Raw genomic sequence first — 48,825 nt, 5'->3', positions numbered from 1 at the left:
CGTTAGGCTGTGGTTTTCCGGCGCGGGCGCATTGGGGTAATACTCGCATTATAGCGCCCCGCCGAGAAAACCCAGCCCAACCCAAGGACAGACACGGCCAGAGCATCCCGCAGGGATGCGTTCTGAAGTTTTTTTTGTTCTTTTTGTTCACAACCGACGCTGCCAGCGAGAGCAATGCAAACGTAGTTTGCGAATTGCCGAGCGGCGAGGAGGAAAACGAGCGGAGCGAAGTTAAAAAGAACAGTACCCTCCTGATAAGGTACAGATAACGAAGAATTAAAAATAGAGGAGAGCTATGCTTTATCCGTTGAAATTCAAGCCCATTTACAAAGAGCGTATTTGGGGCGGTCGGAAGATCGAGACCGCATTCGGCAAGCAACTTCCCGCCGGAGAGAAAATCGGCGAGAGTTGGGAACTTTCCGGTGTAGACGGTGATATATCCGTCGTAGCCAATGGTCAGCTCAAAGGGAATAACTTGCAGGAGCTCACCGAGATCTATATGGGAGATTTGGTCGGCGACAAAGTATTCGAACGGTACGGTGAGGAATTTCCGCTGCTGATCAAACTGATCGACGCCGACGACAACCTCTCGATTCAGGTGCATCCGGACGACGAACTGGCCGCCGAGCGGCACCAGTCGTTCGGGAAGACCGAGATGTGGTACGTGGTGGGGCATGAAGCCGGAGCGCAGCTCTATTTGGGATTCAACCAGCCGGTCGATCGGGCGAAATACCTCGAATATCTGAACGCCGGGCGGCTGGCAGAGCTGCTGACCGCTTACAAAGTCGAAGACGGCGATTCGTATTTCATTCCGGCCGGCACGATTCATGCCATTGGGAAAGGGCTGTTGATCGCTGAGATTCAGCAGACTTCGGATATTACCTATCGGGTTTTCGACTGGAACCGCGTCGATCCGAAGACCGGAAAGGGGCGAGAACTGCACACCGAGTTGGCTTTGGACGCGATCGAATATAAATCCCGGTCGGATTATAAGACCGTGGCCGCTCCGCAGGTGAATGCGCCGGTGACTCTCGAAAAATGTCCCTATTTTCAGACCAGCTCGTTGATCGTGTCGGGTGAAGCGGTGCGGGATTACGCCGCATTGGACTCGTTCGTGATCTATATTTGCCTGGAAGGGCAGTTGGAGCTGGCCTACGACGGCGGAACGGAGACGATTGCCAAGGGGGAAACGGTGCTCGTGCCGGCCGAATTGAACGAGATCGCGCTCAAGGGGGACGGGAAGTTGCTGGAAGTCTATATTCCGTAGAACGGCGGTTTTTTCACGCGGCGTTGTTGGAAATTCCCCAAAAAACGCTACCTTTGCCCCGCTTCTAATTAATAGACCGTATAATTACATGAGCAACTACATCGACACCCAGAAGAAACAGGAACTGTTTCAGAACTATGGGAAATCGGCTACCGACACCGGTTCGCCGGAGAGCCAGATTGCGCTTTTCTCCTTCCGGATCGCGCACCTGACCGAACACCTCAAACAACACAAACACGACTACAACACCCAGCGGTCGCTGCTGAAACTCGTCGGGAAACGGCGCAGCATGCTCGACTATCTGATGAAAAACGACATCGAACGCTATCGGGCCATTGTCAAGGCGCTCGGGCTGCGTAAGTAATTCGGGCCATTCCGGCGCAAGTTGTATTTTCCTTATAAAACAAGGCGGTTTTTCTGTCCTCGGCAGAGAAACCGCCTGTTTTTTTACGAATCACCCCCTCGCTATATTGGCAGGGGGCGTTTTTTTTGTAACTTAGTCCCCGAATTTTCAAGGAAAAAACCATGTATTACAACGCAACCAAAAAGAATATCGAGCTGAGCGGCGGCCGGACGATCGAAATCGAAACCGGCAAACTCGCCAAACAGGCCGATGGAGCCGTGGTCGTGCGGCAGGGCGATACCATGCTGCTCGCGACCGTCGTGGCGGCGAAGGATGCCAAAGAAGACGTCGACTTCATGCCGCTTTCGGTCGAGTATAAAGAGAAATATGCTGCCAATGGGCGCTTTCCGGGCGGTTTCCTGAAGCGCGAGGCACGGCCCTCCGATTACGAAATCCTCGTTTCGCGCTTGATCGACCGGGCTTTGAGGCCGCTCTTTCCCAGCGACTACCACGCCGAAGTATTTGTGACCGTCACCTTGCTCTCGGCCGATCCGGACATTCAGCCGGATGCACTGGCCGGGTTGGCCGCTTCGTCGGCGCTGGCCGTTTCGACCATTCCGTTCGGCGGGCCGATCTCGGAGGTGCGCGTGGCGCGGATCGGCGGCGAATTCGTCATCAATCCGACCTTCTCCCAGATGGAAGGCGGGGCGTGCGACCTCGATATCATGGTGGCGGCGACCTACGAAAACATCATGATGGTCGAAGGCGAAATGAAAGAGGTGTCGGAGGCTGTGATGCTCGACGCCATCAAGTTCGCCCACGCCGAAATCAAGAAACAGTGTCAGGCGCAGCTCGAACTGATGCGCGAGGTGGGGAAGACCGAAAAACGCACCTACTGCCACGAACAGAACGACGCGGCCTTGCGGGATGCCGTGGCGGCGGCTACCTATGACAAGGTGTACGAAGTGGCCAAGAGTCAGTTGCCCAAGCACGAACGCAGCGATAAATTCGACGAAGTTTTGACCCGATACCTCGCCGATTTCGCCGCACAGTACGGCGAAGAGGAGCTGGCGGCCAAGGAGAGCATGATTCGGCGGTACTTCCACGATTATGCCTTGAAACCGGCCATGCGGAACATGATTCTCAACGACGGGATCCGGCTCGACGGGCGGAAAACCACCGAAATCCGGCCGATCTGGTGCGAAGTGGGCTATCTGCCGGCGCCGCACGGCTCGGCGATCTTTACGCGGGGCGAGACCCAGTCGCTGACCACCGTGACGCTCGGGACGAAACTCGACGAAAAGGTGATCGACGACGTGTTGCGCGAGGGAACCGAACGGTTCGTGCTGCACTACAACTTCCCGCCGTTCTCGACGGGCGAGGCGCGGCCGGCCAGAGGGCTGTCGCGGCGCGAAATCGGACACGGTAACCTGGCTTTCCGGGCCTTGAAACCGATGATTCCGGACGAGGGGGATTGCCCGTATGCGATTCGCGTGGTTTCCGATATTCTGGAATCGAACGGTTCGTCGTCCATGGCGACGGTTTGTGCCGGGACGCTGGCATTGATGGACGCCGGGGTGAAGATCAAAAAACCGGTGTCGGGGATTGCCATGGGGCTGATTGCCGAAGGAGATCGAGTAGCGGTGCTGTCGGATATTCTGGGCGACGAGGATCACCTCGGGGACATGGACTTCAAGGTGACCGGGACGGCGGACGGGATTACCGCCACGCAGATGGATATCAAGGTGGACGGCCTCTCTTATGACGTGCTCGCGGCGGCGTTGGAACAGGCGCGTCAGGGGCGTATGCACATCCTCGGGAAGATTACGGACACCATTGCGGCGCCGCGCGAAGACTATAAACCGCATGTGCCGCGGATGGTACAGATCACCATTCCGAAGGAATTCATCGGCGCGGTGATCGGGCCGGGCGGCAAGGTGATCCAGGAGATGCAGAAGGAGACGGGGACTACGATCACGATCACCGAAGAGGGCGAGATCGGCAAGGTCGACGTCTTCGGCGCGAATAAAGAGGGGGTCGATGCGGCCATTGCCAAGATCAAGGGGATGACGGCGGTGCCGGAGGTCGGGACGATCTACCACGGGAAGGTGAAATCGGTGGTGGCGTTCGGCGCGTTCATCGAAATCCTGCCGGGGAAAGACGGCTTGCTGCACATCTCGGAAATCGACCATCGGCGGTTCGAAACCATGGAAGAGACGGGAATCAAGGAGGGCGATATGATGGATGTGAAACTCATCGCGGTAGATCCGAAGACGGGCAAGCTGAAACTTTCGCGTAAGGTGCTGATTGAAAGGCCGCAATAATTTTTTACGGCGGCTACGTATTTTTTCGAGTCGGTGCGTCTGTTTTGGAACGGAATTTGTAAATATTCCGAACCGAAAGGAAAAATAACCGATGCCTTTTATACTTGTTCTTTGGCTACGGGAGGGTACTGTTCTCTTTGTGAACAAAGAGAACCAGAAAAACTTCAGAGCGCATCCCTGCGGGATGCTCTGGCCGTGTCTGCCCGATTGGGTTGGGCTGGATTTTCGGCGGGCGCGCTAATAATGGGCAAGAACCCCACGCGCGCCGCGCCTGAAAATCCCAGCCCAACGAACAAGGCGGAGATAACCCGTGGTCGTCCCCATGGGACGACCTCTGCAAAAGTTCTTTGGGTACCTTTCTTTCAAGAAAGGTACGGTTCCAGCAGGGGCAAAAAAGAGTATGAAAAAGGGATTGAAATTTTGTTTATCCTAAAACAAAATCAGGAACAAATACGTACCTTTGTCCATTGCAAGTAAAGCGAAGGAAAAAAGACCGAAAAACCAATTAATAAATAAACAATTCACTGATTATGAGAAAAGTTTTAAACCTCAGCCTTGCAGTTATCGCTGCGTCGGCTCTTCTCACCAGCTGTAATTGCTTCAGCAAGATGATGAAGAAGACCGCACAGGGCACCACGGCGACCTGTGCGCCGGAACTCGTTACCCTGAAAGGGGACAACGCGGTGACCACCATTACCGTGAACATTCCGGCCAAAGCATTCCACAAATACGGCGTGCTGAAAGTGACCCCGGTGATCGTATCGTTGATCGACGGTACCGAATATGCCGGCGAACCGCGCTTCTTCCAGGGCGAAAAAGTACAGGACAACTACACCGTCGTTCCCTTCTCGGGCGGTACGGTGACCATGGACGTGGCTATTCCTTACAACCCGTCAATGCGCCTCTCGCAGCTCGTGCTGAAAGCTGAAGCGAAATGCTTGAAACGCGGGAACAAGATCAAAAACTTCACCCCGTACGAAACCCCGATCTATGTGACTAACGGGGTGAGCTCCTTGCAGCTGATGGCTGACAACTATGCGAAAGTGGCTATCGCTCCGGACGCATTCCAGCGCGTGACCAACATCTCGGAAACCGCGAAGATCATGTTTACGATCAACCAGTCGAACGTGCGCTCCAGCCAGCTGACCAAAGAAGACATCAAAGCGCTGGAAGACTTCATCATCGCCAACAGCGGTGACGCGAAGAAGAAAGTAGGCGACGTTTACACTCAGGCTTACGCTTCGCCGGACGGTCCGTTGGCCCTCAACGACAGACTGTCGAAAGACCGCGGTACCTCGACTCACAAAGCGATGAGCCAGAAGTTCAAAAAAGACAAAGTTCCGGCTAACACCAAATTCGACATCAACGCGATGGGCGAAGACTGGGAAGGCTTCAAAGAACTGGTCGAAAAATCCGATATCCCGGACAAAGCGCTGATTCTCCAGGTGCTCGCTATGCAGAAAGACCCGCAGGTGCGCGACCGCGAAATCAAAAACATGAGCGCTGCCTTCAAAGTGCTGGCTGAAAAGATCCTCCCGGAACTCCGTCGGTCGAAAATGACCGTCAACGTTCAGGTGGAAGGCTTGACCGACGCCGAACTCAAAGAAGCTGTCGCTACCGACATCAACAAACTCAACGTCGAAGAGATGCTCTTCGCAGCCACCCTCTACAACGACAACGCTACCAAAGCGAAGATCTACAAAGCAGCTGCTGAAAAATACAACTGCTACCGCGGGTACAACAACCTCGGCGTCGTATTGGCAAACCAGGGCGACTACGCTGCTGCAAAGGCCATGTTCCTGAAAGCCGCTTCGCTCAACAGCACCGACCCGTACGTGATCAACAACCTCGGCGTGGTTGCCTTGGCTGAAGGCAAGAAAGCAGACGCTGCCAAATTCTTCGCAGCATCTTCGATCCCGGAAGCTAAATACAACCAGGGCCTCGTAGAACTCGCTAACGGGAACTACGCAGCTGCCGCTCGCACCCTCGATGGGTACAACCAGGCACTCGCTGAACTCCTCAACGGCAACGTGGCTAAAGCAAAACAACAGCTGGCAGGGATGAACACCTGGCGTGCTAACTACGTGAAAGCAGTGATCGCTGCTCGCGAAGGCGATGCAAACGCGCTGGTTTCCAACCTGAAAGCTGCCATCGCTCAGAACCCGGAAGCTGCTGAACTCGCTGCTACGGACGTGAATTTCTACAACTACTTCGAACACGCTCAGTTTGTAGAAATCGTGAAAGTCAAAGTGAAAATGAAAAACTAAGGACTTTCCTTTAAAATTCGGGGCACCCCGGTTCTCTCCTCCGAGAGGGCCGGGGTGCCTCTCTTTTTTTCTCGCCCCCTCGATGACGGAAAAATGCGGATAAGTATTTGCACGTACCGTCCGAAGCCGCGGAATCGTTATCTTTGCATCCGAAAATGGCGGAACAGAACAAAATATCCATCAAAAACAAACGGGCCTCCTTCGATTACGAAATCCTCGAAGAGTGGGTGGCCGGTATCGTGCTGACCGGAACCGAAATCAAATCGATCCGAATGAGCAAAGCCAGTCTCGTCGACTGCTTCTGCTATCTGCACAACGGCGAATTGTTCGTGCGCGGCATGAACATCGCCGAATATCACTGGGGAACGTACAACAATCACCAACCGAAACGCGATCGAAAACTCCTCCTCAATCGGAAAGAGTTGAGAAAGATAGACCGGGCGTTGCAGGACAAGGGTTTGACGGTGGTCGGGATCAGGCTGTTCGTCAACGAACGCGGTTTGGCGAAGCTGGTGATCGGCTTGGGACGGGGACGCAAAAAATACGATAAACGGGAGCATCTCAAGGAAAAGGATGCGAAGCGGGATATGGATCGCGCTATGAAACGCTAATTGAACCGTTTGTTATTGTGTCTACCCGGACGGAACCGTACCTTTCTTGAAAGAAAGGTACCCAAAGAACTTTTGCAGAGGTCGTCCCGGTGGGACGACCACGGGTTCTCTCCGCCTTGTTCGTTGGGCTGTGGTTTTCCGGCGCAGCGCGCTAATAATGGGCATAATACCCCCAGCGCGCCACACCGGAAAATCCAGCCCAACCCAAGATCAGACACGGCCAGAGCATCCCGCAGGGATGCGCTCTGAAGTTTTTTTGGTTCTTTTTGTTCACAAAAAGAACAGTACCCTCCCGGGCAAAGACAGATAACGAACGATACAATAGAGAATATATGCGACAGATACTGAATCAATTTAAGACCGAAGACTGGCTTGCCGTAGGCGCCGGATTGTTGATTATGCTGTTGGCCATCGCGATGCCCGGCCAGATGCCCGTGATGCCCAAGAGCTTGGCGAGCTGGGGAGCCTGGCAGAACATCGCTCTGCTGATCGCAGGGCTGTTCGTGATCGTTTACGGCGCCGGCAAGATGCTCGGACGCTCCACGCGAGGGATACTGCCCTCGTTGCTCGTGATCTTCGGGATCGCTTTGGCCGCGCAGTACGTCGCCGGATTGCCCGCCGTGAAGAATTCCACCGGGCTGGAGAGCGTCTTTTTCGCCGTGGCATTCGGGCTGTTGATCAGCAATACCGTCGGCGTGCCGGATTGGATGCGACCGGCGTTGCAGAGCGAGTTTTACGTCAAAATCGGGCTGGTGCTCTTGGGAACCACCGTTATTTTCGGCGAGATTATGCAGGCCGGGGCCTTGGGGCTGATTCAGGCATTGGTGGTCGTGCTATGCGTCTGGAACTTCGGCTACTGGGTGGCCCGGAAACTCGGCGTGGATCGCGAGATGTCTACCATGCTGGCCAGTGCCGTGTCGATTTGCGGTGTTTCGGCTGCGATCGCCACTTGCGGGGCCATTAAGGGGGATAGCAAAAAGCTGTCGTATGTGATTTCGCTGGTTTTGGTGGTTGCCATTCCGATGATGTACGGGATGCCTTATCTGGCCATGTGGATGGGGCTGTCGCCCGAAGTGGCGGGGGCCTGGATGGGCGGGACGATCGATACGACCGGGGCCGTGGTGGCTTCCGGAGCGGTGCTGGGCGAAACGGCCGAGCAGTACAGTGTCATTGTCAAATTCTCGCAGAATGTCTTGCTGGGGCTGGCGGCTTTTGCGATTTCGATCTACTGGTCGTATGCCGGTAAGGATCACCGCGAGAAACCGACCGCAGGGGTGCTGTGGGAACGTTTCCCGAAATTCGTGTTGGGTTTCGTGCTGGCGTCGCTTGTTTTCAGCTTCGCGATGCCGGTCGAGACGGCGCATCGGATCGGAGGGGTGACCAAAAATCTGCAGGGCTTTTTCTTCGCCGTCGCGTTCGTTTGCATCGGGCTGGAGACCCGCTTCAAGGATATCTTCAACAAGGATTTCAAGAAACCGCTGTGGAGCTTTCTGATCGCACAGGGGTTCAACATCGTGTTGACGCTGATCGTGGCGTATCTGCTCTTCTCCCATATCGGCGATTAGGGCTGGGTTCTGTGAAAATAGGCGAGGGGCGACTTCTTGGTAAAAGAAGTCGCCCCTCGCTTGGCTTTTGACGGGTGCCGGCCGGCTTATTTTTTCGTCGTCTGCGGCACGATCACCGGTAAGGCTCCCGGCAGGCATTCGATGTCGAGCGGAAAATCGGGCCCCTTTTCGCCGTCGATGTCCGACGTGACGTGTTCGTTTTCAATGTGCAGTTTGCGGGTCTGGAAGTAAACGATGTCGCTCGGATAGGCCGCTCCCTTCCGCTTCATCAGGAAATGGAAGACGTTTTTGACGCTCTCCACGATGTTTTCGCCCCGGATGATCAGGACGTCGAACAGCCCGTCCGTCGCGCTGGAGTGGCTGGCGAGTTTCAGGTTCCCGGCCGTCTGGCCGTTGAAGACCAGCAGCAGCAGGCAGCTCCCGCGGAAGGTCAGTTCGTCGGCTTCGACCGTGATGTTCATCTTGCGGAACGAAGGCAGTTCGCCGATGCTGCTGACGTAGTAGGCCAGTTTGCCGAAGACGTTTTTGAGGGCGGTCGGCGTTTTGTGCGACACTTCGGTGAAGAGACCGCTGCTCAGGACGTTGATGAAGTAGCGGTCGTTCACGCGTCCCATGTCGAGTCGTTCGGTCTTCCCGTTCAAAATAGCCTGGCACGCGTCGTCGAGGTTCTCGGGCATGCCGATCAGGTGGCTGAAGTCGTTGGCCGTACCGGTCGGCAGGATGGCGATCGGGATCGTGATATCCCGGTGGGTCAGGTAGTTGACCAGCCGGTTGATGGTGCCGTCGCCGCCGGCCACCAGGAGGTGTTCGGGGCGCAATTCGCCGATCAGCGTGCCGAGGTCGGAGAGACCTTTCTCCCGCGTGATGCGGAAAAGGGTCAGCACATAGCCGGCCTGCTGGTAATGCCGGGCGATCTGATCCAGCTGGGCGACGATCTGCGCTTCGCCCGAGATCGGGTTATAGAGGAAGAGTATATTTTTCATAAGGTGGATAACGCTTTGACAGAGGAGAGGCGCGGACTATCGGGCCACTCGTTTTTCGATGTTCGGCGTCATGTAGACCCCCATCGAGCCGTCCGACCGGCCGTAAACCAAGTAGCCTTCCAGTTCGCGATGCCGCGCCAGCAGCTTCTTGCTCTCCTCCAGTCCCAGCACCATGCAGGCCGTCGCATAGCCGTCCGCGATGGCCGAGGTCGGCGCGATGATGGTCGCCGACAGCAGGTTGTGCACTGTCGGTCGCAGGGTCTGCGGGTTGATCGTGTGGGTCACTTTGTTGCCGTTCTCGTCGAAGGCGAATTTGCGGTAGTTGCCCGAGGTCACCAGCCCGGCGTTCGTGAGCCGCAGGATGGTCTGCAAGTCTTCGCCCGGCACCATGTTGCCCTCCACCGGCCGGTCGATCCCGATGCGCCAATCCCCGCCGCGCGGGCTCTCGCCGCGGCAGAGGATTTCGCCGCCGATCTCCACCATGTAGTCCCGGATGCCGAGCGAGTCGAAGAGTTCGCCCACCAAGTCCGACGAATAGCCCTGCGCAATCGCGTTGAAGTCCAGGGCCAGTCGCGGGTCGGTCTTCACGAGGCGCCCCTCCTCGATCTTCACCTTGCCGTAGCCGGTGAAGACCCGGATCGAGTCGATCTCCCGTTGCGACAGCAGGTGCGGGGTCTCCTCCGTCCCGATGCGGTAGGCGGCGATCAGCGGACGCAGCGTCACGTCGAAAGCCCCCCGGGTGTCGTCGCTGATCCGGCGGGCGATGGCGAGGCACTCCGCGATCCAGCGGTCCGGTCGGGCCGAGGTGTCGTTCTCGTTGAGCCGCGTCAGCAGCGAGCTCGGGTTGTAGACTGACATCGAGTTGTCGAAATCCTCCAACAGCTCTTCGATATTCGACCGCAGGTCGCGGCCCTGCGGATCGTGGTAGACGATATGATAAGTGCTTCCCTGAGTAAAGCCGTCTACTGTCGTATAGGACGTTTTCGGCGCACAGGAGAGGAGGCCCAGTGTCGCCCATGCGCCGAGAAGTGTCAGGCTGGTCGTCGTTTTCATAGGTTAGCGGGATTTGCGTTTCAGAATTTTCTCCACCGCCCGGTGGTAAGCCCGTGCATAGGCCTCCATGCCGTAGTCCGACGGGTGGATGTAGTCCACCATCCCGTCTGCCGGCATCCGCAGGTCGCGGCGCGAGAGGTAGTACAGCCCATCGATTCCCTCCCTGCGCAGGTCGGCGAAAGCGCGCCGCTGCGCCCGATCCGCCCGCTCGTCGTCTGCGCGTTTCGCGGCGTTGGTCTGTCGGTTGGCATAGCCCGGGTGTTCGACGAGCAGAATCGGCACCTCCGGCCGTGCCTGCCGGAACTGCCGCACGGCGTTCGTCACCAAGGTGTAGATGCTATCCTCCGGCACATACATGTTCGGCATGCAGTCCACCACATACAGCGCCGCCGGAATCAAGGTTACGTAGTCGATCACCTCCGGTTCGAGGCGTCCGTTCCCCGAGAAACCGAGATTCACCACCGGCCGCCCCGTCATCCGTTGCAGCAGGTTCGTCCATGCCATCCCCGGCCGCGACGCGCAGGCTCCCTGTGCGATCGAAGTCCCGTAAACGACGATCGGCAGTTGCGTCTCCGTCGGCACGAATTTGAATGCCGAGCCCTCCCGCACGCCGATCTTCAGCTTCCGCACGGTATTGTAGAGCGGCAGGTAGAGCGTATAAGTCATCCCTGTGCCCGTCGTGTCCGGCAGCTCCCGGTAGGTGTAAACGATCGGATTGCCAAACGAATAGCTCCCCCAGCACCGTTCGCCCCGGTCGTTGTAGAGGTCGACGCCGCTCACCCCGGTCGCCGGCATGTGCGGCATCGTGTGCGCTTCCGTCACTTCGTATTGCACCGTAATCTCCGGCGAGTCGGTCGTGAATTGCAGATAGAGTCCCGCGCTGTTCCGCGACAGAGACCACACCGCCTCCCGCACAACCCGTCCGGCCGAATCCGGCAGGCGCGTGTAGTCTTTCTGTGCAAAACCTCGCCCGTGAATATAATCGACCTCTGCTGTTCCGGCAGCGACCAGCGGGTCGTGCCAGTCGACGGGAGACTGCGCCCGCGACGCCAGACTCCCGGCGAACAGTACGGATAGGAAAATGGTTTTGATCGGTTTCATGGTGCGTACAGATTATCCGAAGAAACTTCCCACTTTGCTGATGGCGCTCGGCAGGGCGAAAACCACCACCCGGTCGTAGGCCTGAATCTCGGCGTTCCCCGTGGCGATCATCGCCTTGTCGCCCCGCACGATCCCGCCGACGATCGCCTCACGCGGAAAGTTGATGTGTTTGATCCGCCCCTTGGTCGCCGGGCTGTTCGGTTTGACGATGAACTCCAGCACCTCCGCATCGCATCCGTTGAGGCACTTAATCGCCTGCACGTCCGTGTTCATCGTGAACCGGAAGATCGAACTCGCCGTAATCAGCTTCTTGTTGATGATAGTGTCGATGCCGATGCTCTCGGCCAGCGAGATGTAGTTCATGTTTTCGACCTCCGCGATCACCTTCTTGACCCCCATCCGCTGGGCCAGCATGGCGGCCAGGATGTTGGTCTCGGCCCGCCCCGTGAGCGCCACGAAGGCGTCCATCTTGTCCAGCCCCTCTTCGATCATCACCTCGCTCTTGCGCCCGTCTTCGGCGATCACCAGCGTGTTGTCGAGCATCTCGGCCAGTTTGTAAGCCTTCTCGGGGTTGTAGTCCACCAGTTTGATGTCGATTTCGTTCTGGAGCGCCTTGGCGATGCGCCGCCCGATGCGCGAACCGCCCAGAATCATCAGGTTCTTCACGTCGATGTTCGGTTTGCCCGAAAAGGCCGTCACCTCCTTCACCGAGGCGCGTCCCGAAATGACGTAAACCATGTCGCCCTCTTCGAAAACGTCCTCGCCGCGCGGGATGATCGTCCGGCCCGCGCGCGAAATCGCCACCGTGCGGTATTCCAGGTTTTCGCGGTCGCGCGTGATCTCGATCAGCGAACGACCGATCAGCGGCGACGAGGTGTCGAGCCGGAAAACCACCAGCGAGAGCTTGCCGCCCGAAAAATCGACGTACTCCGAAGTGGAGGAGTGCCCCAGCAGCGTAATCACCTCCTGTGCTGCCGCCTTCTCCGGATAGAAGAGGTAGTCGATTCCCATGTTGATGAAGACCTCCTTGTTGTTGGGCCTCAGGTATTCGTCGTTGTCGATGCGGGCGATCGACTTGCGCGCTCCGAGCTGCTTGGCGATCGCCGCCGAGAGGATGTTGGTGTTCTCCTCGGGCCCCACGGCCATAAAGAGGTCGCACCGCTGCACCTCGCCCCGGGTCAGGGTCTCGAACGAGGTGACGTCGCCCTCGATCGTCAGCACGTCCGACAGCGAGGCCAGCTCGTCGAGCCGCTTCTCGTCTTCGTCGATGATCGTGATGTCGTGGTATTCGTTGCTGAGCATCTTCACGAGGTGGCTCCCCACTTCGCCCGCTCCGGCGATCAGTATCTTCATGATAAACAAGAGATGAAACCCTCGCAAAGGTAGCGAAAAAAGCACTATTTTTGTTAGGTGTTCCGCCGCGGGGGCGGGAAGTTTACAAATCTCTCGGAACAATGTCGAATCTGTTGATTATCACACTTATTGCCATAGCGGCCGTGGGGCTGTTCGTGCTCGGCCTGTCGATTACGTTGATCCGCAAGGGGCACGACCTGGAGAGCGACGTGGGAAGCAACCGCGAGATGCGGCGGCGGGGGATCGAGTGCGCGTCGGCCCAGATCCGGCGCGAGGAGGCGGAACGGCTCGGGCGGAAATTCGACCTGCCGGGCGGGTGCGACGGAGTGTGCGGAAGCTGCGCGGGAGAGGATAAATGTCGGTAAATCTGAAGAAATGACCCGTTGCGGTTGGGCCTCTCTGCGGAGTGTCCTGTGGTTAATTCTTTGGATATAAACGGGTTGTTTGTGCATATTTTGCAGCCCGGAGTGTTGCACGATTCGAAAAATGGTGTACCTTTGTCATTGTGAGGTGGTCTGCGGAGGGGGATTTGTGTCACCAAATTTTGACAGATGAACGGATGGAAACTCGTGTGGAGACGGTCGGTGACGGCCGGAACGGTTTTCCGCGGAGGACTGCTCGGGCTGTTGCTGTGCGCGGGGATGCTCGCCACGGGATGCGCGCGGCGGGGAGATGCGCCGTTCGGTTTGAACGGCGATGCCGAAGTGCGGCTTTCGCTCGGGGTGGATCACTCGGAAAATGAACAGGTCGTTTCGCGGACGGCGATGCCGCAGATCGATCCGCACAAGGACCTCGCGGTATACGTAATCAATACCCATGAGGATACGCTGGCCCGGTGGGCGTCGTTCGACGACGTGCCGTCGGTGTTGAGGTTTACGCCGGGGGCCTATAAAGTGGTGGCGGAATATCGACCGGCGGGGGCACGGGTGCCGGATTTCGATACCTATATATATCGCGCGGAGGAGAAATTCGTCATCAAGGCGAAAGACGATCTGCATATCAATCTGGTGGCGCGTCTGGCCACCGTCAAGATTTCGGTCGAGTTCGATTCGAATTTCGACTTCTTTTACCAAAGCTATTCGGTGGACATTCGCACGGTGGGGAAAGACTCGCTGCGATTTGTCGACGGCGAGACCCGGTGCGGATTTTTCGAACCGGGGAGCGTGCGCATGCGGTTCAATCTGGTGACCCGGGAGGGACGGCGGCTGGTCTTCTCGCCGGCGCCGCTGGCCAAGGCGCAGGCTGCGGATGCCTATACCCTTAAGTTGAGGGTGGCGTCGGATCAGGGGAATGTGTCGGGGATTATCATCACGACGGACGATGCGATGAATCCGGACAAGGAGGTTTGGGTCGAAGTGCCGAAGTACTTCCTGCCGAAAGATAAGCCGACGATCGCGCCGACGGGATTCGTTTCCGGGGTGTTGCAGAGCGTGTTCGAGGGGGCGGTGGCGAAGTGGAGCGTGGCGGCGGAGGCGCAGGGCGGAGTGTCGTCGTTTGTGATTCGGCTCGAAGACGGGCCTGCGGGCGTGCTGGGGACGAAGCTGGGGGCGGCTTTGGAGGGGAGATCGGAGATCGATCTGGCTTCGCTGCCGGAGGAGGCTCCGTTGCGGCGGGCGCTCAGGGAGGCGGGCTTTGTCTGGAGTGCGGGGTTGAACTCGCCGGAGGATGCGGCGATCGCCACTTCGGTGTGGGTCGATTTCAGCGGCGCGATGCGGGCTCGGGAGGATGGTTCGGCGGCGGTTTACGATTTTTCGTTCGCCGTGACGGATAACTACGATCAGCAGCCGGATGTGGATCACCCGTGTGCGGTGAAGGCCGAAGTCAGGGTGCCGACGGTCAAATTCATCGATATCGAGACGGGAAATATTTGGGCCACCCGTGCGTTCTTTACCGTGCGGGCCAATTATGATCTGAATACGGGTACCCATCCTATGGTGCAATATCGGAAAACGTCTTCTCAGAGTTGGATTGATACGGAGGAGGGAACGAACGGCGATGTGATCGTGACGGCGCTGAACGGTGGGGCTCCGGATGCAAGCGGTTTTTATGCGGCACAGTACGAATTGCGCGGCCTGCAGGCTGCTACGGAGTATGAGTTCCGGGTGCTGGCCAATGAGCGGGCGGTCTCGCCTGTTCAGCCGGTTTGGACAACCGAACGGAAATTGTCAGTGCCGGGGATCGGTGCGGACGGGAGTTTTGCGGCGGGGTGGAACGAGGCTGCGGCTACTACGGCGTTGGGAGTGACCGTACAGGCTCCGCCGGCGGGATGGGCGACCCGGAATGCGTTGACCACTTCGCAACGGGCATTGAGTACCGATCCGAATACGGGGAGCGGGACGGTCGCATGGTCGGAAGTGTCGGCCAATAACGGAACGTTGCTGGTGCCCAGTCCGGGGGATTATAATCGCAAGGCCGTACAGCTCCGGACGACGGGATGGGGGCAGGGTAGCTATTCCAAAGCCGACGGAGACAATGCCGGCAGCTTCTTCTCCGGTGGCGGTTCGCCGGCTTTGGGTGCACGGGTGCGGAATACCAGTGCGGCGATTCTTTATTTAGGGGCCTATTCGGCTTCGTCATTGGGTGATGCCAGTGAAACCTGGGAATATTACGCCAAATCCTGGTCGTCCAAGACCAAAGTGACCTATCCGTATGAAACGTTCCAGGGAGAAACCGTTGCGGAAACCGGGGCCGCTTTCGCATCGCGGCCGGCTACGCTGAATTTCCAGTATACGTTTACCCCTTCGACGGATGGTTCTCCGAAAGAGTTTTTGGTTCGGGCAGAGGTCTATGCGACGGATGGGACGAAGATAGGCGGGGTGGTGTGGAACAATGGCACCGCGGTGACCAATATGACCAACCGCACGCTCGAGATCGACTATACGGTATTGGATAAACCGGCGGCGGTTCTCAAACTCTTCTTCAGCTCTGACGTGCGTTGGGAAAGCGTGGGAACGCCAAATGGCGGCCCGGATTATACCATGATGCGGAATGGCGACCCGCATATCGGGAATGTCTTGGTGATCGATCGTGTGACCTTAGGCTACGACTTCGAGTAGGCTGTGATAAAAAGTAAGAAAGTAAAACGGTATGGATATGAAAACATACGGAATACATAAGAAACTGCGGACTTTGACCATCGTAGCGACGGTGGTATGGGGTATGGGTGTGGGGCTCTCCTCCTGCATCTCGGCCAAAGACCCTTATGCCCAGAAGGAAGAAAACGGCGGGCGGACGGGAACGCTCAGCGTGGCGTCGCTGGATCGGGAGGGGGATTTTATCGTGGCGGATGCCGCCGGAGGAACCAAGGGAGACGGGGGGACGAAAGTGCCGGATATCTCGACGTTCCGCGTGGCCGTGCTCGACTATAAAGGGCAGAGCGTGGTGAAAAACAACCTCACCGGGCAGGAATACCGCTGGAAAACCTTTGCCGAAGTCGAAGGCGAGATGGTTACCATGCCTTCCGGGAAATACAAACTCGAAGCAGCCAGCCTGGCGGTCGAACCGCTGGCCGAGTGGGAGACACCGTACTACTACGGGGTGAAAGACTTTACCGTCCGGATATCGGAACTGACTACCGTCGACCTGGTGTGCCGGTTGGCCAACGTCAAAGTCACCGTCGAGTACGACAAGGAATTTCTCGAAAAAGTCGACAATCCGTCGGCCGCGGTCTATTTCGACTACACCGATCCGGCGACCGCGCAGCTCAGGTATGCCGAACTGCCGTTCCCGGTGGGCGAGACGCGCGCCGGGTACTTCAAAGTGCCGGATGACGGAAAGTTGTACGTCAAAGTGACCGGCATACGGAAAGAGGACGGCAAACCGCTCGGCGACGGAGAGGGACAAGTGAAGATTATCGAGGGAGTCAAGGCGATGGAGTGGCGCAAAGTGCGCGTCGGGTATCAGCAGAGCGGACAACTCTCGGCATCGGTGACGGTGGATTACAGCACCGTCGACTCGGAACACCGCGTCGAGATTCCGGACGGTGATGCCATTATCGACGGAGGGCCCAATAACGACAACTGGGAAAATGAAGGCGGTAACGAAGGATCGTCCGGGAAATTCGACATCGTCGGAGCTAATTTCAACGGATCGCCTTTCGTCATTACGGATCAACTGACCGTTTCGATGGCGGATAATAACCTGATCGACGTGCGATTCGACGCCCCGGAGGGGATCGACCAGCTGTATGTGACCATTCAGTCGGATGCTTTGGCCGAATTGCTGCCGGTGCTAGGGTTGGAAAACGGAAAACCGTTCGACATCGCCAATCCCCCGGCGGCCAGTGAGGCCGGGTGGGTCGATATGTTCGCCAATCCGGATATCGGAATTCTCGATCCGGCCGTGCCGATCAAGGGAAAGACTTCGCACACCTTCTCGGTGGGCGGACTGATGGGGCTGCTCGGGAGTGTGGCCGATCCGGCGACCAACGGAGCGGCCGTGCACAAGTTCGGCCTGAAGATGGTCGATAAGGCCGGGAAGGTCAAAGAGGCCACGCTGGCGATTAAGTTGACCGAATAGTTCGGGGCGGGGGGAGACCGAAGCGATCCGTATGCGGCTTTTCGGAGTATTAACGGAATAATTTCGGCGTATGACTACGCAAATCAGACATATAGCGAACCGGTTCTTTCGGAGCGGGCTGCTTCTCCTGCTCGGAGGCTGCTGCCTCGCGGGGTGCAACCGCAGTCCGCTGGGGGCGGGCGAGGGAACGCTTTCGCTGGCGTTCGAGCGGAACGAAGAACTCACCGTGAAAGGGGCTGTGAGCGCGGCGGCGACCGATGCGGGCTATGCCCTCGATATCGTGAACGAAGCGGGGGATACGGTGGCGCATTATAACGACCACCGCACCGTAGCGTCGATTCGGCTGGCAGAGGGGATTTACACGGTTCACGCGGCGGACAATGGCAAGAACGGGAGCGGAGAGCGGTTCGGCAGGCCGCGCTATGGCGGACGGCAGACGGTGACGGTCGTGGCGGGGAGGAATACGCCGGTGCTGATGACCTGTAAGCTGATCAACGTCAAGGTCAAAGTCGAAGAGTTCGAGCAGGCCATTCGGGACAATTTCACCGAGTATAGCTTGACGATTAAGCCCACGTGGGAATATACGGGGCGCGATACCCTGACCTTTACGCAGGCCGAGGTGGATGCCGGACAAGAGGGGTGGATCAACCAGACGCAACGGGGGCGGTTCGTCTTGATTTTCCGGGCGATCAACCACCAGGAGCCGGATCGGAGACAGGTCTACGTGCGGACGATCGCCGATGCCGAAGGGGCGGATTTCTATCGCTTCCGCGTGCGGATGAACCCGGTGGGGAGCGTTTCGGACGGGGGAGCGATGTTTCGGCTTTCGGTGCGGACGGATGCCGCCGAATACGAATTCCCGCTCGAATTGAAAGAGGAGACCCGGCCGGTGCCGGTGGTGACCAGAGCGGACGGAGGGAATGTGCGCGAACCGATCATGACCAACGTCGATGTGCGGGCGGGGAATGCTCGGCTCGATATTTCGGCCGCGGCCGGGATTCGGCGGTTGCGGATCCGGCACGAAGATGCGGCGGTGTTGCTGACATACGGATTGCCGGGGATGATTACCCTGGGCGGGGGGAACGACGCCGCGACCGACGAGGCGCAGCGGACGGCGATGACCGGGATTGTGGCCTGGGAACCGGGCTCGATGGTGGGCCGGACGAAAACGTGGGTCGATTTCTCGGAACTCATCAATACCGCGACGGGAAAAGAGGGGGCGAATGCGGGGCAGCTGCTGCCGGAAGGGTTGTATCCGGTGGAACTCGAAATCTACGACGACGACAACCAGATGGTGAAACAGCAGATCGTTTTCTCCGTGGCACGCGACTTCTCGACCGACGGGGCGCTGAGCTCCGAACTGGTGAACGGGGTTCCGGGGGTGGGGGCGAAGTATGCCTACGTGCGGGCGAAGTGGCTGGGAGCCGCCCAGCCGACGGGGCTCGGATTCGAATACCGGCCGGCGGGGGCGGGCGACGGAGCCTGGGTGACGGTGCAGGGGGCGGCGGTGAGCGTCGATGCCGCGGCGAAGAGCTTCGTCGGGTTGCTCAAGGAGCTTGTGCCGGAGACCAGGTATGAGTTCCGGCCGATCGGCGACGGCCTCGTGCCGGGGAGCGTCGGGACTTTTGTGACGGATGCATGGATTGAAATTCCATATATGGATTTTGATAATTGGTACCAAGGTAGTGCGGGGTCCGGACTTACGGCAGCCTCGGATGTTTGGTTTGCCAATCCTCAGGGACAACCCATGTTTTGGGCGACGGGGAATCCTGGTACTAAAGCAGGCGTGGCTTTGAAAATCAATATTACGGAACCGACTGATGATGCGGTGTCCGGTAAGGCGGTTAAAATGGTTAGTAAAAGTGGAGTGCCGATGACGAAACATGCGGCGGGTAATATCTATGCCGGAGACTTTGTGACCAATATAAGTAATCCGGCCAGCAGTGCCAAAATGGGACGTCCGTATACGGGACGACCATTAGCCTTGAAAGGATACTATAAATATACTTCTACTCCGATCGAAGTGGGGGATGCGTATATAGATCAACCGGATAAAGGAACTATTTATATGTATCTGGAAGATTGGGGACAGGCTTCTTTGGGGCCGGGAGAACGACCGGCTAATGCCGAGATCATTGCGGAAGGAGTCTTGCTGATTGAGGAGGATAAGGCAGAGTATACACCGTTTGTGATTCCATTGACTTATACGTCGGCGACAAAGAAACCTACCCATGTGCGGTTGGTGGCTTCATCCAGTTATATGGGTGAGCAATTTATCGGAGGGAATGGAAGTACCTTGTTTGTTGATGAATTTGAATTGGTTTGGGAGCCTTCGGTTAATTAATGCCGGTGAGGGAGCGATGACGCAGGGACTGTATGTTTGCTTGCATCCATACCTGCAAACGAATCTGAAATGAGAAAAAAAATATACTTGTTGGCGGCAGCCTTGGCGGCCGTTTGCGGGATGCTCGACGGACAGGTCGCTGCGCGGGAGAAGTTCGACCGCGGGATCACCATGCAGACATTCATGCCCAAAGGCATGTGGTTCTTCGGCGGAAACGTCTCCTATACCCAGCACAATAACGACGATTTCAAGATGTTCGGCCTGCTCAAGGACTTCTCCAGCAGGGGATACACCTTTGCCGTCAGGCCGATGGCAGGTTACTCGTTCGCCAACAACTGGGCTGCGGGGCTGGCGTTTACCTATGAACGCACCATGTTGCAGATCGACAAAGTCAGCTTGTCCCTCAGCGACCTCAGTTTCGACCTCGAGGATTACTACAACATCGAGCATATCTATACCGGAACCTTGTTCCTGCGCAACTTTATCAACCTGGGGAACAGCAGGAGATTCGCCTTGATCAACGACCTCAAACTCCAGCTCGGCGGGGGACAGGGGAAGACCATCAATGGCAAAGGGGACGATATGAGCGGTACCTATACCAAAATTTACCAGCTCGGGCTGGTCTTTTCGCCCGGCGTCTCCGTCTTTATCAACGACTACTCGTCGGTCGAAGCGACCATCGGCGTGCTCGGCTTCCAGTACAAACGTACCGAGCAGATTACCAATCAGATCTATCATGGTTCGCGACAGACCAGCGGGGCCAATTTCAAGATCGATATTTTCTCCATTGCGCTGGGGATGACCTTCTACTTGTAGAGGGGGGGATTCTCTTTTTTCTGCGCGCTTTTTCAGTGGCGATGATGAAAAACAGACAGACAACCATCTGGATTCGACGGTTCGGCGCGGGCTGTGCGGCCGCTTTGCTGGCCGTCGGATGTATCAAAAACGACATTCCCTACGAAATCGTGCCCGGAAACGTGACCTCGATGGAGATACGCGGCGCCGAGTCTTTGACGCTGGACAACACTGCCCGGACGATCGACCTCGTGCTGGCCGATACCGTAGACCTGAGGCATGTTTATCTGGAAGACTTCCGCATTACGCCAGAGGCGCGGATCATCGATAATATGACCTTTCAGGAACTCGACACCCTCGACTCCTACTACCTCGACCTGACGCAGGGCGGCGAACAATATGTCATCCCGTCGATCGAGACCGACCCGTATACCTTCACGGTGATTACCTATCAGGACTACTTGTGGACGTTGCGGGCCACGCAGAATATCGAGCGCGTGTTCCGTCTCTCGCCCGAGCAGCAGATCGGCGAAGCGAGGTTCAGCGTGACGCGGTGCAGTGTGGGGGCTTCGGTGCCCGAGAGCGTGCCGCTGACCGAAATCGACATACAGGAGCTCAAACTGGGGCCGTCGAATGCCACTATGGCTTGGAAGGCGCCGGACGGGACACTGGTCGAAAACGTCGACGTGCGGACGATTCACGACTTCACCTTTCCGCAGCACTTTATCGTGAAATTCTTCGATATTACCCAGGAGTGGGTGGTGGCCGTCGAGCAGTCAAAACAGTACATTCTGGATCTGTCGGTGAATCCGTGGGCCAAGTTCGCCTACTTCTCGGCCCAGGGGCTGACCTCGGCTGGCGAGTGCGGTTTCCAGGTGCGGCCGGCGGGGGCGGGCGACGATGCGTGGAGCGCCGTGGCGGACGTCGAAGTCGATGGGACTTCGTTCTCGGGCAAGGCGACAGGCCTGCAACCGGCTACGAACTACGAAGTGCGGGGCGTGATCGGCGACAATTACGGCGATCCGGTGGCCTTTACGACCGATGGAATGCCGGAAATACCCAACCTGAGTCTCGACCAGTGGACGCTCGATAAAACGACCTGGTATCCGTATGCAGATGCGGCGAACTCTTATTGGGCGACGGGGAACAAAGGGGTGACGATGTCGAACAAGCCTTCGAATACGACACCCAGCGATGTGACGGTGAACGGGACGGGCAAGGCGGCGAAGTTGGTCACCCTCGGTGGGATACCGATTGCTAAGATCGCTGCCGGGAACCTGTTTGTCGGCGATTTCGTGATGAACGGACTGCCGACGACATTGCCGGCCATGCGGAAGTGTCCGAAGTTCGGGAGACCTTATACCGGGCGGCCGACGTCGCTTTCGGGATGGTTCCAGTACACCTCCGCGACGATCGACATTGCGGCGGACGACAAGTTGCCGGAGCTCAAAGCCAAGATCGGAGATCCGGATCAGTGTCATATTTACATCAGTTTGGAAAACTGGGGCGGTGCTGCGGAGCGGCCGTTGGGAACCGGCGTGCCGACGCTGTCCGATGCGAGCGTGCTGGGATGCGGCGAATTCTATACTGACCAGACGGTCGATAAGTACACGCCGTTTAAGATCGATATCCAGTATAAAAATGTGGCCGATAAGCCGACGCATGTCGTTCTTGTCGCGACCTCGAGCCGTTGGGGCGGCGATTTCTGCGGAGGCTCGGGCAGTGTGCTGTATGTGGACGGGCTGGAGCTCGGTTTCGATTAAGGATGGCTGGCGGAGGGGCGTTATTTATGGCATCGGGGGAGAACTCTCAAGAAGTTCTCCCCCGATGCTTTGTGGATCGATAATGTTCGTTTGAGCGGTTACTTACTGGCTGAAGGTACGCTCATACGTTGTTGGTTAGTCATTCGGTTCTTGCTTCATCGTTTTCCTTTTCTTGGGGTATCATTGTCCACGTTCCATCTTCGTTTTGGACATACGTGTCCGTATCCGGTTGTCGGAGCGCATTGATTTTTTCTGCCAGCGCTTCGAAATCGACTTCGGCCAGCTTTGGATCATCTCCAGTTGTGACCACCCCGTTTTCTGCCAGCTGTTGCATTGCCCGCGTTTCGGCAGCAGAGAGGGCATAGGGGGAGGAGGTGTCCGCCTGCGTGTACCAGGTGTATCCCGCCGCCTCGTAGTCGCCATAGTTTTTCTCGAACAGTGCGATACCCGAGAGCGTGAAACCCGATCCGGTTACTTGGAACGACTCCGTAACATACTTATACGGATAGTTGTTCATGAAATTCCCCTGCTGTCCTGAGATAAAGCCTAAAATATAGTCGGAATCGCTCCAGCCAGAGATGTATCCCGCCCCGATATAAGTGCTTTCCGGATCAAGTACCGTCATTTGCGGTTCTCCATTGAGGTAGGATGTCGTTGATCCCAGTACTTTTTTTATCGCCTCCCTGTACGACAGCATGTGTATCGGAGTTCCTATCCCTCCGATCGCTCTGAGAAGTCCCCCTCCCGGTACCCCGTTCACCGCAAACCGCGGATATTTCGACGCCTTGTTCGAAGGAGTGTACCGGAAATCGAAGTTTGTAGTCATGCCTGCCTGTGAACATGTTCCGATGTAGGTCTGTGTATTGGACGCTACGGTCGGTGCCCCCGGATAGTTCGATGTGTTTGGGGTTAGGGTGACATAAACCTTTCTGGTTATGGTAATGGAACGAGAGCTGGTCGAATTGTTCTGTGACCAGACTACTTCGCCCCACGTGGCTCCAACCGTAGCTCCGGTAGCACTGCCGGACCATGTGTTGTGAATGGTTTGTGTGCCATATCCCTCTGGAACAGAGTTGTTCTCCGTAGTGGATCCTGAACTGAACTTGAAGTGCCATCCAGCTTGGTAAGTAGTCTTCGGATTCGATCGTCCTCCGGTGTAAGGTACGGATTCGTAAGACAATGATCCGGGTGTTTGGTTAAGTTGGAGGATGAAGTTCGGAGCTTGTGTCGGTGTGCCCGTAGCCGTCGTATCCCAACTTACCTGTGTACCGCCGTAATCTGCGTGATTGGTAAAGGCGCAGGTTTGGGTAGCCGTTACCATCGGACCGGAAGTTCCGTTGCTGACAACTGTTCCTTTGGAGGAGGCTGTCACGATACCGTCGCTCGAAAGGGCGGTGAAGTTGCCCGCCGCTCCGTTCCACCGGAACGACATCCCGGTTTGCGCATTCGACCCGCCGAGTTTGGCCTGGCTCCAGGTGCCCGTCGTACCCGAAGCCCAGGTGTATCCCCACAGGGTATCTAACGCCGCGTCGGTCGGATAGCTGTCCCATTGTGGGGCAGCCGTACCTCCTCCGGCTCCGATGACAGGATAAGTCAGCGTGCGGGTTTTCAGGGCTCGGGTTTCTGTTACATAGTTGGCTGCCTGATGAATGAGGAGGGTCTTGCGATGGTCGGCCTCGGTGTCCGAGTTCGTCCTGGCTTCTATCCGGATGGTTGTCGTCGCCTTGAAAGTCGTACCGAGCGATCCGACGGTAAGTACGTCCGCACTGACGGAAGCGATGGAGTCCGAGACGACGACATCCGCCGGCTGCGACCAGTTCGTTTCTTCTCCGCCGCTGCCGGGTACCTCGTTCCAAGTCCATTCGCGGCGAACGACCATATGGATTTTGGCCGTTCCTCCGCCGGCCGGGAAGGAGGTTATGGCATTCTCTGTCTCCAGCGACACGTTCTTCCATTCGCCGTAGATTTTCGTTCCCGCTTCCTGTGTCAGTGTACAGGTTCCCGTTGTCTCGCCCTGCGTGACCGTGATTTTACTGTCGATTGGATCGGTCGTCGTGTTGTTCGGTGCCGTGATGATGACCTCCGCCGGCCCGTTTCCGCCTAAAGTCGATGCCGTCCATCCGTCCGGTAAGCCAGTGATTGTCCATTCTACTCCTTCGATGCAATCGACCTGTAGGGTCTGCGTTCCTCCGGCTGCGGCAAAGGCCAGCGACTCGGTGACAGACAGCGAAAAGTTCGGATAGATTCGTTCGGAGCCTATATAGATCGCTTTCGTTGGCGTCGAACCGATGAATAATCGTATATTCTTATTTCCGAATATCAGCATTACTGTACGATGTAGAGTGTGTTTTCATCCTTCGTCTCCAGTGCTTCGTAGGCTTCCTCCGTGCCTTTCCAGAGGTGGATGCCGTCCACTGTGTCGGCGGCTAAGTCCGACTCGCTGCCGTCTACTGTCAGTAGTTTGGCCAGTATATCTTCAGCGGTATAATGGGAGGCGTCTAATTTGGCATGCCAGGCTGTTCGTTCCTCTTCTGTGATGTGTCGGGCCGTGTCCGATATGTGTGTAGCCAGATCGGTAGCGGCGGCTCGTTCGTTGATTTGGCGGAGCAATTCCGCTCCTTGTCGTGCCGAGAGGACTCGTGTCGCATCGTCTGTGGCCAGGTCGTCGGCAATCGCTGTTTTTTTGAGGTATGCGGTTGTCAGAGACTCGATCTCGTTTTGGTGTTCCCGAATGAACGCGAGTGCCTCGTTCAGGGTGTCGATGACGTCCGGTGTTTCCGTGCCGCTGATCGCCTGGTTGATTGTTTCGATGCAGGTTTGGAGTTTGCGCAAGGTGTCATAGCCTTCATCCGCTCCGTCGCGGAGGGTGGTGAGTAGGGCTCGGTCGGCGGTTTCGAAGTCGGTACGAAGGGTCTCTAAGTCGGTACGAAATTGTTCGTCGGCGGCTTCCAACTCTTCGATCTCTTCGTTGATGACTGAAATTTCGTATGTATTTTGGGCTTGGTGTCTTGAAAACTCTGTGTTGAGTTGGTCGTGTCGGTACTCTAATTCTTCACCGTCTGTTCGGGGATATTTCTCATTCAGTAGGTTCGGAAGGTTTTCGACCGTGTCGATCGGAAGCTGATCTTCTTCTTTGTGCCAAAAACTGTCGATCCAATCCGCAAAATGTTCGGCTTTCGGATACAGACCGCGTTTGAACCATGACTTTAATAATGCTCTGCCTTGTGTTGCCATTTTGTAGATCGTTTATTTTACGCGCATGATGTAAGCCAGTACGTAGTACGGTGGCCGATTCTCGTGTGCGGCATTGCTGCCGGTTGATTCAGTGTGGTGTCGCAGGTAGTATAGATAATGGTTGTCACTATCCGATTTGCCTGAACCAAGAGATGGATTCGGAAAATAGTCTCGTCCGTCTCGGGCCGGATCGTTATGGGCTTCTGAAAAGTAGTAATCTTTCACCTGATGGGTATGGGACGGCATTTCTGTCGAGGTGAGGGTATGTTGTTTCTCACCTCCTATATTCCCGAAGGTATTGTAATCTGTGTCGTTCGGATTGTAACCGACAACGAAACGTCCTCGCAAATCCGGCAGGCGGAAATAACCGTTGGAGGTGGCATAACGCAAACCTGTTGCGCTATAGGTATTGTTGAATGTGGTGCCGAGTGCTTGGTACAACTCCGGATAGTCGGTTATTTTCAATTGCTGGCCTTCGCAGAGTTCGTAGCCCTTCGGGACAGTTTTACCGCTCCATAGTTGAACGATACCTAGAGGCGGTGGAGCGAGCTTTTCGATGGCGATATCTTGTCGGCGGATTTCCGCTTCCAGTTCTGGGGGCGTTTTGACTGCATGGAAATCGGCCCAATCATAGTTTTCACTGCCGATGCCGGGTTTGAGCGAACGCACAGTGTATGCCTGGGGAAATTCGTAACCTTGTGCCGTGACCGGAATAATCTCTTGATGCACATACATGCCTCCGGCGATATTTCCGCCTTCCCAGTAAATGACTTCGCCTTCCGGAAAATCGTTCGTTTTCAGAAAAACATAGCCTGCTCGGCGACGAGTATTATTGAGTTCCGGTTCGCAGCCCGATAAAATGGATTTGTCTCCGGCCAGGTTGCCGAGTACCTGCAGAAGTGCGATATTGGTTTGCAGGGCGTCGAGCGTCTCGCAATCGACCGGGAAATTTTTGTTCGGTTGCAGGAGGAACCGTCCTATCGTTTGTTTCATCCTTCCGTGTAGTTTATCGAAAATCTTTTTGATGCTAATTTGTAGGTGGAGACAATGGCGCGCAATCGCGAAAGTTCGATCGTGGCGTATAGCGAGAGCGGAATGTTTATCCAAAAATCGAATCCGTTGATTCCGCCGAAGCCTCGCCGTTCGATAATCAAAGGGCGTCTCGTCTCTCGCATCGGCAGCAGACGTGTTGTCTCGGTGTGGCGTTGATACCAGGTTTGGTCAGCCTGCTCTTCGACTTCGTCCGTAATGGTGATGCGTCGTTCGATCGGGTCGAACAGGTCGTTCAGTACGGAGCGCAGGTAGCATACTTGGCCGTTGTGTTCGAGACGGTATTCGATGTCGGCGCGCCATTGCATAAATTGGCCGTACAATACGTTGATCGCCTGTACGGAGCTTTGTACCCAGGCTGCTATCAGAGGTTTGCGCCATCTGATCGGCAGTAGCAATAGGGCAAAGCGTTTTATTCGGAGGTCATAAACGCTCATTTGTAAGACTGCATGTTTAAGATGATCTCCCCTGCCGTAAAGTAACCCGCAGAAGGAGTAAAACGGGTGTCGATGACGATAGGTACGCTATCGTCGCTTCCCTCGGCCGAAGCGGAGATCAATTCAACGATGCGCGTGCCTTCGACCTTTTGCAATTCGTCTACGAGGGCCATATGGGTGTATTCGCCGTTGAACGGGAGGTTCTCGACATAGTTCCGAATGGCTTCGCGGCATCTGTTTTCGACTTCTTCGGATAGCAATATCGGATCATAATAGATGTCGACTTTGCAGTGGAAGATGTCGGCGCTTCGATTCACGAGATTGATCCGGACGCCGGCATCTTTGGTTTCAGCGATATAGGCTGCGAGTTGTTTCTCCGTATCGGCGTCCAGCGGCTGTCGGACTCCTTCTTTTTCGCCGGCTACTTTGATGGTAAGCAAGGAGGAGTCGGTGTTCTCCATAGCTGCTGCGAATTTAACGACTCGGGCGGCTTCGATCTCGTTTTCGTCCATACCTGCCGTGTCGTAGCGATCCGTATCGGGCAGCAGGAGCCGGTTCTGCATAAAGGCCAGCGTTTTGTCTCGGTACCATTTCGGGCGGTGGGGCATAATGGTATCGATTCGATTTTCGATATCTGTCCGGTGTCGATCGAACAGTTGTTCCAGTACCCATGTCGCGCAGGCGACGATGTAGAAAAACAGGTTCTCGATGCTCACTCGGCTGAAATGTGTGGTAAAGGCGTCGCCGGGTGCGAATCCATAGAGGGCTGCTACATCTTCGTTACGCATGAAGTCCGTTGTGATGCTCTCTTTGATTTCTGCGATTGTTCTTGCCATCTTTTTTAGCTTACTATAAAGTCGATTTCAATACCCATAAAGTGAATTCCTTCTTGTGTCAGGGCGGTCTCTTCCTCGCGGCTCAAGGCTGTGGCGGGGTATATCTTTTCTACGTGGTAGCGATTGACGGTGTAGGGGTGCTCCACCGGGGCGGTTCGTAGGGGGAGATCGTCTGATAAGACTGCTGTCAGGCTTGTGTCGTTGATTGCGGCCAGGCCCCATGCGGCTGCCATTCCGCCCGAGGTCTGAAGAGCTATGTCGAGCAGGCTTTGCCGCTCTTTTACCTTTACTTCCATTATTCCACCGTGATCGTATTATCTTCTGAAATGTGTATCTGACGGACATCAAGTCCGCATGCGTGCAGCATTTTTTTGACCTCTCCGCGCCACATGACGTCTACCTGTCCGCCGAGTGCCTTTTCGACTTCGCCGCCGATCAGAGGCCACTCTTTCCATTCGCCGCGCAGGGTTACGAGTACGCTTTCGGCGATTTGGCTGTTGGTGTCGCCGATCACGACGCGGCCGTGCTCGATGAGCAGGTCGCCGCTTTCCGTATCTATCAGTATGCCGTTCATCCGTGTTTTACTTTTTCGTTTTCATAATCCGTCCGTTGAGTCAGTCTCAAAGGGGATGTACTCCAGATAACAGATCTTACGAATAAAGTAGCTCCGCCATCTTGGGGACTGGGTGTCCATTCTGCAAAAATCTTTTTTAACTGGTTGAGGTCGTTTTCGATGGCATTGAGACGTGCGGTCAGCTGTTCTGCCTTGATGGTGCCCCCGAAACCGCCGCCGTTCAATGTAATGCCTTCGGAGGTCAATTCCGCACAAGTGTCGTTGCCCATGCGTATGCACACGCTGTTTTCGTCGGCCGTGATGCGAGCGCTCTGTTCGCTGATGGTCATCTCGATGCTTTCCACTTCGTCGGTGAGCAGTACGACGCCTGCCGAGCCTTCGGCGACGAATCCTACGACTACGAAACTGCCCACTTTGGGGAAAGCTACGAGGCCCAGTCGGCTCTCCTGATTGGCCTGGAGATTGACGCCCAGCAACGGAGCGCTTTCGTCTATCGGTGTGCAGTCTACGGTGCGGGCCGCCCGGTCTACGGCATCTACCGTACAGATCAGGCTCGTCGTCCGGCGGCCTCCCTGAGCCAACCGTCTCACGGCTTCTCGGATGTTATTGATGTCGTTCATTCTCCTATTCGCGGGCCGAGCGTGATTTCTTGGCGGAAACCGTTCGTGCCGTATTTGATTATGTTTTTTTTTACTTGGTACACTCCCTGCCTTTTGCCGTCCGTTTTGAGGCCGATGACGTCCAGTTTATCCACTAATTTGTATCCGAAGGTCGTGAAATGGCCTGTCAGACCGTCGCGTTTCAGGCGTTTCATCTCTTGTTCCGCCCATGTTTTCAACTCTTTTTCTTTCAGGTTATAGGCGTGCAGGGTGCGGCGGTCGCCGTCCTCGTCGCCTACTTCGACTTTGAGCTTTCGATTGTTCGGCATCAGACTGATCGCTTCGATTCGCAGACGCATGTTCTCGGCTTTTTGCTGTTCGAGATTCTGGTCGTCGATGATGTTCGTGCCCGTACCGAAAACTTGTGTCGGTCGGTTGTCCCGCTCGAAAAGAATGCCGCTGTAGAGCACGGCCCGCTCGTCTTCGTAGCAAAAGAAACTGCGGATGCCGTTTTCTTGAAGGTGCCCCAAGAGTTCTGCTATGTTTTCGGCCGTCACGCGATATTGGCCGAGATGGTGTTCACCCATTACCTCGATGGGACAGGGCAGATTTTGATCTCGCAATAGGGTGTCGAGCGTGACGTTTCGATAGCTTTTTTTTTGCGTTCGTATCTGTTTCAGACGGAACATTTCGTCTTCGCACGTGATGACAACGGGTGTGCGGGCTCCCACATCGCGTACGTAACCGGTGAAGGCCGGTTGTAGATCATCGTTGTAGCCTAACCAAATTTGGATGGTATCGCCGCGTTGGATCGGGATTTCGGTCTCGTTATCCCATTTGATTTTTTTGGGAAGCGTCAGACGGCATTCGTCCGTCAGTTTTTCCGTATCGCGGGTAATTTCGAGTTCCGTGATTTTGTCGAGCTGCCAGCACTTGGCCCCTCTGATTTCTACTTTCGCTGTCAGTCTGTACATGGTCGTTTAATATTCCGTGCAGTATACGTTGTAATCGTTGTCGCTTAAAGCCGAGATGCTTACGCTCTGGTAATTGCTGGCGGTGTCTTGCGACACGGAAAAGTTCTTGACGACGATGCGGTTGATTTCGAATAATTCCAGAAAGAGACTGTGAACGCTCAGGGACGCTTTTTCGTCGAAAAAAGCGCGCAACTTGCTTAATTCTTCTTGCGGATATTCGTCCACCAGGATGCCGTCGCGCATGGCCGCTACTCCGATGACGATTTCGATTTGATAGTCGCCGTCATTGATATATTCTTTCACCGTGCCGTTCATGCCCACGACTTGAGTGGTGACGATATTTTTCGCCCGGCTGACGGCACATATCGCGTCGTTCAGTACCAGTGTCTGGCCGTCATCCTTGCGTAGGGTCAATTCGCAAAATACGTAGCGATCCCTCCAGTAATTTTTGTCGGTTATGGGACTTCCCGGCTCCATGTGGAAGGGGATGGTTCGAGCGGGTAAGCTCTTTTGTGATCCAGCCGGATGGGCGGTCGGAAACTTAAAAAGGATCGGTTTCATGCTTTTTAGATGGCTAAGTTTACGTCGTTCAGAGCGGACAGCAGCGTTTCGCTGACGAGTTCTTTGACTTTGTTTAAATCTTCCGACATGTTGGTCGTCCGGATCTCGAAACGTTCTACGAGTTTGTCTACATGAACGGTTATGTTTTTGATTCCTCCCCCGGTTCCGCCGTTATTATTTATTCCACCCACGGTGCCGAGGCTGCCTCCTGTCGGATCGTTCGGCAAAATAGGCGGAACAATTCCCTCGGGCAGTTTGGTCAGGCTGTCCGGGTCGAATTCTTCTCCTTGTTTTTCGGCTTCTTCTTTTTTCTTTTTTTCCTCTTCAGCCTTTTTGCTGGCCGTCATTTCGGCTTCGTAAGCTTCGTTGAACGCTTTGCCCACACTGGAGCCGAACTCCGAAAAACCGCCTTTCATTTGGTTGAGCGCCTTTTTGATCCCGTCTCCGTCGAAGGAAAATGCCGCTTTGAGCAGATCGCCGATCGATCCGAAGAGGTTTTTGGCCAATTCCCAGATCCCTTTGAATACGGCGACGAAAGCGGCTCCGAGACCTTTCAGTGTGGCCCGGAATTTGGCCGATGTTTTCCAGAAGTAGAGCCCTAAGGCGACCAGAGCGGCGATGGCGGCAGCGATCCATCCCAGTAGCGGGATATTCATGATGGCTACGCCGACGGAACGGCAGGCCGTCACGGCCGACAATTTGAATGCTCCGAATGAGGTGGAGGCGATGCCGGCAAAGGTGGCCGAAGTCGCACCGCTCGTAACGAATGATACTAATAATGCACCTAAGCCTTTGAGCGCCTGGAAAATGCCGACAGTGGCGAATCGAAGGACTGCCAGTGTTGCGCGGCCCATGTTGATCAAAAATCCGTTGGATTCGAATTGACCCGTGACCAGCTCGCGGTTCATCAAGGCCACTTGCAGGCGCGATGCCTGGATGAAGTGTTTGATATTCGACCACACGGTCGCCCAATCCAGGTTTTTAACCCACTTCATCAGGTCGCCCATGCCGGAGATCAGTTGTATGAGTTGCGAAATCGGAGTGAGTATCCCGGTGATGGTGGATATCCAGAGTCCGAAGTCGCTCGTGACTTGAAATAGGCTGATCCGGCAATCATCGATTCTTTGATTGATGCGCGCCTGACGTTCGGCGTAGCTCTCCATAATGGCGGCCGCTTGTTCTTCGGCTGTCGAAGTGCCGGTCACAGCATCGGTGAATTGTTGTAATCCGGTCGTTCCCTCGATCAGCGTGCGGGCGGTGTCGGCATGCTCGCGACCGAAGATGTCGGTCAGCAGGCTATTGTGGGTCAATAACGGCTGGAGAGACTCCAGTCGTTCTTTTAAAGGGATGGTTCGATCGGTCAATGTGCCTACGTGAATACCTGCTTTTTCAAGTTCACCCAGTGTTTCGGCCGGTAGAAAACGAGCGGAGGAGAGGGCGGAGAGCACGGCTTGTAGGGCGCTGCCGCCTGCCGATCCTTTCTGGCCGACCCGGTCGAGCATCAAAATGGCCGCATTCGTCTCTTCAAAGCTGATGCCTGCGGTTTTTGCAGCGGTTCCGCATTGTCGCAATGCGGCCTGAATAGAGGGAAGCGAAGCCGAACCCGCTTGACTGGCTGCCGCCATGGTATTCATCATGCGCGTCATCTCGTCGGCGGCTTGTATGGGATTGTCCAGGCTGACTCCGTACTGATTCATGGCGGTGGTCAATACCTCGACAGCCGCAGCGCTGTTGCCTCCCATCAGTTTACCGGTGGTTGCGACGCAGTTTCCCATGGTTTGTAGGGCTTCGGGAATCTCGGCCAGTTCGGGGGAGAGTTGCGTGAGTAAGGACTGATAATTTTTGACAGCTTGTGCAGCGTCGATACCGAAAGTTTTGGCCGTGGTGCGGGCATAACTTTCGATCTTTTCCAGCTTTTCGCTCGTCACGCCCGAAACGACTCCGAGTTCGTGTATTCGGCGATCGAGTTCCACGCCCGAAGAGGTAAGGCTTTTTAGCGAGTTGTTGAATTTGCCGACAGAGTCGCTGGCCGTGTTCAGGAACGCAGTTGCCCGGCGCAGTTTCTCCATCCAGCCATATGTACCTTCGGCGGCGGTTTGGAACCGGTCTGCGCTTTCGGTCATTGCGTCCATCGCGAGGGTGAAATTGCCGCTGATGTGGAAATTGTATTCGAAATTTTGCATGGTCGGGTGGTTGTTTTACGCTGATTCGGTCGCGCGTTTGGGGGCGTATGAAAAGATTCGGGCGGCTAAGGGCCGCCCGAACTTCCCAGTAAACTCGACAACAAGGTGGCCAGGTTTCGGATTCGGTACTGCTCTAACCATAATGCGGCGGCATACTGCGTTGCCCACTCTTCATAATCGGCCGTCGTAGGGTCGAGACCGAGGTTCGCGCGGATCAAGGCGCACCCTTTCGGAAAACCGTCCTTGCCGTCGTCTTCCGAAAGCAGGTGCGCCTCTACAAGTTTTTTAGGCTACCGAGGCAGGAGTTGAAGAGCTTGCCGAGCTGTGCCGTCGCTGCCATGAACAGCAGCGCGTCTTCGCGGATCTCGGTGTCGCCGCCCAGGAAACAGTTGTCGTACAGTACGGCGGCGCTCTTCACTTCGTCGTTTTTCCCCACTTTCGTGACGGCCGACATGGTCTCGATCGACGGGCGTTTGAAATAGGCTACGTGCAGGTCGTCTCCGTCCGTCACATCAATCCGGATCACGCGGCCCAATGTGGCTTTCCATTTGTTGATCTGTTCTTCGGTTATACCTCCGTCGCAGGTTCTTCCCTGGGGCTGTCTCGTCTCGTTGTTTTCCATTTGTTATTGTAAGATGGTTGTTCTGGTTGTGTGTTTGCGGGTTATTGGGCCCATTCGATGTGCGAGGGGATCAGTTCGAGCTCTACCTCTTGTCCGGTATCGCCTTCTTTCCATTTGCGGCTGTTACCCGAGAACTGGACGTTTCGGATTTTGTCTGCTTTGACCGTTCCGCTTTCGGGCAGGTAGGTGACGGTGATGTCGAAAGGCGGGAGATCTTGGATTCGGCCGTTCGGAGCCTGTTCTTGCATGGATTCGACCTCTTCCTGGTAAAGGGTGATTTTCGCCGTTGAGGTGATGCGTCCTTTGGCTCGCCCCACGGGATGGCGACCAGCGCCGTACTTGTTCACCACCTCCTGGCTGTCGCTGTATTCGATGCTGGTGATGCCGTTCAGGGGTACGCCGTTGATGGTTGCTACGATGTCGGCCCAAGAGTAAAGTGTGCCGTTGATTAACGGGAGTCCATTGTTGGTGTTATTCGTTGCCATTGATTTTCGAGTTTGTACCGCAATCGGCGCCGCTCGGTTCGCACCGAACGGCGTTTTTTGCGGCAGATGAGTAATTATGCGGTTTGTGCGAAGCCGATTTTAACTTTGATTTTGCGCATCACGCCAACGGCTACCTGTCGGATGATGATCTCCACCTCGCTGGTGCTCAGGATATTCTGATCGGGGTCGATCTCTACGCGATAACCCGAAAGTTCACCTGCTTTTTCCATGTCTTCGAGCGCTTTGTTGGCCGTCGTTTCCAAATGGCTGATGCTGTAAGCCTGCATTTTGCCGGTTTCGGCGTCCACATAGATATTACCGCCCAGTTCGGGAACCAGATAGGTACGGATGCCGCGCACGGCTTTATCCATCGTCCGAACGTTTTCGATCATGGCGTAGTCGCTGATGGCGCTGTCCATCGTGTGGCTGTCGTTCATATAGCTGCCTGCCTGTCCCACGTGGGTGACGAAAAACAGATAGCGTCCGGCGTCCAGTTGTTCGATAAGCGCCTTGTCGATGTCGCGATAGAGCGTGCCATCGCTGAAGGCCGGAACATTGACGCCCGTGGGGAAGTTTTTGACCCAGCCGATGGACTGATGTACGGCCGCTGCGGATACCAGCCCCAATACGACCCCGACGGCCGAAACGGAGGCTTTGGCTGTTTGATTGGCTTCGGCGGCATAGAGTTCCGCTGCGATCCCGCTCCCGGCCTGTGCGATCACTACGCTGGTTCGGTACTGATTGGCGCCGGCTACGTTTGTGGGCAGTTCGCCGATCGCTGTTACCTGTGGAGCGTACAGGATGGAAAGCGGAGCGTTTTCTGCATCGAGCGCATCGGCCACACCTTGAATTGCGGTCAGATCATCTGCGTCGAAAGCCTTGTCGCCGCACCAGAGGGCCATTTGTCGGATGCGACCGTTGGCGAAGTTTTGTACCGTTTTGATTTCGGTGAATTTGTAGTCGGTCGGTTTTGTGAAGATCCCGACATACAGCGAGATGCTCGGATTGATGCGGAATATCTCCGACAGTTGATAATGCAACACTTTCACGCTCCAGCTGTTAGCCGTGTCGGTAATGCCCAGCTTTTCGGCGGTGTTGATGGTGGAAACGGCCTGTACGTGTTCTGTCTTGAAGCCGTCGGGAATTTCCGCTTCGGCCAAATAAGCAATGAATCCCGATACGTGGTCTTCGCCTGCTACGCTTTTAGGTACGTTGCCGTTTTGTCTTTCGATTTTTAAACTGTTCATTTTTATTAGGGTATTTTGGTCATCTTTTTTTCGGCCCGATCGATCCGTGAGCTCGTGTTTCGGGGTACAAAGGGGACTTTCGATCGTCGGCTGTGACGAATACTGCATTGAAGCCGGTTTGCGTGATCGTTCGAGAATCGATTCTCCGGTATATTAAAGGCGAACTCCCCGAGTGTATTGTTCCATTTTTTGCGGTCAGCGGTGGAGGAGTGGCTACTGAGCCTCTTTTTGAGAGACAGGGTAATCGGTTCCTGAGCGGATGTTTCGACCGGTGGGACAATCCGTACCGTCATCTTTTTTGCTTTGTGTTTAATCGATAGTTTGTGGTGTTAGTTCGTTTGCACATGTTTGTCGCTGAAACGGAGACGACCGATCGAATGTCGCGAGCATGTTGCGGAGTGGTATGATCGGTATCGGCCGCTACCGACTTTCCTGTCTGCAGATCGAGCAGGCGAGATTCGATGGTGCAAATGTTCATTTTCTTACGCACCGGCACAAAAAGAGTGTAAAGCCTTGTCTATCTTTTTTTCATCCCGGTCGAATCGTGGCACTTTTGCTGGCCCGAAACCCTTCTTGCGGGTGTTCGTTTAACTATTCAATCAAATTAACAAGGAGAAAGAAAAATGAGAAAACGACTGTTTCAAGCTATTTGCGCACGCCTCAACGAACGCGTCCCCGAAATCCGGTGGATCGATTGGTGGAACAATCACCTTGTTCGACTCGATGGTGAGCCGACATGGGAGGTACCGGCAGTGTTCGTTGAATTCGAAACCATTGAATGGCGGCAACAGAATCAGGCTGTCCGCCGGGGCGATGTGGGGATGCGTCTGCATGTGGTGACACGTGCTGTCGCTCCCCAGGAAGCCGGTCTCCGCCAGTCCGATATGGTGGCGTTGTTCGATTTGGTCGATCGTATCCATGGGGCTCTGCAGGGGCTTCGCGGCGAGAATTTTTCAGCGTTCCAACTGACTTCATCGACCACTCCTCATGACCACGCGGAGTGGTTGGAAGGGATCGAACGTTATGCGACGAATGTTCAGGATATTGCTGCTGTACCTGATGTGAATCGGTAGCTTATGTTGAGTATAGAATCTGTGCCCTTCTGTCTGTTTGTGTCGATTCCGGCGGGTTGGACGACCTGCTGCAATGTGGCCGGTGCGGCGGCCGGGCGTTTGGGAAAAAGCAAAAATTTTCGTAATATTGCACCACATTCGAGTCGAGCGGCCTCTCGGGCGTTCGGCTCGAAACCCAAACCACCAACTTGAAATCGATCATGAAATCCGCGACAATCGTCTGTTGTCTGGCGGGGAGTTTGGCGTTGGCCGTCGGAGGCCCCTGCTTCCTCGCTCAAAATCGAGCCGTCTCGGCAGCCGTTCCGGCTTCTGTTCAAGAAGACTCTTCCCGAAAACCGCTGTTTATCACCGATATCGCAACCTTGTCCGACGGACGCGTCGTTACGTCTAATAAGGGAGATAAGTCCGTGCGCATCTATCGGGCGGGGCAGTGGGAAAGCCCGGTTCGGCAGTGGACATTCGAACAGACGCCGACCGGACTGGCGGTGGGGAAGGGAGCTGCGGGCAAAGAGCGAATTTTTGTGACCACCTTCGATAAACGAGGGACGTTAGAGAGCATCGACCCGACGAAAGAGGGGGCGGAAGCGGTCGAGTGGAGCGTGGCGGTGGGATCGGGAGCTACCTCGCCCGTCTATTCCCGGGAAGGGTGGCTCTATGTCCTCAACCAGTTTGCGAATACCGTGGATAAAATAGATCCGGTGACCGGGAAGCTGATGGCGAGCGTATCTGTGCTGCGGGAGCCGAAAGACGCCGTGGTTTCGCGGGACGGGAAGTACCTGTTTGTCGCGAATTTCCTGCCCGCCCAGCGGGCCGATGTGGACTACGTGGCGGCGGACGTATCGGTCATCGATTTGCGCAACTTTAAGAAAATCAAGGATATCAAACTTGCCAACGGGAGCAATGCCTTGCGCGGGATCGCGCTGAGTCCGGACGGGAAGTATGTGCTCGTGTCGCACAACATGGGACGGTTTGCCGTGCCCACCTCGCAGTTGCAACAGGGATGGATGAACACCAGCGCGCTGAGTGTGGTGGATGCCGAGACACTGGAATTCGTCGGCGGGATCGTGCTCGACGAACCGGAACGCGGCGCAGCGGGGATTTGGGATATCTGTAGCGTGGGAGACAAGATTTATGTGACCCACTCCGGAACGCACGACCTGAGCGTGATCGACTATCCGGCGATGGTTTCGCGGCTCAAAGGATATCGCGGGACGGCGGAACAGCTCTCTTACGACCTGCGCTTCCTGTACGGGATTCGGGATCGGGTGGCGCTGACCGGCAACGGGCCGCGGAAGATGGCCGTTTTGGGGGATGGGAAGCAGCTGTACATACCGACCTACTTTTCCGATACCTTGAACGTGGTCGATTTGGCGGACGCCCGGAACATCGCGGTCGTGCCCTTGGTGAAGAATCGGCAGGAGAGTGATGCGCAGGCCGGCGAACGGATTTTCAACGACGCCACCTTCTGTTTCCAGAACTGGCAGTCCTGCAACGGATGCCATCCGGGAGAGGCGCGGAGTGACGGGATGAACTGGGACCTGATGAACGACGGAATCGGAAATCCGAAAAACTGTAAAAGCTTGCTCTATTCGCACTTCACCCCGCCGAGCATGATCTCCGGAATTCGCTCCGATGCGGCGATCGCCGACCGGAAAGGGTTTACCCATATCCAGTTCTACGAGATACCGGAAGATAAGGCCTTGCAGGTCGACACTTATCTGAAAAGTTTGCAGGCCGTGCCCAGCCCGTATCTGGTGGACGGCCAGCTCTCGGCCAAGGCCAGAGAGGGCAAGAAAGTCTTCGACAAATACCGCTGCGGAGAGTGTCACAGCGGGGAGTACTTCACCGATATGCAGATGCACCGGATCGGCGAAGACATCGAATTCGAAAAAGGATGGGACACGCCGACCTTGCGGGAGGTGTGGCGGACGGCGCCTTACCTGTTCGACGGCCGGGCCGCGACGATGCGCGAAGTGTTCGAAGTCCACCGGCACGGGCTGGAAGGCAAGCGGCCCAGCGCTAAGGAGATCGACGCGCTGGTCGAATACGTGAACTCTTTGTGACGGGGGATATATGAATCAGGGATTCGGTATCGTTTATAATATAGATAAAGTCTGGTTTCGCGACTTCGGCGAGATGGTCGGCGAGATGCTCGACAAATTGACCGTCACGTGCGACGAGCGGAGCATCGTGCCCTTGCGGCTCATCTTCTTCGGCAACCCGGACGACAACCGGCAGTATGTCGAGCATCGGGAGTGGCTGCTCGCCTTGATTCGCGAACGGTGCGAACGGTTCGGGTGGCGGGTGCCGCTGGTCAGTTATGTGGCCCAGCGGTCGCTGGATTCGGGGCTCGTGATGGAGTCGCAGTGCGTATCGCGGGAGAATTCGGCACGGGTGCGGGAGCATTGTTCGGGAGAGGGGGTGCGCTATTTCGTGGTCGAGGACGATGAGGGGAAGCGGCTCTTTACCGAAGGGATTCTGCCCGCATCGATCGACGCGCCGATCTTGGAGCAGTCCAACGAAGTGCTCTCGAAACTCGGACGGGTGTTGGAGGCCGAAGGGATGGACATCAACACCATCGTCCGGCAGTGGAACTACATCGAACGGATCACCCACGTGCCGGATCGGCCTGGAGCCAATCAGCACTATCAGGACTTCAACGACGCCCGGTCGCACTTTTACGCCCGGACGGCTTGGAAAGGGGGATATCCGGCCGCTACGGGGATCGGGACGGCGCACGGCGGGATTATGGTCGAAGTGGACGCCGTGGCTTCGACCGGGAAAAAATGCGCCGCGGTGGCTTTGGACAATGCGTTGCAGGTAGCCGCGCACGACTACTCGCAGAACGTGCTGATCGGGGTGGCCGACAAGATATTCCGGCACAAAACCACCCCGAAATTCGAACGCGCCAAAGCGGTGGTGAGCTCGGAAGCGGGTGTGCATGTCTACATCTCCGGCACCGCGGCCATCCGGGGCGAAGCCTCGCTCACCGGCGTGGGGATCGAACAGCAGACCGTCACCACGCTCGAAAATATCCGCTATCTGATCTCCAGGGAAAATTTGCGCAAACACGGAATAAAGGTCGATACCGCGCCGGAAATCCAAATTTTTCGCGTATATTTGAAGACCGAGAATTTCCTGGAAGCCGCCCGGACGATTATCGAACAGACTTATCCGGAAGTGCATGCTTTGTACGTACTTACGGATGTCTGTCGGGACGAATTGCTGATCGAGATCGAAGGGATGGCGGTCGCGGAGTGACGGAAAATGGGTAAGGAAAACATAACACGTATCAATCATACCATGAAAAAAGTAAAATGCTTTGCAGTTTCTCTGGCGGCGCTCTTCGGCGCTTCGTTGATTTTCGCCTCGTGCGGCTCTTCGTGCTCGGCCGACGCGCAAAAGGGAGCTGCGGCTGAAAACACCAACACGATGAGCAACAAAGCACCGTACCAGAAAAAGTACACCAACGCCGATTTCTACGACGCGCAAGGGAATTTCAAACAGGATGTCGCTAAGGAGGCTTTCCTCGACATGTTCGCGCATTACGATGTGCCGTTCACGCCGTTGATGGAGAAAGACATCTGGTTCACCGACTTCGGTCTGGGCGACTTCGAAAACTGCGGGATGGGCGGCATCTTCTGGATCAACGACTCGACCGAGGGTTACTTTGCGCACAGCATCTACCTCTTGCCGGGCCAGATGATTCCGGAACACAAACACGTGAAAACCGCGTTCCCGGCGAAGAAAGAGTCGTGGATGGTGGACAAGGGATGGGTTTACAACTTCTCAGAAGTAGGCGAGGCGACGGAAGGGGCCGAGGCGCTCGTGCCGGCTTCGCAGAAAGCGACCACCGTTTCGAAAAACTACGTGAAACAGAACCTCGGCGAGGTGCTTACCCTCAAGGCGCCGGAAACTTGGCACTTCATGATGGCGGGTCCGGAGGGGGCTATCGTGTGGGAATTCGCCAACTACCACGATAACGCAGGGCTGCGGTTTACCCAGCCGAAAGCGGCATTGTAATACGATACGAGTGTTCGTCCGGATCGGGAAACCAGCCGATTCCGGACGACTCTTTTTTGAGGCGGAGCGGAGCCGGCGAGGTGGTCGCTGCCGCTATTCGCATAAAAACAGACCCGAACTCAACCCATTGAATCGAAAACCGTTATGAGAACATACGATCACGTCGGAATACCGACCTCCACGCCGAAACCCGGCGAAGTATACAACGAAGGGATGAAAGTCTGGCTGACCGACTTCGTGCAGAGCCCCAATCGCATCGAGTGGCTGCGGTTCGACGCCGACTCGTGGATGCCGGAACTGATCCGGACGACCACTCATTTGGCTTACCGGGTGACCGATCCCGAAGCGGAGATGGCCGGCAAAAAGGTCTTGCTGCCGCCGACCGATTGCGGGGGAGGCAACTGGATCGCCTTTGTCGAAGAGGAGGGGATCGCCATCGAACTTATGTGGCAGGCTTAAATGAATGAGGTTTTAACAGACAGAATATTCCATACGATGAATAAATTCATAAACTCTACCGAAAATATTACCGCCGAATTGTTGGAGGGGTACACTATGGCCTTTGCCGACACGGTGAAACTCGGCGCCGAAAATATCGTAGTGCGCACCCATCCGAAAGCGGAGGATAAAGTGGCCATCGTCGCTTTCGGCGGGTCGGGACACGAACCGGCCGTGAGCGGATTCGTGGGCGAAGGGATGCTCGATGCTTCGGTGGTGGGCGATATCTTCGCCGCACCGGGGGCACAGCGGTTGTTCCAGGCCTTGCAGATGTTCAAGCGCGATGCCGGGATTTTGCTCCTGATCCTCAACCACTCGGGGGACGTGATGAGCGGCAATATGGCCAAGCAGCTCGCCGAACGGATGGGGATCAAAGTCAAATCGATTATGACCCACGACGACATTTCGGCCGGACTGGATGCGGCGGACGAAGATCGGCGGGGGCTGGCGGGAGCGATACCTATGTATAAGATCCTCGGCGCTGCGGCAGAACAGGGGAAATCCTTGGACGAATTGATCGAGATCGGCGAACGGTTCAACAAGCAGATCGCCACGCTGGCGGTGGCGATGCGCGCCTGCACCCATCCGCAGAACGGGGCGACCATTACCGAGCTTCCAGAAGGGATGATGCAGATCGGGATGGGCCAGCACGGCGAGGCCGGACAGGGGGGGAATGAACCTCTGGTGTCGGCGGATGCTACGGCAGAATTTATGGTCGGTCAGCTGATGAAAAAGCTCGATTTGAAGGGGGGAGATAACGTGTTGTTGTATATCAACGGCGTGGGTTCCACGACGTTGATGGAACAGTTCATCGTCTACCGGGCTGCGGCGAAGAAACTGGCTGCTGCGGGGATTACCGTGGCGGACGGATATGCCGGCGAGTTGCTTACCGTACAGGAACAGGCCGGGTTCCAGATGATTCTCGGCAAACTGGATGCCGACCACCTCGACCTGCTCAAGAACTATAAGGCGGATGCGCCGTACTGGAAACGGTTCGGGAAGTAATCCATACATATTGTAAATCAGAGACTATGAGTCAGAAACTAACGATACCCGATTTTCAGAAGATGATTCGGCGCGCGTTGACCGATGTGACGGCGCGGGCGGGCGAATTCAGCGAACTCGACGCCGTGATCGGCGACGGGGATCATGGCGAAGCGATTGTCACGGCTTTGAACGCGATCGCCCGGGTGGCCGGCGCCGATGATGCGGCGGGGAAGGATTTCAAAGTGCTCTTGGCGGATATGGGCTTCGGCGTGATGCTCGAAACCAGCGGGTCGACTTCTACTTTGTTGGGCGGCTTGCTGCTCGGGATGAGCGACGGGGTGCCGGCAGGTTTGTCGGCGTTGGATGCTGCGCAGGTCAAGGCCATGTTCCGTGGCGGGTTGGAAGGTGTGCAGAAGAACACCAAGGCCATGCCGGGGGACAAGACCATGATGGACGCCTTGTATCCGGCGGTGCAGGCCATCGAGGCTTGCCCGAGCGATGACGTGGCGGTGATTTTGAAAGCTGGTGCCGAAGCTGCTCAGAAAGGCGCCGAGGCCACTGTGCAGATGAAAGCCAACTTCGGGCGAGCAAGGAACTACGGCGAGAAGTCGGTGGGGCATGCGGATAGCGGGGCTTCCTCGTGGGCCTGCATGTTCGGCGCCTTTGCGGAGGCGGTGAAATAGACCGGCCGTACAAATAACAGGTTTAGTAAAAAACAAAGAAAAATACAGAGAAGAAATGGCAGATATGGATGGTATCCTTGAGAACAAGGATAAAGACTACGGCATCGGGATTCCGGTACAGGGACAGAACTACTTCGTGAAGGGGGCCGACAACCTCGACTGGGGGATGAAAGACCGCCTCTCCAGAATATTCCGGCCGAGTACGGGACGGACCGTGATGCTCGCGTTCGACCACGGATATATCATGGGGCCGACCTCGGGGCTGGAACGGCTCGACCTCAATATCGTGCCGCTGATTCAGTATGCCGACTCGCTGATGTGTACCCGCGGGTCGCTCAGAGCAGTGGTGCCGCCGACATTCAACAAAGGGATTTGTTTGCGTTACTCGGCCGGGTCGTCGATCCTGACCGACTTGAACAACGAGTGCGTTTTGGATCCGGTAGACGCCGTGCGGGTCAACGCTTCGGCGATGGCGGTGATGGTCGCTATGGGGAACGACAAGTTCGAGGCCAAGACCATCGAAAACCTCGTCCGGACGGCGGATGCAGGGTACAAGTACGGCATTCCGACCATGGGGGTGACCGCTGTCGGGAAAGATATGGTACGGGATTCCAAATACTTCGGTTTGGCATCGCGCGTGTGTGCGGAGAACGGAGCCAATATCGTGAAGACCTACTACTGCGACGGGTTTGCCAAGGTGGTCAATGCTTGCCAGGTGCCGATCGTGATTGCCGGCGGCAAGAAACTCGAAGAAAAAGAGGCGTTGGAACTCTGCTACAAAGCGATCAACGACGGAGCTATGGGGGTCGATATGGGTCGGAACGTCTTCCAGTCGGCTAATCCGGCAGCCATGATTCAGGCCGTGAGCGCTGTGGTGCATGACGGCTTGACCCCGGAACAAGGTTTCGAAATGTATAACGACCTCTCTAAGTAATAGACTTTTCGTATGAAACGTTTTATTCATAAAATATCCGTTCATTCGAAGGGGATGGCTCTGGGGGCGGCGCTTTGTGCGGTGGCCGGGTTGAGCGCCTGCGGGCCGAAACCGGTGCAGGACAAGATCTTGATCGCGGGATCGTACTGGGACACCATCGCTGTCGTCAATCGCAGCGCGGGGAATACCATCGAGTGGAAATACGGCTTGCCGAAAGGGGCGGAGTGCAATAGCGTCGAGATTATTCCCGGGACAGGCGACGTGCTGCTCTCTTATAAGAACGGCGCGCGCGTCGTGAAGCGGGATTCCGTTAATGGAGGGGGGACGATCGTCTGGGACTATACCGATGTGGCGCCGGGCGAAGAGTTGCAGACCGCGACCAGACTGCCGGACGGGGGATACCTGCTCGGAATCTGCGGCACCCCGGCCCGGTTTGTCGAACTGGACTCCACGGGGCTCAACGTGCGGCGCGAAGTGCGGTATGATTTGGGGATTGGCGACGCACACTCCCAGTTCCGGCGCATGGTCAAGGCGCGGAACGGGAACTACCTCGTGCCGATTATCACCAACGGGAAACTCTTGGAAATCAAGGACGACACGACTTTAGTGGCGGAACTTAACCTGGGTGGAAATCCTTTCTCCGTACAGGAGTTGCCCAACGGGAATCTCCTGGTGGGATTGGGCGATGCCCATTGCGCGCTCGAAGTCGATCGCTCGATCGGCGGACTCGTCCGGAGGATCGATGCCCCGGCGGGAGTGATCTTCAACTTTGTCGGACAGGCACAACTGATGCCGGGAGGTAAAGTCATGGTTGCCAATTGGCAAGGACATGCACCGGCAGATAAACGCGATACGCCGCAGTTGGTCGAAGTCGATCTGGGGAAAGGGACGCCGCTCGTGTGGAGCTATGACGGACGGAAAGATGGAGTACGGCTGGTTTCGGCCTTTTTCCCATTCAAAGAGTAGTGGGACAGGGGGAGCGAAGAGAATGATCGGTTCATGCAGAGAACGGTCGGGCCGCGTGGCGGCTCCGGCCTTTACTGCCATAAAAAAGGAATACTAACACCAAACCATAAAGATGATTAAACGAAGAATTTTTACGGCCGGTTTGTGGTTCGCTTTGGCTGTCGCAGTTCCTGTGACAGTGGGCGCGGCGACCGTTCTGGCTTCGCGGCCTGCACTGCCCGCGTCGGCTAAAAAAACGATCGGCAAAAAGCAGGGACAGACCGACAACTGGCTGCACCAGGCTTTGGCCGCTAAAGCTAAGATTGCTGCCGAATCGCCGGCAGGATTGCCGTTCGTATCGACCGAATACCGGCGCGGGACGGCTCCGGGGAAAGTCTCCGTAGACCTGACGGGATTGAAAGAGATCTCGCTCGTTACCTGGGCGACCCCGGACGGGAACGACTACGACCATGCCGTTTGGGCCGACGGTCGGTTTACCCGGAAAGACGGCACCGTGGTGCGGCTGACCGACATGAAACCCTCCGTGAAACGGATCGCAGGTAACTGGACGACCGTCGATAAAAACTTCAACGGCAGCAAGTTGAAGATTGCCGGAAAGGTCTACGACCATGGGATGATCGCCCATGCCAACAGCTTGATGACCTTCCCGTTGAACGGCGAATACACCCGGTTCGACGCTGAATTCGGGATCGACGACGGATCGGCCGGCGGGAGCGCCATTTTCAAAGTGATGGTCGATAACGGACGGAAAGAGGCCAAGGCGCTGGTCGCTGCGTGTCCGGAGGTGGAGACCAAACTCGGCGCCTTTATCGGTGCCCCGATCGAAGACTGGCTCACCTCGCCCGGGACGGCGCTGGAACAGGCTGCCGTGATGAAGACCGTGAGCTTGCTGGACAAACCGGCTTACTTCAACGACCGCATTGCCGCGTTGGAAGCCGAGCCGGATATGGCGAAACGCATCCTCGGCTATATGGATCTCGCCAAGCAGGCAGAGGTTGTGCTAAACTTGCAGAACCAGCTCGTATGGCTCGACATTCCGGCCATTGGCAAAGCCTTGGCCGATATGAAGACCATGCCGGGATTCGACGCGAAGAAATATGCGGATGATTATGCCCGTCTCCAGACCATTGCTGCCGGAGGATTCGACGGCATTTACCGGTTCGATCAGGCTGCCATGGCGCGCGCTACGGAAGCGATCGGGCTGAAACGCGACATTCTGTTGGCCAATCCGCTTTTGGACATGGACAAGATCGTCGTGACCAAGTACGAACTCGGCGGCGATGCGCGCTACGTGATGGCACCCTCGCTCGGGACACAGCCCAACAACTGGTCGAACCAGTACTCCGGCGCCCGGGGCGGTTTCGACGCCTCGATCGTCGAACTCTCCGGTCTGCGCGGCGCGAAACTCAACGAACGGCTGATTTACAAACCCGCTACTGATGCGCCGGTGACCGACGTGCACCTGCACTGGGATGCCGACCGGATGCTTTTCACCTCGGTGGACTCGGCCCGGCGGTGGCACGTCTTCGAAGTGAACACCGACGGGACGGGCCTGAAGAACGTCACCGCGGCCATTCCCGAACCCGACGTCGAATTTGCCGACGGGGCATACTTGCCGGACGGGCGGATGATTATCAACACCACGCTGGGATACCATGGGGTGCCGTGTGTGGACGGGGCCGATGCCGTGGGGAACTTCGCCCTCTACGATCCGAAGAGCGGCAAACTGCGGCGTCTGACCTTCGACCAGGACAACAACTGGAACCCGACGGTGATGAACAACGGCCGGGTGATGTACACCCGGTGGGAATACACCGACCTGATCCACTACTTCTCGCGCTTCGTCATGCACATGAACCCGGACGGAACCGAGAACAAGAACCTGTACGGAAGCGGCTCGTACTTCCCGAACTCCACGTTTGACATGCAGCCGCTGCCGGGGAGCTCCAGCGCCTTTATCGGTATTATCTCCGGACACCACGGGATTGCGCGCTCCGGACGGCTGATCATCTTCGACCCCGCCAAGTCGCGGAAAGAAGAGAAAGGGATGGTGCAGGAGATTCCGTTCAGCAGCCGGCCTATCGAACCGATCATCAAGGATGAGATGGTGAACGGCGTCTGGCCGCAGTTCATGAAACCGCAGCCGCTGAGCGACAAATACTTCCTCGTGACCGCTAAACTCTCGCCGACATCGCTGTGGGGGATCTACCTCGTCGACATCTACGACAACGTCACCCTGCTCGCAGAGAGCGAAGGGGAAGGGTATGTGAATGCCATTCCGGTGGTGAAGAAAGTGACCCCGCCGGTGATTCCCGATAAAGTCAACCTCGACAGTAAGGAAGCCACCGTCTTCATTCAGGACATCTACGAAGGCGAAGGGCTGCCCGGCGTGCCCCGCGGGACGGTCAAGAAGCTGAGAATCCTGGCCTATGAATACGCCTATCGGGACTCCCCCTCGAACCACTCTGCACAGGGGATTCAGTCCGGGTGGGACATCAAACGACTGCTCGGCGAAGTGCCTGTCGAAGAGGACGGTTCAGCCATCTTTACCATTCCGGCCAATACCCCGATTTCGCTGCAACCCCTCGACTCGCTCGGACGCGCTATCCAGTGGATGCGCAGCTGGTTCGTCGGGATGCCGGGCGAAACGGTATCGTGCGTCGGATGTCACGAAGATCAGAACCTGATGCCCATTCCGAAACGAACCATCGCTTCGGCCAAGAAACCCGCTAAGATCGAAGTGCCGGAGGGCGGCGTGCGGCCGTTCACCTTCGAACTCGAAATCCAGCCCATTCTGGATCGTGCTTGCGTGGCATGCCACAATAACGAAAACGCGGCCGGAGGGAAGAACTTTACCGGCGGACGCTTCAACAACCTCTATAAGTTCAGCGACAGCTATCTCGATTTCCACCCCTACTTCTATCGTCAGGGGCCGGAAGCGGATATGTACGTCCTCGTGCCGTACGAGTTCAACGCCTCCAACAGCGAGATGGTGCAGATGCTCGAAAACGGCCACCACGGCGTGAAACTCACCGACAAGGAGTGGAAGACCCTCTACAACTGGATCGACTTCAACACCCCGTATCACAGCGGATTCTTCAACGTGCGGGATTTGAAAGTCGGCCAGCACGGTTACGACCAGATCCAACGGCGGAAAGAGCTTGCCGACAAGTATGCAAATGGGTCGGCCGTGGATTGGCAGCAGGAGATTCGCGACTACGCCGCCCAGCTCGAAGCTCAGCCGAAAGCCGAACCGGTTATGCCGGCACAGGAGGCTGAAGTTAAAGTGAAGGATATCAAGGTGAAAGGTTGGCCGTTTACGGCAGACGAAGCTCGGGCGATGGTCGGTGACGACAATAAGAAGAGCGTCGAAGTGGTGCCGGGGATTACGATGAATTTCGTTCGGATTCCGGCCGGGACTTTCGTGATGGGGGCAGACAACGGCATTGCTGCGCCGAAATCGAAAGTGAAGATCGACAAACCGTTCTGGATGGGCGAAATCGAAGTCAGCAACGAACAATTCCGCGCCATCTTCCCGGAACACGACAACCGTCTGATCGGTCAGCATTGGAAAGACCACACCGGGCCGAACTACCTGGTGAACGAAGACTGGCGTCCGGCGATCCGCATCAGCTGGGAACAGGCCATGGAGTATTGCCGCAAGCTCAGCGAAGCGACCGGGCTGAAGATCACCTTGCCTACGGAGGCGCAGTGGGAATGGGCTGCCCGTGCCGGAGCCGAGGGCGACAACTGGTGGGGAGCGGATACCGACTTCTCCTCCTATGAAAACCTGGCCGATAAACAGTTGCAGAAGATGGCCGTGAGCGGCGTCGATCCGCAGCCGATGAATCCGAACAGTCCGGTATTCAAATATTGGGACTTCCTGCCCAAGGACGCTTCGGTAGACGACGGCAATATGCTGCTCGGCAAGAGCGGCTCGTACAAACCGAATGCGTGGGGGCTGTACGACATGCAGGGGAACGTCGCCGAGTGGACACGGTCGGACTATCGGCCCTATCCGTACAAAGCGAAGGCCGATGCGACCAACGTGTCGAATGCCGAGAAAGTGGTTCGTGGCGGTTCGTGGATCGACCGGACGAAGAACGCCAGCCTTTCGGCGCGGCGTCACTTCCTGCCGTGGCAACCGGTTCGGAACGTCGGTTTCCGCGTGATTATCGAAGAGTAGGCGGGGGAGGAGAGAAGGGCGTGCAGCTTTGCTATGCAAGTATGGCCTCTCTTCCCCAGTTTGTAGAAGGATCGAACCGGGATTTCAGCCTTTTGGCGGTTGGAATCCCGGTTTTGTGTACCTCGGCTCGTGCCGTTTAGAGATATATTCGCCCCGCATAAAGAGGGAAATCGTCAAAACTTGCTTGCACGTTTTGACAAGATTTCCCCCGGCGCGCGGACAAAGAGCGGTGCGAGGAATTGGGCCGAGGCTGCCGCAGCGAAACGTAAGTTTCGCCCGTCCACGGGACGTGGGGCCCGCGCGGCCCGAGCGCAGTACCCTCCTGTAGGACAGACGCGCGCCGCCGCCTAAAGAAGCGATTCAGCGATTTCGGCGGTAGCCGAATT

Annotated in this window: 41 protein-coding genes; 23 read left to right on the top strand and 18 right to left on the bottom strand. The window is 56.3% G+C overall.

Annotated elements, in window-relative coordinates:
• The first annotated feature begins 295 nt into the window (after positions 1-295).
• The 7 genes from QZ302_RS01320 (at position 296) to QZ302_RS01290 (ending at position 8,377) form a co-directional block, all read left to right on the top strand.
• A complete protein-coding gene (locus tag QZ302_RS01320; protein WP_294591615.1) occupies positions 296-1,267 on the top strand; it encodes a type I phosphomannose isomerase catalytic subunit in 972 nt (323 codons plus the stop codon).
• Between the two features lie 88 nt (positions 1,268-1,355).
• Positions 1,356-1,631 (top strand): 30S ribosomal protein S15, encoded by a 276-nt coding sequence (rpsO, locus tag QZ302_RS01315; RefSeq protein ID WP_294591613.1) that lies wholly within the window; start codon positions 1,356-1,358, stop codon positions 1,629-1,631.
• A 161-nt stretch (positions 1,632-1,792) separates the two neighbouring features.
• Complete coding sequence (gene pnp, locus QZ302_RS01310; protein ID WP_294591611.1) at positions 1,793-3,934, top strand: polyribonucleotide nucleotidyltransferase; 2,142 nt, start codon at positions 1,793-1,795, stop codon at positions 3,932-3,934.
• Positions 3,935-3,967: 33 nt separating this feature from the next.
• Positions 3,968-4,411 carry a hypothetical protein gene (locus QZ302_RS01305; protein ID WP_294591609.1) on the top strand — a complete coding sequence of 148 codons (444 nt, stop codon included), beginning with the start codon at positions 3,968-3,970 and terminating at the stop codon, positions 4,409-4,411.
• A gap of 53 nt (positions 4,412-4,464) precedes the next feature.
• Positions 4,465-6,201 (top strand): hypothetical protein, encoded by a 1,737-nt coding sequence (locus tag QZ302_RS01300; RefSeq protein ID WP_294591607.1) that lies wholly within the window; start codon positions 4,465-4,467, stop codon positions 6,199-6,201.
• Between the two features lie 155 nt (positions 6,202-6,356).
• Positions 6,357-6,812, top strand: coding sequence for an SsrA-binding protein SmpB (smpB, locus tag QZ302_RS01295; protein WP_294591605.1), 456 nt, complete (start codon positions 6,357-6,359; stop codon positions 6,810-6,812).
• Between the two features lie 332 nt (positions 6,813-7,144).
• The gene (locus tag QZ302_RS01290; RefSeq protein ID WP_294591603.1) at positions 7,145-8,377 is read left to right on the top strand and encodes a putative sulfate exporter family transporter; all 1,233 of its coding nucleotides are present in this window, start codon (positions 7,145-7,147) and stop codon (positions 8,375-8,377) included.
• Between the two features lie 86 nt (positions 8,378-8,463).
• On the opposite strand, the gene QZ302_RS01285 is transcribed toward QZ302_RS01290, so the two are convergent.
• From QZ302_RS01285 to trkA, 4 genes are read right to left on the bottom strand one after another with little or no spacing between them, the layout of a single operon-like run.
• The gene (locus QZ302_RS01285; RefSeq protein ID WP_294591601.1) at positions 8,464-9,360 is read right to left on the bottom strand and encodes a YegS/Rv2252/BmrU family lipid kinase; all 897 of its coding nucleotides are present in this window, start codon (positions 9,358-9,360) and stop codon (positions 8,464-8,466) included.
• Positions 9,361-9,396: 36 nt separating this feature from the next.
• Positions 9,397-10,413, bottom strand: a complete 1,017-nt coding sequence (locus QZ302_RS01280) for an FAD:protein FMN transferase (RefSeq protein ID WP_294591599.1) — start codon at positions 10,411-10,413, stop codon at positions 9,397-9,399.
• Positions 10,414-10,416: 3 nt separating this feature from the next.
• Complete coding sequence (locus QZ302_RS01275) at positions 10,417-11,514, bottom strand: SGNH/GDSL hydrolase family protein (RefSeq protein ID WP_294591597.1); 1,098 nt, start codon at positions 11,512-11,514, stop codon at positions 10,417-10,419.
• A 12-nt stretch (positions 11,515-11,526) separates the two neighbouring features.
• A complete protein-coding gene (trkA, locus tag QZ302_RS01270; RefSeq protein WP_294591595.1) occupies positions 11,527-12,867 on the bottom strand; it encodes a Trk system potassium transporter TrkA in 1,341 nt (446 codons plus the stop codon).
• Positions 12,868-12,968: 101 nt separating this feature from the next.
• Here trkA and QZ302_RS01265 point away from each other — a divergent pair, with 101 nt between their 5' ends.
• The 6 genes from QZ302_RS01265 to QZ302_RS01240 all read left to right on the top strand — a co-directional run bounded on the left by QZ302_RS01265 (position 12,969) and on the right by QZ302_RS01240 (position 22,287).
• Positions 12,969-13,232 carry a hypothetical protein gene (locus tag QZ302_RS01265; RefSeq protein ID WP_294591593.1) on the top strand — a complete coding sequence of 88 codons (264 nt, stop codon included), beginning with the start codon at positions 12,969-12,971 and terminating at the stop codon, positions 13,230-13,232.
• Between the two features lie 186 nt (positions 13,233-13,418).
• Complete coding sequence (locus QZ302_RS01260) at positions 13,419-15,923, top strand: DUF4493 domain-containing protein (protein ID WP_294591591.1); 2,505 nt, start codon at positions 13,419-13,421, stop codon at positions 15,921-15,923.
• Positions 15,924-15,960: 37 nt separating this feature from the next.
• Complete coding sequence (locus QZ302_RS01255) at positions 15,961-17,385, top strand: DUF4493 domain-containing protein (RefSeq protein WP_294591589.1); 1,425 nt, start codon at positions 15,961-15,963, stop codon at positions 17,383-17,385.
• A gap of 70 nt (positions 17,386-17,455) precedes the next feature.
• Complete coding sequence (locus QZ302_RS01250; protein ID WP_294591587.1) at positions 17,456-19,729, top strand: PCMD domain-containing protein; 2,274 nt, start codon at positions 17,456-17,458, stop codon at positions 19,727-19,729.
• Between the two features lie 69 nt (positions 19,730-19,798).
• Positions 19,799-20,545: a hypothetical protein gene (locus tag QZ302_RS01245; protein WP_294591585.1), complete on the top strand. Its 747-nt coding sequence runs from the start codon at positions 19,799-19,801 to the stop codon at positions 20,543-20,545.
• A 41-nt stretch (positions 20,546-20,586) separates the two neighbouring features.
• Positions 20,587-22,287 (top strand): PCMD domain-containing protein, encoded by a 1,701-nt coding sequence (locus QZ302_RS01240; RefSeq protein WP_294591583.1) that lies wholly within the window; start codon positions 20,587-20,589, stop codon positions 22,285-22,287.
• A gap of 139 nt (positions 22,288-22,426) precedes the next feature.
• Here the strand turns inward: QZ302_RS01240 and QZ302_RS01235 are convergent, their stop codons facing one another.
• The 14 genes from QZ302_RS01235 to QZ302_RS01170 all read right to left on the bottom strand — a co-directional run bounded on the left by QZ302_RS01235 (position 22,427) and on the right by QZ302_RS01170 (position 35,089).
• Positions 22,427-24,613 (bottom strand): BACON domain-containing protein, encoded by a 2,187-nt coding sequence (locus tag QZ302_RS01235; RefSeq protein ID WP_294591582.1) that lies wholly within the window; start codon positions 24,611-24,613, stop codon positions 22,427-22,429.
• Positions 24,613-25,521: a hypothetical protein gene (locus QZ302_RS01230; RefSeq protein ID WP_294591580.1), complete on the bottom strand. Its 909-nt coding sequence runs from the start codon at positions 25,519-25,521 to the stop codon at positions 24,613-24,615. The genes QZ302_RS01235 and QZ302_RS01230 overlap by 1 nt, the downstream gene beginning before the upstream one ends.
• Positions 25,522-25,533: 12 nt before the next feature.
• Positions 25,534-26,514, bottom strand: a complete 981-nt coding sequence (locus QZ302_RS01225; RefSeq protein WP_294591578.1) for a tail fiber protein — start codon at positions 26,512-26,514, stop codon at positions 25,534-25,536.
• The gene (locus tag QZ302_RS01220) at positions 26,511-26,894 is read right to left on the bottom strand and encodes a hypothetical protein (protein WP_294591576.1); all 384 of its coding nucleotides are present in this window, start codon (positions 26,892-26,894) and stop codon (positions 26,511-26,513) included. The genes QZ302_RS01225 and QZ302_RS01220 overlap by 4 nt, the downstream gene beginning before the upstream one ends.
• Positions 26,895-27,004: 110 nt before the next feature.
• Positions 27,005-27,844, bottom strand: a complete 840-nt coding sequence (locus tag QZ302_RS01215; RefSeq protein WP_294591574.1) for a hypothetical protein — start codon at positions 27,842-27,844, stop codon at positions 27,005-27,007.
• A 5-nt stretch (positions 27,845-27,849) separates the two neighbouring features.
• Positions 27,850-28,140 (bottom strand): hypothetical protein, encoded by a 291-nt coding sequence (locus tag QZ302_RS01210; protein WP_294591572.1) that lies wholly within the window; start codon positions 28,138-28,140, stop codon positions 27,850-27,852.
• Entirely contained in the window at positions 28,140-28,418 is a 279-nt protein-coding gene (locus tag QZ302_RS01205; protein ID WP_294591570.1) for a hypothetical protein, read from the bottom strand. Before QZ302_RS01205 ends, QZ302_RS01210 begins: the two co-directional genes overlap by 1 nt.
• The gene (locus tag QZ302_RS01200) at positions 28,415-29,038 is read right to left on the bottom strand and encodes a hypothetical protein (protein WP_294591568.1); all 624 of its coding nucleotides are present in this window, start codon (positions 29,036-29,038) and stop codon (positions 28,415-28,417) included. Before QZ302_RS01200 ends, QZ302_RS01205 begins: the two co-directional genes overlap by 4 nt.
• On the bottom strand, positions 29,035-29,991 hold the full coding sequence (locus tag QZ302_RS01195; RefSeq protein ID WP_294591566.1) for a hypothetical protein: 957 nt from the start codon (positions 29,989-29,991) through the stop codon (positions 29,035-29,037). Before QZ302_RS01195 ends, QZ302_RS01200 begins: the two co-directional genes overlap by 4 nt.
• Positions 29,992-29,997: 6 nt before the next feature.
• Complete coding sequence (locus tag QZ302_RS01190; protein WP_294591564.1) at positions 29,998-30,552, bottom strand: DUF6046 domain-containing protein; 555 nt, start codon at positions 30,550-30,552, stop codon at positions 29,998-30,000.
• A gap of 5 nt (positions 30,553-30,557) precedes the next feature.
• Positions 30,558-32,735 (bottom strand): phage tail tape measure protein, encoded by a 2,178-nt coding sequence (locus QZ302_RS01185; protein WP_294591562.1) that lies wholly within the window; start codon positions 32,733-32,735, stop codon positions 30,558-30,560.
• A 274-nt stretch (positions 32,736-33,009) separates the two neighbouring features.
• On the bottom strand, positions 33,010-33,357 hold the full coding sequence (locus tag QZ302_RS01180; protein ID WP_294591560.1) for a hypothetical protein: 348 nt from the start codon (positions 33,355-33,357) through the stop codon (positions 33,010-33,012).
• A gap of 41 nt (positions 33,358-33,398) precedes the next feature.
• A complete protein-coding gene (locus QZ302_RS01175; RefSeq protein WP_294591558.1) occupies positions 33,399-33,842 on the bottom strand; it encodes a hypothetical protein in 444 nt (147 codons plus the stop codon).
• A 74-nt stretch (positions 33,843-33,916) separates the two neighbouring features.
• Positions 33,917-35,089: a DUF2586 family protein gene (locus QZ302_RS01170; protein WP_294591556.1), complete on the bottom strand. Its 1,173-nt coding sequence runs from the start codon at positions 35,087-35,089 to the stop codon at positions 33,917-33,919.
• Between the two features lie 623 nt (positions 35,090-35,712).
• Here QZ302_RS01170 and QZ302_RS01165 point away from each other — a divergent pair.
• From QZ302_RS01165 to QZ302_RS01120, 10 genes are all read left to right on the top strand, one after another.
• Positions 35,713-36,162, top strand: a complete 450-nt coding sequence (locus tag QZ302_RS01165) for a hypothetical protein (RefSeq protein WP_294591554.1) — start codon at positions 35,713-35,715, stop codon at positions 36,160-36,162.
• Positions 36,163-36,362: 200 nt separating this feature from the next.
• Positions 36,363-38,225: a YVTN family beta-propeller repeat-containing protein gene (locus tag QZ302_RS01160; RefSeq protein ID WP_294591552.1), complete on the top strand. Its 1,863-nt coding sequence runs from the start codon at positions 36,363-36,365 to the stop codon at positions 38,223-38,225.
• Between the two features lie 10 nt (positions 38,226-38,235).
• Positions 38,236-39,423 carry a RidA family protein gene (locus QZ302_RS01155; protein WP_294591550.1) on the top strand — a complete coding sequence of 396 codons (1,188 nt, stop codon included), beginning with the start codon at positions 38,236-38,238 and terminating at the stop codon, positions 39,421-39,423.
• 42 nt (positions 39,424-39,465) lie between these two features.
• Entirely contained in the window at positions 39,466-40,185 is a 720-nt protein-coding gene (locus QZ302_RS01150) for a hypothetical protein (protein ID WP_294591547.1), read from the top strand.
• 144 nt (positions 40,186-40,329) lie between these two features.
• Positions 40,330-40,644, top strand: a complete 315-nt coding sequence (locus QZ302_RS01145; protein WP_294591545.1) for a hypothetical protein — start codon at positions 40,330-40,332, stop codon at positions 40,642-40,644.
• 36 nt (positions 40,645-40,680) lie between these two features.
• Positions 40,681-41,688, top strand: coding sequence for a dihydroxyacetone kinase subunit DhaK (locus QZ302_RS01140; RefSeq protein WP_294591543.1), 1,008 nt, complete (start codon positions 40,681-40,683; stop codon positions 41,686-41,688).
• A gap of 26 nt (positions 41,689-41,714) precedes the next feature.
• Positions 41,715-42,353 carry a DAK2 domain-containing protein gene (locus QZ302_RS01135; RefSeq protein WP_294591541.1) on the top strand — a complete coding sequence of 213 codons (639 nt, stop codon included), beginning with the start codon at positions 41,715-41,717 and terminating at the stop codon, positions 42,351-42,353.
• 55 nt (positions 42,354-42,408) lie between these two features.
• Positions 42,409-43,287, top strand: coding sequence for a 3-hydroxy-5-phosphonooxypentane-2,4-dione thiolase (gene lsrF, locus QZ302_RS01130; RefSeq protein ID WP_294591539.1), 879 nt, complete (start codon positions 42,409-42,411; stop codon positions 43,285-43,287).
• 12 nt (positions 43,288-43,299) lie between these two features.
• Positions 43,300-44,253 (top strand): hypothetical protein, encoded by a 954-nt coding sequence (locus QZ302_RS01125; protein ID WP_294591537.1) that lies wholly within the window; start codon positions 43,300-43,302, stop codon positions 44,251-44,253.
• Between the two features lie 112 nt (positions 44,254-44,365).
• A complete protein-coding gene (locus QZ302_RS01120) occupies positions 44,366-48,439 on the top strand; it encodes an SUMF1/EgtB/PvdO family nonheme iron enzyme (protein WP_294591535.1) in 4,074 nt (1,357 codons plus the stop codon).
• Positions 48,440-48,825 lie beyond the last annotated feature (386 nt).

Source organism: uncultured Rikenella sp. (assembly GCF_910579375.1).
In the GTDB taxonomy this organism is placed as follows: Bacteria; Bacteroidota; Bacteroidia; order Bacteroidales; family Rikenellaceae; genus Rikenella.
This window is presented reverse-complemented; position numbering and strand designations above follow the sequence as displayed.

Bases quoted from the DNA above. Each gene is read 5' to 3' on its own strand.
- QZ302_RS01320 (WP_294591615.1), top strand. From the start codon at position 296: ATGCTTTATCCGTTGAAATTCAAGCCCATTTACAAAGAGCGTATTTGG.
- rpsO (WP_294591613.1), top strand. From the start codon at position 1,356: ATGAGCAACTACATCGACACCCAGAAGAAACAGGAACTGTTTCAGAAC.
- pnp (WP_294591611.1), top strand. From the start codon at position 1,793: ATGTATTACAACGCAACCAAAAAGAATATCGAGCTGAGCGGCGGCCGG.
- QZ302_RS01300 (WP_294591607.1), top strand. From the start codon at position 4,465: ATGAGAAAAGTTTTAAACCTCAGCCTTGCAGTTATCGCTGCGTCGGCT.
- smpB (WP_294591605.1), top strand. From the start codon at position 6,357: ATGGCGGAACAGAACAAAATATCCATCAAAAACAAACGGGCCTCCTTC.
- QZ302_RS01290 (WP_294591603.1), top strand. From the start codon at position 7,145: ATGCGACAGATACTGAATCAATTTAAGACCGAAGACTGGCTTGCCGTA.
- QZ302_RS01285 (WP_294591601.1), bottom strand. From the start codon at position 9,360: ATGAAAAATATACTCTTCCTCTATAACCCGATCTCGGGCGAAGCGCAG.
- QZ302_RS01280 (WP_294591599.1), bottom strand. From the start codon at position 10,413: ATGAAAACGACGACCAGCCTGACACTTCTCGGCGCATGGGCGACACTG.
- QZ302_RS01275 (WP_294591597.1), bottom strand. From the start codon at position 11,514: ATGAAACCGATCAAAACCATTTTCCTATCCGTACTGTTCGCCGGGAGT.
- trkA (WP_294591595.1), bottom strand. From the start codon at position 12,867: ATGAAGATACTGATCGCCGGAGCGGGCGAAGTGGGGAGCCACCTCGTG.
- QZ302_RS01265 (WP_294591593.1), top strand. From the start codon at position 12,969: ATGTCGAATCTGTTGATTATCACACTTATTGCCATAGCGGCCGTGGGG.
- QZ302_RS01260 (WP_294591591.1), top strand. From the start codon at position 13,419: ATGAACGGATGGAAACTCGTGTGGAGACGGTCGGTGACGGCCGGAACG.
- QZ302_RS01255 (WP_294591589.1), top strand. From the start codon at position 15,961: ATGAAAACATACGGAATACATAAGAAACTGCGGACTTTGACCATCGTA.
- QZ302_RS01250 (WP_294591587.1), top strand. From the start codon at position 17,456: ATGACTACGCAAATCAGACATATAGCGAACCGGTTCTTTCGGAGCGGG.
- QZ302_RS01245 (WP_294591585.1), top strand. From the start codon at position 19,799: ATGAGAAAAAAAATATACTTGTTGGCGGCAGCCTTGGCGGCCGTTTGC.
- QZ302_RS01240 (WP_294591583.1), top strand. From the start codon at position 20,587: ATGATGAAAAACAGACAGACAACCATCTGGATTCGACGGTTCGGCGCG.
- QZ302_RS01235 (WP_294591582.1), bottom strand. From the start codon at position 24,613: ATGCTGATATTCGGAAATAAGAATATACGATTATTCATCGGTTCGACG.
- QZ302_RS01230 (WP_294591580.1), bottom strand. From the start codon at position 25,521: ATGGCAACACAAGGCAGAGCATTATTAAAGTCATGGTTCAAACGCGGT.
- QZ302_RS01225 (WP_294591578.1), bottom strand. From the start codon at position 26,514: ATGAAACAAACGATAGGACGGTTCCTCCTGCAACCGAACAAAAATTTC.
- QZ302_RS01215 (WP_294591574.1), bottom strand. From the start codon at position 27,844: ATGGCAAGAACAATCGCAGAAATCAAAGAGAGCATCACAACGGACTTC.
- QZ302_RS01210 (WP_294591572.1), bottom strand. From the start codon at position 28,140: ATGGAAGTAAAGGTAAAAGAGCGGCAAAGCCTGCTCGACATAGCTCTT.
- QZ302_RS01205 (WP_294591570.1), bottom strand. From the start codon at position 28,418: ATGAACGGCATACTGATAGATACGGAAAGCGGCGACCTGCTCATCGAG.
- QZ302_RS01200 (WP_294591568.1), bottom strand. From the start codon at position 29,038: ATGAACGACATCAATAACATCCGAGAAGCCGTGAGACGGTTGGCTCAG.
- QZ302_RS01195 (WP_294591566.1), bottom strand. From the start codon at position 29,991: ATGTACAGACTGACAGCGAAAGTAGAAATCAGAGGGGCCAAGTGCTGG.
- QZ302_RS01190 (WP_294591564.1), bottom strand. From the start codon at position 30,552: ATGAAACCGATCCTTTTTAAGTTTCCGACCGCCCATCCGGCTGGATCA.
- QZ302_RS01185 (WP_294591562.1), bottom strand. From the start codon at position 32,735: ATGCAAAATTTCGAATACAATTTCCACATCAGCGGCAATTTCACCCTC.
- QZ302_RS01180 (WP_294591560.1), bottom strand. From the start codon at position 33,357: ATGGAAAACAACGAGACGAGACAGCCCCAGGGAAGAACCTGCGACGGA.
- QZ302_RS01175 (WP_294591558.1), bottom strand. From the start codon at position 33,842: ATGGCAACGAATAACACCAACAATGGACTCCCGTTAATCAACGGCACA.
- QZ302_RS01170 (WP_294591556.1), bottom strand. From the start codon at position 35,089: ATGAACAGTTTAAAAATCGAAAGACAAAACGGCAACGTACCTAAAAGC.
- QZ302_RS01165 (WP_294591554.1), top strand. From the start codon at position 35,713: ATGAGAAAACGACTGTTTCAAGCTATTTGCGCACGCCTCAACGAACGC.
- QZ302_RS01160 (WP_294591552.1), top strand. From the start codon at position 36,363: ATGAAATCCGCGACAATCGTCTGTTGTCTGGCGGGGAGTTTGGCGTTG.
- QZ302_RS01155 (WP_294591550.1), top strand. From the start codon at position 38,236: ATGAATCAGGGATTCGGTATCGTTTATAATATAGATAAAGTCTGGTTT.
- QZ302_RS01150 (WP_294591547.1), top strand. From the start codon at position 39,466: ATGAAAAAAGTAAAATGCTTTGCAGTTTCTCTGGCGGCGCTCTTCGGC.
- QZ302_RS01145 (WP_294591545.1), top strand. From the start codon at position 40,330: ATGAGAACATACGATCACGTCGGAATACCGACCTCCACGCCGAAACCC.
- QZ302_RS01140 (WP_294591543.1), top strand. From the start codon at position 40,681: ATGAATAAATTCATAAACTCTACCGAAAATATTACCGCCGAATTGTTG.
- QZ302_RS01135 (WP_294591541.1), top strand. From the start codon at position 41,715: ATGAGTCAGAAACTAACGATACCCGATTTTCAGAAGATGATTCGGCGC.
- lsrF (WP_294591539.1), top strand. From the start codon at position 42,409: ATGGCAGATATGGATGGTATCCTTGAGAACAAGGATAAAGACTACGGC.
- QZ302_RS01125 (WP_294591537.1), top strand. From the start codon at position 43,300: ATGAAACGTTTTATTCATAAAATATCCGTTCATTCGAAGGGGATGGCT.
- QZ302_RS01120 (WP_294591535.1), top strand. From the start codon at position 44,366: ATGATTAAACGAAGAATTTTTACGGCCGGTTTGTGGTTCGCTTTGGCT.